General features: G+C 69.4%; 57 protein-coding genes (2 of these 57 cut by a window edge). 25 read left to right on the top strand and 32 right to left on the bottom strand.

What is annotated here, in order from left to right; translation table 11 throughout:
- The 3 genes from ACFPMG_RS18655 to ACFPMG_RS18645 form a co-directional block, all read right to left on the bottom strand.
- A protein-coding gene (locus ACFPMG_RS18655) for an ABC transporter permease (protein ID WP_376996578.1) crosses the window boundary here: on the bottom strand, window positions 1-835 show its 5' portion. It extends 98 nt beyond the left edge of the window; only the first 835 of its 933 coding nucleotides appear in the window; it begins with the start codon at window positions 833-835; its stop codon lies off the left edge, out of view.
- A complete protein-coding gene (locus ACFPMG_RS18650; protein ID WP_376996577.1) occupies window positions 832-1,923 on the bottom strand; it encodes an ABC transporter permease in 1,092 nt (363 codons plus the stop codon). The genes ACFPMG_RS18655 and ACFPMG_RS18650 overlap by 4 nt, the downstream gene beginning before the upstream one ends.
- A gap of 148 nt (window positions 1,924-2,071) precedes the next feature.
- Window positions 2,072-3,607 (bottom strand): ABC transporter ATP-binding protein, encoded by a 1,536-nt coding sequence (locus ACFPMG_RS18645; protein ID WP_145701949.1) that lies wholly within the window; start codon window positions 3,605-3,607, stop codon window positions 2,072-2,074.
- Window positions 3,608-3,925: 318 nt separating this feature from the next.
- Here ACFPMG_RS18645 and ACFPMG_RS18640 point away from each other — a divergent pair, with 318 nt between their 5' ends.
- The 3 genes from ACFPMG_RS18640 to ACFPMG_RS18630 all read left to right on the top strand — a co-directional run bounded on the left by ACFPMG_RS18640 (window position 3,926) and on the right by ACFPMG_RS18630 (window position 6,162).
- Entirely contained in the window at window positions 3,926-4,333 is a 408-nt protein-coding gene (locus ACFPMG_RS18640) for a GreA/GreB family elongation factor (RefSeq protein WP_038528471.1), read from the top strand.
- 169 nt (window positions 4,334-4,502) lie between these two features.
- Window positions 4,503-5,408, top strand: a complete 906-nt coding sequence (gene ygfZ / locus ACFPMG_RS18635; RefSeq protein WP_376996576.1) for a CAF17-like 4Fe-4S cluster assembly/insertion protein YgfZ — start codon at window positions 4,503-4,505, stop codon at window positions 5,406-5,408.
- 160 nt (window positions 5,409-5,568) lie between these two features.
- Window positions 5,569-6,162, top strand: a complete 594-nt coding sequence (locus ACFPMG_RS18630; RefSeq protein WP_376996575.1) for a PRC-barrel domain-containing protein — start codon at window positions 5,569-5,571, stop codon at window positions 6,160-6,162.
- A gap of 70 nt (window positions 6,163-6,232) precedes the next feature.
- Here the strand turns inward: ACFPMG_RS18630 and ACFPMG_RS18625 are convergent, their stop codons facing one another.
- The 4 genes from ACFPMG_RS18625 to ACFPMG_RS18610 all read right to left on the bottom strand — a co-directional run bounded on the left by ACFPMG_RS18625 (window position 6,233) and on the right by ACFPMG_RS18610 (window position 9,456).
- Window positions 6,233-6,646 (bottom strand): COG4315 family predicted lipoprotein, encoded by a 414-nt coding sequence (locus ACFPMG_RS18625; RefSeq protein WP_137102733.1) that lies wholly within the window; start codon window positions 6,644-6,646, stop codon window positions 6,233-6,235.
- 101 nt (window positions 6,647-6,747) lie between these two features.
- Entirely contained in the window at window positions 6,748-7,446 is a 699-nt protein-coding gene (locus ACFPMG_RS18620) for an ATP12 family chaperone protein (protein WP_376996574.1), read from the bottom strand.
- Between the two features lie 21 nt (window positions 7,447-7,467).
- Window positions 7,468-8,163 carry an HAD-IA family hydrolase gene (locus ACFPMG_RS18615; protein ID WP_376996573.1) on the bottom strand — a complete coding sequence of 232 codons (696 nt, stop codon included), beginning with the start codon at window positions 8,161-8,163 and terminating at the stop codon, window positions 7,468-7,470.
- 57 nt (window positions 8,164-8,220) lie between these two features.
- Window positions 8,221-9,456: a benzoate/H(+) symporter BenE family transporter gene (locus ACFPMG_RS18610; RefSeq protein ID WP_376996572.1), complete on the bottom strand. Its 1,236-nt coding sequence runs from the start codon at window positions 9,454-9,456 to the stop codon at window positions 8,221-8,223.
- Between the two features lie 83 nt (window positions 9,457-9,539).
- Here ACFPMG_RS18610 and ACFPMG_RS18605 point away from each other — a divergent pair, with 83 nt between their 5' ends.
- On the top strand, window positions 9,540-10,229 hold the full coding sequence (locus ACFPMG_RS18605; protein WP_376996571.1) for a GntR family transcriptional regulator: 690 nt from the start codon (window positions 9,540-9,542) through the stop codon (window positions 10,227-10,229).
- 10 nt (window positions 10,230-10,239) lie between these two features.
- Here the strand turns inward: ACFPMG_RS18605 and ACFPMG_RS18600 are convergent, their stop codons facing one another.
- The 3 genes from ACFPMG_RS18600 to ACFPMG_RS18590 all read right to left on the bottom strand — a co-directional run bounded on the left by ACFPMG_RS18600 (window position 10,240) and on the right by ACFPMG_RS18590 (window position 12,639).
- Window positions 10,240-11,259, bottom strand: coding sequence for an RluA family pseudouridine synthase (locus ACFPMG_RS18600; protein WP_376996570.1), 1,020 nt, complete (start codon window positions 11,257-11,259; stop codon window positions 10,240-10,242).
- Window positions 11,259-11,660, bottom strand: a complete 402-nt coding sequence (gene crcB / locus ACFPMG_RS18595; protein ID WP_137102728.1) for a fluoride efflux transporter CrcB — start codon at window positions 11,658-11,660, stop codon at window positions 11,259-11,261. The genes ACFPMG_RS18600 and crcB overlap by 1 nt, the downstream gene beginning before the upstream one ends.
- Window positions 11,661-11,727: 67 nt before the next feature.
- Window positions 11,728-12,639: a hypothetical protein gene (locus ACFPMG_RS18590; protein WP_376996569.1), complete on the bottom strand. Its 912-nt coding sequence runs from the start codon at window positions 12,637-12,639 to the stop codon at window positions 11,728-11,730.
- Between the two features lie 83 nt (window positions 12,640-12,722).
- On the opposite strand from ACFPMG_RS18590, the gene ACFPMG_RS18585 reads away from it, so the two are divergent.
- Window positions 12,723-13,199, top strand: coding sequence for a hypothetical protein (locus ACFPMG_RS18585; RefSeq protein ID WP_376996568.1), 477 nt, complete (start codon window positions 12,723-12,725; stop codon window positions 13,197-13,199).
- A gap of 6 nt (window positions 13,200-13,205) precedes the next feature.
- Here the strand turns inward: ACFPMG_RS18585 and ACFPMG_RS18580 are convergent, their stop codons facing one another.
- Window positions 13,206-14,543 carry a replication-associated recombination protein A gene (locus ACFPMG_RS18580; RefSeq protein ID WP_376996567.1) on the bottom strand — a complete coding sequence of 446 codons (1,338 nt, stop codon included), beginning with the start codon at window positions 14,541-14,543 and terminating at the stop codon, window positions 13,206-13,208.
- A gap of 28 nt (window positions 14,544-14,571) precedes the next feature.
- Window positions 14,572-14,976, bottom strand: a complete 405-nt coding sequence (locus tag ACFPMG_RS18575) for a hypothetical protein (RefSeq protein ID WP_376996566.1) — start codon at window positions 14,974-14,976, stop codon at window positions 14,572-14,574.
- A gap of 124 nt (window positions 14,977-15,100) precedes the next feature.
- On the opposite strand from ACFPMG_RS18575, the gene ACFPMG_RS18570 reads away from it, so the two are divergent.
- Window positions 15,101-15,364 carry a hypothetical protein gene (locus tag ACFPMG_RS18570; RefSeq protein ID WP_109071709.1) on the top strand — a complete coding sequence of 88 codons (264 nt, stop codon included), beginning with the start codon at window positions 15,101-15,103 and terminating at the stop codon, window positions 15,362-15,364.
- Window positions 15,365-15,427: 63 nt separating this feature from the next.
- Here ACFPMG_RS18570 and ACFPMG_RS18565 read toward each other — a convergent pair whose 3' ends face one another.
- The 5 genes from ACFPMG_RS18565 to rpsM form a co-directional block, all read right to left on the bottom strand.
- Window positions 15,428-16,006 carry a YqaA family protein gene (locus tag ACFPMG_RS18565; RefSeq protein ID WP_014240057.1) on the bottom strand — a complete coding sequence of 193 codons (579 nt, stop codon included), beginning with the start codon at window positions 16,004-16,006 and terminating at the stop codon, window positions 15,428-15,430.
- Window positions 16,007-16,167: 161 nt separating this feature from the next.
- Window positions 16,168-16,590, bottom strand: coding sequence for a 50S ribosomal protein L17 (gene rplQ / locus ACFPMG_RS18560; RefSeq protein ID WP_094304321.1), 423 nt, complete (start codon window positions 16,588-16,590; stop codon window positions 16,168-16,170).
- A gap of 174 nt (window positions 16,591-16,764) precedes the next feature.
- Complete coding sequence (locus ACFPMG_RS18555; RefSeq protein WP_014240055.1) at window positions 16,765-17,784, bottom strand: DNA-directed RNA polymerase subunit alpha; 1,020 nt, start codon at window positions 17,782-17,784, stop codon at window positions 16,765-16,767.
- A gap of 131 nt (window positions 17,785-17,915) precedes the next feature.
- Window positions 17,916-18,314, bottom strand: a complete 399-nt coding sequence (rpsK, locus tag ACFPMG_RS18550) for a 30S ribosomal protein S11 (protein WP_012974490.1) — start codon at window positions 18,312-18,314, stop codon at window positions 17,916-17,918.
- A 15-nt stretch (window positions 18,315-18,329) separates the two neighbouring features.
- Window positions 18,330-18,698 (bottom strand): 30S ribosomal protein S13, encoded by a 369-nt coding sequence (rpsM, locus tag ACFPMG_RS18545; protein WP_014240054.1) that lies wholly within the window; start codon window positions 18,696-18,698, stop codon window positions 18,330-18,332.
- A 335-nt stretch (window positions 18,699-19,033) separates the two neighbouring features.
- On the opposite strand from rpsM, the gene pyk reads away from it, so the two are divergent.
- A complete protein-coding gene (gene pyk / locus ACFPMG_RS18540; protein ID WP_145701968.1) occupies window positions 19,034-20,476 on the top strand; it encodes a pyruvate kinase in 1,443 nt (480 codons plus the stop codon).
- Between the two features lie 11 nt (window positions 20,477-20,487).
- Here the strand turns inward: pyk and ACFPMG_RS18535 are convergent, their stop codons facing one another.
- Complete coding sequence (locus ACFPMG_RS18535) at window positions 20,488-22,821, bottom strand: PAS domain S-box protein (protein ID WP_376996565.1); 2,334 nt, start codon at window positions 22,819-22,821, stop codon at window positions 20,488-20,490.
- A 201-nt stretch (window positions 22,822-23,022) separates the two neighbouring features.
- Between ACFPMG_RS18535 and ACFPMG_RS18530 the strand changes: the two genes are divergently transcribed.
- The 6 genes from ACFPMG_RS18530 (at window position 23,023) to ACFPMG_RS18505 (ending at window position 28,208) form a co-directional block, all read left to right on the top strand.
- Entirely contained in the window at window positions 23,023-23,448 is a 426-nt protein-coding gene (locus tag ACFPMG_RS18530) for a YqaA family protein (RefSeq protein WP_376996564.1), read from the top strand.
- An 18-nt stretch (window positions 23,449-23,466) separates the two neighbouring features.
- A complete protein-coding gene (locus ACFPMG_RS18525; protein ID WP_376996563.1) occupies window positions 23,467-23,955 on the top strand; it encodes a YbaN family protein in 489 nt (162 codons plus the stop codon).
- A 184-nt stretch (window positions 23,956-24,139) separates the two neighbouring features.
- Window positions 24,140-25,603 (top strand): cytochrome c oxidase accessory protein CcoG, encoded by a 1,464-nt coding sequence (ccoG, locus tag ACFPMG_RS18520; protein WP_376996562.1) that lies wholly within the window; start codon window positions 24,140-24,142, stop codon window positions 25,601-25,603.
- Window positions 25,604-25,635: 32 nt separating this feature from the next.
- A complete protein-coding gene (mog, locus tag ACFPMG_RS18515; protein WP_376996561.1) occupies window positions 25,636-26,175 on the top strand; it encodes a molybdopterin adenylyltransferase in 540 nt (179 codons plus the stop codon).
- 129 nt (window positions 26,176-26,304) lie between these two features.
- On the top strand, window positions 26,305-26,871 hold the full coding sequence (locus tag ACFPMG_RS18510) for a hypothetical protein (RefSeq protein ID WP_376996560.1): 567 nt from the start codon (window positions 26,305-26,307) through the stop codon (window positions 26,869-26,871).
- Window positions 26,872-26,999: 128 nt separating this feature from the next.
- Window positions 27,000-28,208, top strand: coding sequence for an NnrS family protein (locus ACFPMG_RS18505; RefSeq protein WP_376996559.1), 1,209 nt, complete (start codon window positions 27,000-27,002; stop codon window positions 28,206-28,208).
- On the opposite strand, the gene ACFPMG_RS18500 is transcribed toward ACFPMG_RS18505, so the two are convergent.
- Window positions 28,160-28,918 (bottom strand): HAD family hydrolase, encoded by a 759-nt coding sequence (locus ACFPMG_RS18500; protein WP_376996558.1) that lies wholly within the window; start codon window positions 28,916-28,918, stop codon window positions 28,160-28,162. The two genes, ACFPMG_RS18505 and ACFPMG_RS18500, sit on opposite strands and share 49 nt — an antisense overlap.
- 167 nt (window positions 28,919-29,085) lie before the next feature.
- On the opposite strand from ACFPMG_RS18500, the gene ACFPMG_RS18495 reads away from it, so the two are divergent.
- From ACFPMG_RS18495 to ACFPMG_RS18480, 4 genes are all read left to right on the top strand, one after another.
- Window positions 29,086-29,226, top strand: a complete 141-nt coding sequence (locus ACFPMG_RS18495; RefSeq protein WP_376996557.1) for a hypothetical protein — start codon at window positions 29,086-29,088, stop codon at window positions 29,224-29,226.
- A 104-nt stretch (window positions 29,227-29,330) separates the two neighbouring features.
- Window positions 29,331-29,600, top strand: a complete 270-nt coding sequence (locus ACFPMG_RS18490) for a type II toxin-antitoxin system VapB family antitoxin (RefSeq protein WP_376996556.1) — start codon at window positions 29,331-29,333, stop codon at window positions 29,598-29,600.
- Window positions 29,597-29,998 (top strand): type II toxin-antitoxin system VapC family toxin, encoded by a 402-nt coding sequence (locus ACFPMG_RS18485; protein ID WP_376996555.1) that lies wholly within the window; start codon window positions 29,597-29,599, stop codon window positions 29,996-29,998. Before ACFPMG_RS18490 ends, ACFPMG_RS18485 begins: the two co-directional genes overlap by 4 nt.
- 135 nt (window positions 29,999-30,133) lie before the next feature.
- Window positions 30,134-30,991 (top strand): class I SAM-dependent methyltransferase, encoded by an 858-nt coding sequence (locus ACFPMG_RS18480; protein WP_376996554.1) that lies wholly within the window; start codon window positions 30,134-30,136, stop codon window positions 30,989-30,991.
- Here ACFPMG_RS18480 and ACFPMG_RS18475 read toward each other — a convergent pair.
- The 6 genes from ACFPMG_RS18475 to ACFPMG_RS18450 form a co-directional block, all read right to left on the bottom strand.
- Complete coding sequence (locus tag ACFPMG_RS18475; protein ID WP_376996553.1) at window positions 30,966-31,958, bottom strand: threonine/serine dehydratase; 993 nt, start codon at window positions 31,956-31,958, stop codon at window positions 30,966-30,968. The two genes, ACFPMG_RS18480 and ACFPMG_RS18475, sit on opposite strands and share 26 nt — an antisense overlap.
- A 3-nt stretch (window positions 31,959-31,961) precedes the next feature.
- Window positions 31,962-32,717: an SDR family oxidoreductase gene (locus tag ACFPMG_RS18470; protein WP_376996552.1), complete on the bottom strand. Its 756-nt coding sequence runs from the start codon at window positions 32,715-32,717 to the stop codon at window positions 31,962-31,964.
- A 6-nt stretch (window positions 32,718-32,723) separates the two neighbouring features.
- Entirely contained in the window at window positions 32,724-33,590 is an 867-nt protein-coding gene (locus ACFPMG_RS18465; protein WP_376996551.1) for an NAD(P)-dependent oxidoreductase, read from the bottom strand.
- Between the two features lie 111 nt (window positions 33,591-33,701).
- Entirely contained in the window at window positions 33,702-34,622 is a 921-nt protein-coding gene (locus ACFPMG_RS18460; RefSeq protein WP_376996550.1) for a hypothetical protein, read from the bottom strand.
- A gap of 77 nt (window positions 34,623-34,699) precedes the next feature.
- Entirely contained in the window at window positions 34,700-35,818 is a 1,119-nt protein-coding gene (locus ACFPMG_RS18455; protein WP_376996549.1) for an NnrS family protein, read from the bottom strand.
- Entirely contained in the window at window positions 35,815-36,192 is a 378-nt protein-coding gene (locus ACFPMG_RS18450) for a winged helix-turn-helix transcriptional regulator (protein ID WP_174450593.1), read from the bottom strand. Before ACFPMG_RS18450 ends, ACFPMG_RS18455 begins: the two co-directional genes overlap by 4 nt.
- 132 nt (window positions 36,193-36,324) lie before the next feature.
- Here ACFPMG_RS18450 and ACFPMG_RS18445 point away from each other — a divergent pair, with 132 nt between their 5' ends.
- The 4 genes from ACFPMG_RS18445 (at window position 36,325) to ACFPMG_RS18430 (ending at window position 39,258) form a co-directional block, all read left to right on the top strand.
- Window positions 36,325-37,338: a zinc-binding alcohol dehydrogenase family protein gene (locus ACFPMG_RS18445; RefSeq protein ID WP_376996548.1), complete on the top strand. Its 1,014-nt coding sequence runs from the start codon at window positions 36,325-36,327 to the stop codon at window positions 37,336-37,338.
- Window positions 37,339-37,476: 138 nt separating this feature from the next.
- Window positions 37,477-37,896: a winged helix-turn-helix domain-containing protein gene (locus tag ACFPMG_RS18440; protein WP_376996547.1), complete on the top strand. Its 420-nt coding sequence runs from the start codon at window positions 37,477-37,479 to the stop codon at window positions 37,894-37,896.
- 303 nt (window positions 37,897-38,199) lie between these two features.
- A complete protein-coding gene (rpe, locus tag ACFPMG_RS18435; protein WP_035672805.1) occupies window positions 38,200-38,856 on the top strand; it encodes a ribulose-phosphate 3-epimerase in 657 nt (218 codons plus the stop codon).
- Window positions 38,857-39,000: 144 nt separating this feature from the next.
- Window positions 39,001-39,258 (top strand): GlsB/YeaQ/YmgE family stress response membrane protein, encoded by a 258-nt coding sequence (locus ACFPMG_RS18430; RefSeq protein WP_014240033.1) that lies wholly within the window; start codon window positions 39,001-39,003, stop codon window positions 39,256-39,258.
- 95 nt (window positions 39,259-39,353) lie between these two features.
- Here the strand turns inward: ACFPMG_RS18430 and ACFPMG_RS18425 are convergent, their stop codons facing one another.
- The 3 genes from ACFPMG_RS18425 to ACFPMG_RS18415 form a co-directional block, all read right to left on the bottom strand.
- Window positions 39,354-40,133 carry a PhyR family response regulator anti-anti-sigma factor gene (locus ACFPMG_RS18425; protein WP_038528528.1) on the bottom strand — a complete coding sequence of 260 codons (780 nt, stop codon included), beginning with the start codon at window positions 40,131-40,133 and terminating at the stop codon, window positions 39,354-39,356.
- Window positions 40,134-40,326: 193 nt separating this feature from the next.
- Complete coding sequence (locus ACFPMG_RS18420; protein ID WP_376996546.1) at window positions 40,327-40,728, bottom strand: thermonuclease family protein; 402 nt, start codon at window positions 40,726-40,728, stop codon at window positions 40,327-40,329.
- Window positions 40,729-40,855: 127 nt separating this feature from the next.
- Window positions 40,856-41,554, bottom strand: a complete 699-nt coding sequence (locus ACFPMG_RS18415) for an SOS response-associated peptidase (protein ID WP_376996545.1) — start codon at window positions 41,552-41,554, stop codon at window positions 40,856-40,858.
- Window positions 41,555-41,707: 153 nt separating this feature from the next.
- Here ACFPMG_RS18415 and ACFPMG_RS18410 point away from each other — a divergent pair, with 153 nt between their 5' ends.
- Both ACFPMG_RS18410 and ACFPMG_RS18405 read left to right on the top strand, forming a co-directional pair.
- On the top strand, window positions 41,708-44,026 hold the full coding sequence (locus ACFPMG_RS18410; RefSeq protein ID WP_376996544.1) for a xanthine dehydrogenase family protein molybdopterin-binding subunit: 2,319 nt from the start codon (window positions 41,708-41,710) through the stop codon (window positions 44,024-44,026).
- Window positions 44,027-44,155: 129 nt separating this feature from the next.
- Complete coding sequence (locus ACFPMG_RS18405; protein WP_137102713.1) at window positions 44,156-44,944, top strand: EAL domain-containing protein; 789 nt, start codon at window positions 44,156-44,158, stop codon at window positions 44,942-44,944.
- A 5-nt stretch (window positions 44,945-44,949) separates the two neighbouring features.
- Here the strand turns inward: ACFPMG_RS18405 and ACFPMG_RS18400 are convergent, their stop codons facing one another.
- Both ACFPMG_RS18400 and ACFPMG_RS18395 read right to left on the bottom strand, forming a co-directional pair.
- On the bottom strand, window positions 44,950-45,273 hold the full coding sequence (locus ACFPMG_RS18400) for a hypothetical protein (protein WP_376996543.1): 324 nt from the start codon (window positions 45,271-45,273) through the stop codon (window positions 44,950-44,952).
- 208 nt (window positions 45,274-45,481) lie between these two features.
- On the bottom strand, window positions 45,482-48,829 hold the full coding sequence (locus tag ACFPMG_RS18395) for a maltotransferase domain-containing protein (protein ID WP_376996542.1): 3,348 nt from the start codon (window positions 48,827-48,829) through the stop codon (window positions 45,482-45,484).
- Window positions 48,830-49,073: 244 nt separating this feature from the next.
- Between ACFPMG_RS18395 and ACFPMG_RS18390 the strand changes: the two genes are divergently transcribed.
- A complete protein-coding gene (locus ACFPMG_RS18390; protein WP_376996541.1) occupies window positions 49,074-49,901 on the top strand; it encodes a polyphosphate kinase 2 family protein in 828 nt (275 codons plus the stop codon).
- Between the two features lie 116 nt (window positions 49,902-50,017).
- Window positions 50,018-50,974, top strand: a complete 957-nt coding sequence (ppk2, locus tag ACFPMG_RS18385; RefSeq protein ID WP_376996540.1) for a polyphosphate kinase 2 — start codon at window positions 50,018-50,020, stop codon at window positions 50,972-50,974.
- 18 nt (window positions 50,975-50,992) lie between these two features.
- On the opposite strand, the gene ACFPMG_RS18380 is transcribed toward ppk2, so the two are convergent.
- Entirely contained in the window at window positions 50,993-52,741 is a 1,749-nt protein-coding gene (locus ACFPMG_RS18380) for a chloride channel protein (protein ID WP_376996539.1), read from the bottom strand.
- A 151-nt stretch (window positions 52,742-52,892) separates the two neighbouring features.
- On the bottom strand, window positions 52,893-53,106 hold the 3' portion of the coding sequence (locus ACFPMG_RS18375; protein ID WP_376996538.1) for a hypothetical protein. 974 nt of this gene lie beyond the right edge of the window; 214 of the gene's 1,188 nt are visible here — the last part of the coding sequence; the start codon falls outside the window, past its right edge — the gene reads right to left on this strand; the stop codon is at window positions 52,893-52,895.

The following is a 53,106-nucleotide window of genomic DNA, read 5'->3' as shown; positions in this document are numbered from 1 at the left end:
CCAGATAAGGCAGCATCGACAAGAGTTGTGACGGAATGTCGATTCCCAGCCCCTGGACGTGGAGCTGCGCAATGGTCACCCCGCCGAACAGCCAGGCGCCGAGCAGCACGCGGCCCGGCTTCCAGGTGGCGAAGACCACCAGCGCCAGCGCGATCCAGCCGCGCCCGGAGGAGATGCCCTCCGCCCACATCGGCGTGTAGTCGAGCGACAGAAAGGCCCCGCCCATGCCGCTCATCGCGCCGCCGAACAGCACGGCGAGGAAGCGGATGCGGATGACCTTGTAGCCGAGCGCGTGGGCCGCCGCGTGGTTCTCGCCCACCGCGCGCAGGATCAGCCCCTTGCGCGTCGCGTAGAGGAACCAGTGCACGGCCGGCACCGCCGCCAGCGCCAGATAGACCAGCGCGTCCTGCCCGAACAGGGCCTTGCCGATCACCGGCAGGTCGGTCAGGCCGGGGATGTAGAGTTCCGGCACGTCGGCGATGGGGATGCCGACGAACCCTTGCCCGATCAGCGCCGACAGGCCGACGCCGAACAGCGTCAGCGCGAGGCCGGTCGCCACCTGGTTGGCGAGCAGGAGCAGGGTCAGCACGCCGAACAGCGCCGCCATGCCCGCCCCCGCCGCCGCACCGGCGACGAAGCCCAGCGTGGAGCTGCCGGTCTGGACCGCCACGGCGAAGCCGCTGACGGCGCCCACCAGCATCATGCCCTCGACGCCGAGGTTCAGGACGCCGGACTTCTCCACCACCAGCTCGCCCAGCGCGGCGAACAGCAGCGGCGTGGCGGCGGCCAGCATGGCCGCCAGGATCGGGCCGATCAGGGCCAGTTCGGCGCTCATGCCGCGGCCCTCCCAACGACAGCCCGCTTCGCGCCGAAGCGCACGCGGTAGCGGATCAGCACGTCGGTCGCCAGCAGGAAGAACAGCAGCATGCCCTGGAACACGCCGGTGATGGCCTTGGGCAGGCCGAGCGCGATCTGCGCCGCCTCGCCGCCGATGAAGGACAGCGCCATCAGGAAGCCGGCCAGCAGGATGCCCACCGGGTGCAGCCGCCCCAGGAAGGCGACGATGATGGCGGTGTAGCCGTAGCCGGGGGAGATGGTCGGGTTCATCTGGCCGATCGGCCCGGCGACCTCGCCCAGCCCAGCCAAGCCTGCCAGCGCGCCGGACAGCAGCAGCGTCAGCCAGATGATCTTTTTCTGGTTGAAGCCGGCGTAACCCGCCGCCGTCGGGGTCAGGCCGATGACCTTGATCTGGAAGCCGATGAAGGTCCGCGCCATCAGGAACCAGCCCGCCGCCACCGCCAGCAGGGCGAACAGCGATCCGAGATGGACGCGCGTCCCGGCGACGAGCAGCGGCAGCACCGCGTCCGCCTCGAACAGGCGGGATTCCGGGAAGGCGAAGCCGTCCGGGTCGCGGTAGGGGCCATGCATCAGGTAGTTCAGCAGATGCAGCGCCACGTAGTTCAGCATCAGGCTGGTCAGGATCTCGCTGGCGTTGAAGCGCACCCGCAGGAAGGCGGGAACTGCCGCCCACAGGGCGCCGCCGGCCATGCCCGCGACGATCATCAGCGGCAGCAGCCACCAGCCGCCCTCGCCGTAGAAGGCCAGTGCCAAGCCGCCGCCGGTGATGGCGCCGAGCGTGAGCTGCCCCTCGGCCCCGATGTTCCAGACGTTGGCGCGGAAGCCGATGGCCAGCCCGATGGCGCAGAGCACCAGCGGAGTCGCCTTGACCGCCAGCTCACCGAGGCCGCGCAGCGACAGCAGCGGCGCGATGAAGAAGGCGTGCAGCGCCTTCACCGGGTCGAAGCCCATGGCCCAGAACAGCAGGAAGCCGCTGACGAGCGTGAGCGCGACCGCCAGCAGCGGCGTCGCGTAGACCATCGCGCGCGACGCCTCGCCGCGGGGTTCGAGACGGAGGAGGGTCATGCCCGCACCTTGCCGAGGATTGCCCCCTCTCCCCCCTGGGGAGAGGGTTGGGGTGAGGGGGTTGCGCAGGGCGCGGCGTTCGGCAGAAGGGCATCCCCCTCACCCTCCCCTCTCCCCGGGGGGGAGAGGGTATGAAGCGTCGGTCCCATCACTCCTCATCCTCGTCGGGCGGGTGGTTGAACAGGCCGCCCATCAGCAGGCCGATCTCCTCCACGCTGGTGTGGTGGGTGGGGCGGCTCTCCGAGAGATGGCCGTGGAACAGCACGGCGATGCGGTCGCTCAGCACGAACAGCTCGTCCAGGTCCTGGCTGATGACCAGGACGGCCGCACCCGCGCGCGCGAGGTCGATCAGCGCCCGGTGGATCGCCGCCGCCGCACCGGCGTCCACGCCCCAGGTCGGCTGGCCGACCACCAGCAGGCGCGGCTTCTGAAGAATCTCGCGGCCGATGATGAATTTCTGGAGGTTGCCGCCCGACAGCGACCGCGCCTCCGCCCGGTGACCGTGGGTGACCACGTTGAAGGCGCCGATGATCCGCTCGGCGTAGGAGCGCGCGCGCCCGAAATGCACCAGCCCGCTGCGCACCAGCGGCTCGCGGGCGTAGCCGGAGAGCAGCGCGTTCTCCGACAGGCTCAGCTCCGGCACGGCGCCGCGGCCCAGCCGCTCCTCCGGCACAAAGGCGAGGCCGAGCAGGCGCCGCTCGCGTGGGCCGAGATGGCCGGCCGGCCGCCCCTCGATGGCGACCGACGCCGGGTCCGGCACCAGAGCCTCGCCGCTCAGCGCGGCCATCAGCTCCGCCTGGCCGTTGCCGGCCACACCGGCGATGCCTAGGATCTCGCCGGCCCGCACCTCGAAGGACACGTCCTTCAGGTTGGTGGCGAAGGGGTTGTCGGAGGTGGTGGAGAGGTGGCGGACCTGCAGCTTCGCCGCCCCGGCCTCGCCCTGCGGCAGCCGCTCCGGGGTCGACAGCTCGGTGCCGATCATCATTTCGGCGAGGCTGCGTGCCGTCTCCCTGCGCGGATCGCAGCTCCCCACCACACGCCCGCCGCGCAGCACCGTGGCGGTGTCGCAGAGCGCGCGGATCTCCTCCAGCTTGTGGCTGATGTAGAGGATCGTGCAGCCCTCCGCCGCCAGCCGGCGCAGCGTCTCGAACAGGCGCGTCGCCTCCTGCGGCGTCAGGACCGAAGTCGGCTCGTCCATGATGAGCAGCTTGGGGTCCTGGAGCAGGCAGCGCACGATCTCCACCCGCTGCCGCTCGCCGACCGACAGGTTGTGGACGTGGCGGCGCGGGTCCAGCGACAGGCCGTAGCGTTCCGACACCTCGGCGATGCGCGCCGACAGCGCGTCCATCGGGCCGGGCTGATCGAGGCCGAGCGAGATGTTCTCGGCGACCGTCAGCGTGTCGAATAGGGAGAAATGCTGGAACACCATGCCGATGCCCAGCCGGCGGGCGCCCGCCGGGTCAGGGATGTGGGTGTCATGCCCGTTCCACTGAATCCGGCCGGCATCGGCGTGCAGCACACCGTAGATGATCTTCACCAGCGTCGACTTGCCGGCGCCGTTCTCGCCCAGCAGCGCGTGGATCTCCCCCGGCCGGAGGACGAGATCGACCTGATCGTTCGCCAGACAGCCCGGAAAGCGCTTGGTGATGCCGCGCAGTTCGAGCCGGTGCGGTGGGGATGACACGGATGGGGAATCCAAGGAGGCGGACCGGGTAGGGGTGAAGTCGGCAGGGCATTGCCAAAGCCATGCCACTTTCGGAGAGTCTTGCCCGTCAAGGCTGTTCGCCGTCAACAGGGGAAGCGATTGCCCAGCCTGCGGTCATTCGCCCCGTTTCGGGCGCCTGTCGCAGCCCAACAAAGCGGCAGATGACCCAACAAATCAGCAGTTGCTTCGCACACGGACAGATGCCATGCCGCCGCACGGTTGACAAGAGGGCGCCGGCGTCATCAGCTATGGGAAGGGCCGCCATTTCCGGCGGCCTTTCCTTATGGAGCTTTTGGAATGAACCGCAAGTCGATGCTCGGCGATCCGCCGCCGATCCGAATCACCCCCCATGACCTTGGGCGTCTCGACGTCCTTCTCGCCCATCTCAGCCAGCCCGCCGGCGTCATCGACTTCCTCCAGCGCGAGGTCGACCGCGCCGATGTCGCGGATTATTCCGACGACGGCGGAACGCCCTTCGTCCGGCTCGGCAGCCGGGTCACCTTCGCGGACGACCGGGGCACGCGGCATACCGCCACACTCATCACACCGGACGAAGCGGCCCGGCGCCAGGACGGCATCTCGATCCTGACACCGGTGGGCGCCGCCCTGCTCGGCCTGTCCGAGGGGCAATCCATCGCCTATGGCACGCTCGACGGCCGCACCAAGTCGGTGCAGGTCTTGCGGATCGAACCTCCGGCGGCCTGACGGCCCGCCTGAAGGACCGTCTGACGGTCCATCGACCACGGCTTGCACCGTGGCGCGTCCGCGGAAAAGGCGGACGCGCCATGCAAGGGCACAGACCTCGCCACCCTTGCCTCCCCTGCCCCCTTCGCCCAACTATCGGAGACTTGAACGGGACAATCGGAGCACGGGCATGACGGCGGAACAGGCGGGCTACGCGATCCTGGAGGATCGGGGCGTCATCGCGGTCGCGGGCGAGGACCGGGCGGCCTTCCTGCAAGGGCTGGTGTCCAACGACGTGCGCCGCGTCGCAGCGGACCGCGCCGTCTACGCCCTGTTCCTGACCCCGCAGGGCAAGTTCCTGCACGACTTCCGCATCGCCGAATCGGACGGCGCCCTTCTGCTCGACCCCGAGACGGAGCGGCGCGAGGAATTTCTGCGCCGCCTGAAGATGTACAAGCTGCGCTCCAAGATCACGCTGGAGGACCGCGCCAGCGCCATGCTGGCCGTCGTCCTGTTCGGCGGCGACGCGCTTGCCCGGCTGGGTTTGCCGGAGGAGGCCGGGGCCGCGATCCCCTTCGCGGGCGGCGTCGCCTTCACCGACCCGCGCCTGCCGGCGCTGGGTGCCCGCGCCTTCCTGCCGCGCGAGGGCGCCGCGGCGGCGCTGGAAGCGGCGGGCTTCGTTCCGCGCGGTGCGGAGGACTACGACCGGCTGCGCCTGTCGCTCGGCGTGCCGGAGGGCAGCCGCGACCTCACCCCCGACAAGGCCCTGCCGCTGGAGAATGATCTGGACGACCTCAACGCCATCTCCTGGGACAAGGGCTGCTACATGGGGCAGGAGCTGACCGCCCGCACCAAGTACCGCGCCCTGATCAAGAAGAAGCTGTTCCCGGTGACGCTGGACGGACCCCTGCCCGCCCCCGGCACGCCGGTGACGCTGGAGGGCAAGGAGGTCGGCGAGATCCGCAGCGGTCATGGCTCCTCCGCCCTGGCCCTGTTGCGATTGGAAGACCTCACCCGTGCGGGGCAAGACGGATTGGTCTTGACAGCCGGAGAGGCCACAGTCACGCCGGCAAAGCCAGTCTGGGCAAGCTTTTGAGTTCTTCGTCACTTTTATTCCCAAAACTTCCCCGGACTAGCCGAAAGATTTTTTCGATTTTCCGCGTGACCATTCCCGCCGAGGCGCTGTTGTCGAACTGCCTTACCGAGACAAACCAAGGCACTCAACCGACACGCCGAAACACGGAGAGGAGTGAGTTATGCGTAGGGAAATCATCGCGGCTGCGTCCGTCCTGGCGCTGATGACCGGCACGGCGATGGCGCAGACCACGTCGCCGACCACCGGCAGCCCCGCCACCGGCGCCCCGACCGCGACCGAGATGAACAAGAGCGGCAGCGCCACCACCGGCAGCGCCGCGGGCCTGACCGGCGGCACGCTCGCCAGCGCCGAGAACATGATGGGCAAGAACGTCTACGGCACCGACAACGAGAAGGTCGGCGAGGTCGAGGACATCATCCTCGACAGCAACGGCCAGGCCCGCCAGCTCGTGATCTCCTCGGGCGGCTTCCTCGGCATCGGCGAGAAGCAGATCGCCGTGGACATCGGCAACGCCACCTGGGACGCCCAGCAGGAGCGCGTCCAGCTCTCGGGCATGACCCGCGACCAAGTGAAGGAGATGCCGGAGTTCGAGTACTCCGACACCACCACCTCGCTGAACCGCAACAAGGACAAGGCCGGCGACACGGTGAACGGCGCGGCGAGCCGCTCCTCCACCGGCACCTCCGGCACCATGACCGCTCCGGGCGGTGCCACCGGCACTCCGCCGGCCGCTCCGTCGGGCACCGGCCAGTAATCGCCGATCCGCTCATGAAAAGCCCCCGCGGCCAAGCGCCGCGGGGGCTTTTCCCTGTTCGGAATCGTGCTTACGGACGCGCGACGTGCCAGACGTTGTTGACGCCGTCACCGGTCGTGTCGCCCGGCTTGCCGTCCTTCGCCCAGGCGTAGAGCGGCTTGCCCTTGTAGGCCCACTGCATGGTGCCGTCGTCGCGGGTGACGACCGAGTAATCACCCATCGCCTTGGCGCCCGCCGGGGCCATCAGGGGCGGCCAGTTGGTGGCGCACTGCCCGTTGCAGGCAGACTTGCCGCCCGAATCGCGGTCGAAGACATAGAGCGTCATGCCCTTGCTGTCGGTCAGCACGGGGCCGCCGGCCGACTGGCCGGTCTTGGCCGGCATGGCTCCCTGTGCGAAGGCGGACGGCGTGAAACCAGACGGCGCCACGAGGCCGAGCGCCAGCGCGATCGCCGCGGCGGCGGTGAAACGGGTGAAGCGGTGCATGGACGGAACCTCCCTGTCGTGACGGGGCGGGTGATTGGACCCGGCCCTCACTGACAGGACGCCCGCCGCGCCGCTTTATTCCGTCCCCACCCGAAGGATGATCAGGCCCGCAGCAAATCGACGAAACGGCGGCAGGCGGCGATGTCCACGCGCAGGGCGGCGCGGCGCTTGGTCGCCTCCGGGTCTTCGCCCCAGGCTTCAATCTGGAAGGTCTCGTCGAGCTGCGACACCTCGAACGCCTCCTGGGCGTCGATGCGCCCCTCGACCAGCGCCAGCGCGACGATCAGCGAGCCGCAGGAGCCGGTGGCGGTCTGGAGCGCCGACAGCGTCCAGTCGTCGTAAGCCTCCACCGCGTTGCGCAGCGCGCGCAGCGCCTCGGGCGGCTGCGGCTTGGGCATCAGCCCGGCGTTGACGTGCAGCGGCGCGTCGTAGCGCAACGTCGCCCAATCGAGCAGCGGCTGCCAGCGCTGCGCCTGCCGCTCCACCAGGTTCCGGGGATGCTCCGCGCGGTAGCAGAGCAGGTCCGTCTCCGCATAGGCGGCCACGCCGTCGACGATGGCGGCCCGGCCCTTGCCGATCAGGTCCACCGCCGTGCTGGCGAGCTGCATCAGCGGCATGCTGTCCGGGGCGATGTCCTCGGGCTGCGCGTCCCATTCGGCGGCGACGGCCTGGGCCAGCGGCCAGCTCGCGAAGACCAGCGGCGCCTTGGCCGGGCTGCGGATCGGGCGGTTGTCCAGGCGCACCTCGAAGCCGCCGCCGGCGGCCTCGTCGACGGAGGCGGTCTTGTAGAAGCGCTTCATCAGGGTCCTTCGAATGCTCTCTTAACGGTGCAACAGGTCCAGCACGGCGCCGGCCACCTCGCGCCCGCGGTGGACGATGCGGTCGGCCCCGGCGCCCTCCAGCTCGGCCACCGCGTGATAGCCCCAGGAAACGCCGACCGACGCGACCCGCGCGTTGCGGGCCATCTGAATGTCGTAGGTGGTGTCGCCGATCACAACCGTCCGCGCCGCCTCCACCCCGGTTTCGGCCAGGGCGCGGTAGACCATGTCGGGGTGCGGCTTGCCGGGGCCGATGTCGCTGGTCTGGAGCGTGACGAAGCGCTCGGTCAATCCGTGATGGGCCAGCACGGCGTCCAACCCGCGCCGCGACTTGCCGGTCGCCACGCCGAGCAGAACGCCTTCCGCCTCCAGCGCGTCCAACGTGTCGCGCAGGCCGGGGAACAGCGGCTCGTGCAGGTCGCCACGGTGGCGCAGCGCCGCGAAGGCGTCCTTGTAGCTTTCCGCGACGGCCACATGGCGGTCGGTGTCCAGGTCGGGCAGCAGTTGCGACACCGCCTGCACCAGCGGCAGCCCGACCATGCGGCGCACCTCCAGCGGGTCCGGCTCGCCCAGACCGTGGGCGGCCCAGGCGCTGGTCATGGCGTCGATGATGGCGAACTGGCTGTCCACCAGCGTGCCGTCGCAATCGAACAGGGCCAGCCGCAGCGGACGGGCATTCTCTGAGCTGCTCACGGGCATCGCCTCCGGGACGCGGGTCGTACCGGACTTATGCGGGCCGCGCTGCCAAAGCGCAACTCACTTTGCCGGCTGCGACACCGAGGGACGCCAATGGAGCAGATGGACCGCCCCACCCAGCAGCAGGCCCCAGAAGGCTGAGCCCACCCCGGCGAAGGACAGGCCGGAGGCGGTGACCAGCATGGTGACCAGCGCGGCGGTGCGGTTCGCCTCCACCTGCACGGCGCCCATCAGGGCGGAGCCGAAGGCGCCGACGAGCGCCAGCCCGGCCACCGCCTCGATCAGAATCGGCGGGGAGCGGGTGACCATCACCGCCGTCACCCCGGCCAGCCCGGCGAACAGGATGTAGCCGACACCGCCGACGAAGGCGGCCTGCCAGCGCCGCGCCGGGTTGGGGTCGGCGTCCGGGCTGGCGCAGAGCGCCGCGGTGATCGCCGCGAGGTTGATGGTGGGCGCACCGCCCAGCGCCGTCAGGGCGGAGGCCGCCCCCGTCGCCAGGAAGATCGGGCGGGTCGGCGGCGCGTAGTTGTAGGTCGCCAGCACGGCGAGGCCGGGAATGTTCTGCGACGCCATGGTGACGACGAACAGCGGCAGGGCGATGCCGACCATCGCCTCCCAGGTGAACACCGGCTGCACGAAGGTCACGCTTGGCCACAGCGCGCCGGACAGCGCCGCCCCGCCGGCCAAACCGCCGGCCAAACCACTGGAAGAGTCCAGCGCCATCGCCCCCAGCGCCACCGCCACCGCGGCGGGCACGGCGTAGAGTCTTGCCACCCGCCCCACCACCGCCCAGGTCGCCAGCACCAGCAGCGCCATTCCCGGCGCCTGCGACACCGCCAGGAAGGGGGCAAGGCAGAGCTTCAGCAGGATGCCCGCCAGCATGCCGTTGGCCAGCGGCTTGGGAATCGCCGCGATCCAGCGGCCCAGCGGCGACCACAGCCCGGCCAGGACGATCAGCACCCCGGTCACCACGAAGGCCCCCACCGCGGCGGCGAAGCCTCCCTCCACCGCGCCGGTGGCGGCGAGCAGCGCCATGCCCGGCGTCGTCCAGGCGATGCTGATCGGCTTGCGCCGGTGCAGGCTGAGCCCCATCGCCGTCAGTCCCATGGCGAAGCCCAGCAGGACGAGGCCCGACACCACCTGCTCCGTGCTGGCACCCACGGCGGTCAGCCCATGGATGACCACCGCCACCGAACTGGCGTAGCCGACCAGGGCCGCCAGCAGGCCAGCGCCGACCGCGCGCAGGGAAAGCCCGGTCGAAAGGCCCGTCGCCGGGACGGTGTCGGAAGAAGACATGGCTTGGGACCCTCCATCGGGGGTGCAGGACGATGGAGACGGTGATAGATTGGATCCAATATCCTGGCAAGGGGAGATCACGCATGGCGGTCAACGACGGGCTGTCGCGCCTTGTGGCGCGGGCGCAGCCGCGCCACCGCACCACCACGGAGTTCGTGGAGGCGACGCTGCGCGAGGCGATCCTCAGCGGGGTCATCGCGCCGGGCACGCCGCTGCGGCAGGAGGAACTGGCGGAGACCTTCGGGGTCAGCCGCATGCCGGTGCGCGAGGCGCTGCGCCAGCTGGAGGCGCGGGCGCTGGCCGAATTCCACCCGCACCGCGGGGCCGTCGTCGCGGAAATCTCGGCGGCGGACGGCGCCGACATCGGGGCGATCCGCATGGCGCTGGAACCGATAGCGCTGCGCCTGTCGCTGCCCGGCCTGACGGCCGCGGACCTCGACCAGGCGGAGGAACTGATCGCGGAGATGGATGGGGAGGCCGATCCCGGCCGCATGGGGGAGCTGAACCGGCGCTTCCACATGACGCTCTACGCGCGGGCCGGGAGGCCCCGTCTGCTGGCGCTGACGGAGCAGCACCTGCTGGCCGCCGACCGTTACCTGCGCTTCCAGTTCGCGGCGCTGGGCTACCGGCCGCGGTCGCAGGACGAGCATCGCGCGCTGCTGGCGGCCTGCCGGGCGGGGGACGCGGACACGGCCTGCCGGCTCGTCACCGACCATGTCGGGCAGGCGGCGGAGCAGCTCACGGCGTTTCTGGAGGGGCGCGAGGCGGGGTGAGGCCCCCGCCTTACTCGACCCCCTCGAACGGGTCGCCCTTCAGGCTGGCGCTGAAGCCCAGATATTTCCAGGTCGTCAGCATGTGGTCGGGCAGCGGCGCCGTCACGTCGATCATCCGGTTGCCGCCGCGCGGGTGCGGCAGGATCAGCCGGCGGGCGTGCAGGTGCAGCTTCTTCTGGACTTCGGCGCCCGGCAGATAGGCCCCCTGCCCGGCATACTTGCCGTCGCCCAGGATCGGCGTGCCGATGGCGTTCATGTGGACGCGGAGCTGGTGGGTGCGCCCCGTGCGCGGCCACATGGCGACGAAGGCCGCCTGCTTGCCGAGATTTTCCAGCACCGAGTAGTAGGTGACGGCGCGCTTGCCGTCGTCCTCGTCGCCGGCCACCCGCTCGCCCTGCGGCCCGCCTTCCTTGGCCAGCGCGAGGTCGATCTTGCCCTGGTAGGGCTTCGGAACGCCGACCGTGGCGGCCCAGTAGATCTTGCGCACGTCGCGGCCGCGGAACTGCTCCGTCAGCTTGGACGCGGCGAAGGTGTTGCGCGCCAGCAGCAGGACGCCCGAGGTGTCCTTGTCCAGCCGGTGCACCAGCTTGGGCCGCTCCTTCGCGTCGAAGCGCAGGGCGTCCAGCATGGCGTCGAGATGCTTGGTGGTGTTGGTGCCGCCCTGGACGGCGAGGCCCGCCGGCTTGTTCAGCGCGATGACGTCGCCGTCCTTGAAGAGAACCAGCGCCTGGAGCGCCGCGATGTCCTTGTCCGACATGGCCGGCTTCTTCGGCGCGGGGGCCGGGGCGGCGCCCTCCGGCTTGGCCCAGTCGGCCAGCGGCGGGATGCGGATGGACTGGCCGGCGGCGAGCCGGGTCGAGGTCTCCGCCCGCTTGCCGTCCACACGGATCTGGCCGGTGCGCAGCAGCTTCTGAAGATAGCCGTGCCCCACGTCGGGGAAATGGCGCTTGAACCAGCGGTCGAGGCGGACGTCGGCCTCGTCGGACGTCACGGTCCGGGTTTCCACGCTGGGGGACTTGTTCTCACTCATCAAACGGGCACCGAAACAAGAGAACGCACGACCGCGAGGCCGGCAAAGAAACCCGCGATGGTCAGCACCATCGAGGCCAGGATGTAACCCGCCGCCGCCGACAGGGCGTTCCGCTCCACCAGCAGCCCGACGTCGAGCGTGAAGGAGGAGAAGGTCGTGAATCCCCCCAGCACCCCGACCATCAGCAGCGCCCGCAGCTCCGGCGAGGGCGACCACACCAGCGCGGCCAGCTCCGCCAGCGCGCCCATGGTGAAGCAGCCCACGGCGTTCACGATCAGCGTCCCGTAGGGAAACTGCGTGCCCAGCCAATGGCCGACCGCCGTCATCAGAAGATAGCGCGCCATGGACCCGACGGCGCCACCGACGGCGACCGCGACGAGCGTGGACGGTGATGCGATCACGGAACCTCCGGAACGGATGGGACGACGGGCATCCCGCGCGGATTAGAGCCAGAATTGCGGCGGCTTGTCACGCGCCGGGCGCAGCATCCCCCGCATTCCGGTCGCCCACACCGAAGATCCAGCCCTCCTGCCGCCGCGCGCGCGCGTCCATGGCCGGCGGACGCCACACCGCCTGCCGTCCGGCCAGCCAGCGCAGCCCCGCCGCGGAGACCAGCGCGTCCGCGTCATGGTCGGTCACCGCCCCGGACAGGCCGGCGGGCGGCGCACCGAGGACAGCCAGAGCGGCGTCAACCGCCGCCCCGTCGCGGATCTTGCGCAGCCCGAAGCCGGCGCGGATGAGGAACAGGCGCGGGTAGATCTCGCAGAAGACGGTGCGGCCCGGCCCCGGCGGATCGAAGGGCCAGACCGCCACCCGGTCCGGGGCCGCCCGCTTCAGGGCGCGCAGCATGCGCATCCCGGCCAGCCCGCCCTTCCCCACCTGCTTGGCGCCGATCAGCTTGTAGGGGCTCTGCGGGCTGCCGTAGCCGTCGGAGCGGCACACCCGCTCGGTCAGGCGGTGCGGGTCGCGGTACCAGTCCGGCTGGGTGCCGACGCGCCAGAAATCGGCGCCGTAGTCCGGGTGGGCCGCGAAGCCGCCGCCGGCGAAGTCCGGCGCAGCCCCGGCCACCGCCTCCACCCGGTCCCACAGGTCGTAGGCCGTCGCCGCGCCGGGATCGGGGAAATAGCGCCCGGCCACGTCGAAGGGCAGCGAGAAGGCGCAGTCGATCCCGACCAGCGCCGGGCCCCGCTCCAGCCCGTCGAGCAGCCAGTCGAATACGGCGGTGCGCGACCATTGCCGCTCTGTGGGAGCGACGACCCGGGGCGGCCCCTCCGCGCCGCATTCGGCCACCGCGACGCCGGCGTAGCGTTTGCCAGCGGCGCCCGACCAGTCGATGGCGATGAAGCGTGAGAACGCCGGAACCGCGTCATCCGCCGTCATGCGCACGCCTCTCCTGTCATTTCACGAACCCTGATGCCGAGCGTCCGGATTTCAACACGCGGCAATTGCATATGGACCCTCCAATGACCATCCGCTCAATCTCAGGTCTTCTCACCGCCCTCCTCGCCTTCACCGCCGCGCCGGCCCGAAGCGGTCCGTGCCTGGACATCCCGAGTGTCCTGCGTTCTGCCGACCCCGCGCTCAACACGGCGCAGGGCGGGCGCCTCACCCGGCACATCTTCGGCGCGCCGCCGCCGCCGAACGCCGTGCAGGAGGTCGGCATGCCACTGTTCGCCGATCTCTGGGCGTGGCGGGCGGCGTGGAACGCGGTGACCGGCTATCCGGGCGAGTTCCTGTGTGGCGAGGAGCTTGGCGGCACCCAGTTCGGCAAGACGCTGAGCGTGCAGGTCCCCGCGCTGTGGTGCGGGGAAACGGATGACATTGGCCGCTGCACCGGCGCCACCCCCTTCACCAGCACCACCGTGACCTACGTCTTCGAACGCGCCGGCCCGCCGCACGCCCCGGTCTGGATCCTCGGGGTCGCTTACCCGAAGCCGTAATGCGCCCTACTCATCCCCCTCAGCGGCCTTGCGGTCGCGCAGGCGCGCCCAGTAGTCCTGCCGCTTTTTGATCTCGCGCTCGAAGCCGCGCTCCACCGGCTGGTAGAAGGCACGCCGCGCCATGCCCTCCGGGAAATAGTTCTGGCCGGAGAAGCCGTCCGCCGTATCGTGGTCGTACTCGTAACCCTTGCCGTAGCCGATCTGTTTCATCAGCTTCGTCGGAGCGTTCAGGATGTGCTTGGGCGGCATCAGGCTGCCGGTTTCCTTGGCGGCGCGCACCGCGCTCTTGTAGGCGGTGTAACCGGCGTTCGACTTCGGCGCCGTCCCCAGATAGATCACCAGTTGGGCGATGGCGAGTTCCCCCTCCGGGCTGCCCAGCCGCTCGTAGGCCTCCCAGGCGGCGGTGGCCTGAGCGAGCGCGTTGGGATCGGCCATGCCGATGTCCTCGACCGCGAAGCGCGTCAGCCGGCGGGCGATGTAGCGCGGGTCCTCGCCCCCCTCCAGCATGCGGGCGTACCAGTAGAGCGCCGCGTCGGTGTCCGACCCGCGCAGCGACTTGTGCAGCGCGCTGATGAGGTTGTAATGCCCCTCCTGCGCCTTGTCGTAGAGCGGGGCGCGGCGTTGGATGGCGGTGGCGAGCGCGTTGTTGTCGAGAAGCGCGCCGTCCTCCGGCACCGGCAGGGCGAACAGCTCCTCGCAGAGATTCAGGCAGAAGCGCCCGTCGCCGTCGGCCATCGCCTTGAGCGCGGACCGCGCGTCCGGCGTCAGCGGCAGCGGGCGGCCCATCTCCGCCTCCGCCCGCGACAGCAGCTTCTCCAGCGCCGCGTCGTCCAGCCGGTTCAGAACGAAGACCTGCGCGCGGGACAGAAGCGCCGCGTTCAGCTCGAAGGACGGATTCTCGGTGGTGGCGCCGACCAGCGTGACGGTGCCGTCCTCCACATAGGGCAGGAAGCCGTCCTGCTGGGAACGGTTGAAGCGGTGGATCTCGTCGATGAACAGCAGCGTGCCCTGCCCGGCGGCGCGGCGCGCCCGCGCGGCGTCGAAGACCTTGCGCAGGTCGGCCACGCCGGAGAAGACCGCCGACAGCGGTTCGAAATGCAGGTCGGTGGACAGGGCGAGCAGCCGCGCGATGGTCGTCTTGCCGCAGCCGGGCGGCCCCCACAGGATCATGGAGGCCAGCCGGCGCGCGGCGACCATGCGGCCCAGCGGCCCGTCGGGCTTCAGCAGATGCTCCTGCCCGACCACCTCGCCCAGGCTGCGAGGGCGCAGCCGGTCGGCCAACGGGCGGGGGGCGCCCGCCTCGAACAGGCCGCCGGTGGCTCCGGAATCGCCGCGCTTGCTCATCGGTAAGCCATGACCCTTGCGGACACGGTCACTGGTTGGTGGGCGCGCCGCAGCGCTGGTAGCACATGCGCAGCGAATGCTGGCAGTTGTCGGTCGGCGAGAAGATGCCGCCGCGGTCCGGACGGTCGAGCCCACTCTGCGTGCGCGCGGCCACCGAGTCCATACAGGAGTTGTTGCTGCGCTCGCACTGGGCGCGGCAGGAATCGTCGCTGCCGACACCGCCATCCAGGCGCAGCGACGGGTCTTCGACGCCGCGAGCCTGCCCCTGGGTCGGGCGCGACGTGGCCGGCGCCCCGGTGGAGGTCGTGGTGGAGGCCGCCGGAGCACCGCCCACGGCGGCGCCGGACGAACGCCCCGGCGCGTCCGCGCAGGCGGCGAGCGCAACCAGGGCGAGGGCCAGCACCGGCCCCAGAATGAGTTTTGGACGGAACATCTCGGCTTTGACTCCCATTGTTCTTGCGTGACCCCGGACGTTGGCGGATGGTCCCCCGCATGGACCATGCCGCGGGCTCGGCGCCCACTATGCCGGGAACGCAAGCGATAAGGGAATGCCTCAAATGAGTCCCAACAATCCCGGCCCGTCTCCTCGCCGCCGGACATCGACCACCATTTTCGTGGCGCTGCTGATCGGCGGCCTGCTGCTGCTCGTCGTGCGCATGCTCGCCATGCCCACCGTCAGCGCCGGCGAGGTCGTCCTGCCCCTGCTGGCCGGCATCGGCATGGCGCTGGCCATCGGCGTGATGGTCATGCGCGACCGCCGCGAGCGCAACGCCCTGCCCCCGTCGGAGCGCAACCGCCAGGACCGCGGGATGCCCGATTGATTTTGGCCGGATTGATGCTGGGCGGAGAATGAGGGTGATGCGCGGGGCCGAGCCCCGCGCCGCTCACACGAATTTGAAGCTGAGCAGTCCGCCGATGATGATGACCAGCAGGACAGTCGTCACCAGCATCAGCCGCTTCTCGATGATGTCGCGCACCTGCGGCCCGTAGAAATGCAGCAGGATCGCGATCATGTAGAATCGCGAGAATCGTGCGACGATCGAGCACAGGATGAACACCGTCAGGTCGAGGTGCGCGAATCCCGCGGTGATCGTCAGCAGTTTGTAGGGTATGGGAGTGATGCCCTTGAGGATCAGGAACCAGGGGCCGAATTCGGCGAACATGTCCTGGAAGCGCTGGAACGACTCTTGCGCGTTGTAGAGGTCGATGATCAGCCGTCCGATGCTCTCGAACAGATAGAACCCGACCGCGTAGCCGAACAACCCGCCGATCAGCGAGGCCAGTGCGCAGATGTTGGTGTAGCGCCAGAGCTTCTTGGGCTCCGCCAGACACATCGGCACCAGCATGACGTCGGGCGGCAGGGGGAAGAAGGAGCTTTCCGCGAAGGAGACGGCGGACATCCACCAGACGGCGTCCTTGCGGGCGGAGAGCTTGAGAATCCGGTTGTAGAGAGGTTTCAGCATACCGCGCGCGCGGCGCCCTCCCGAAGTGGCGGAACCCGAAAACCGGAAACCCTCCCTCCGGGGATGAACCCGAAGGGAGGGCCGGTCGGTCACCTATATCGTCGTCCGAAACCCGGCGGGCAACGGCGGCGACAAGATTTCACGAAAGCTCAACCGTGGGCTCAGCCCTCGGCCTCGACCTCGTCCTTGATCTCCACCGGGCCCGAATCCTGGCCCTTGGCGGCGACGTCGCGGTCGACCAGCTCGATCACGCCCATGGCGGCGGCGTCGCCGTAGCGGAAGCCGGCCTTCAGGACGCGGCTGTAGCCACCCTGGCGGTCCTTGTAGCGGTCGGCCAGAACGGTGAACAGCTTGGTCACCATCGCGTCGTCGCGCAGCTGCGCGAAGGCGAGACGGCGGTTGGCGAGGCCACCCTTCTTGCCGAGCGTGATCAGACGCTCGACGATCGGGCGCAGATCCTTGGCCTTCGGCAGGGTGGTCTTGATCTGCTCGTGCTTGATCAGCGCGTTCGCCATGTTCGAGAACATGGCCTTGCGGTGGCTGGTGGTCTTGCTGAACTTACGTCCGGAAACGCCGTGACGCATGACGGTCCTCCTTCATGGCGTGGCCCCCCTCGGGGAGCCGGTGGTGAACCCGACCGCCCAGTTTTCGGCTGGTACGGCACGGGGCGGGCCGGTTGGTGGCCCTGGGAACTCCCCCACCCTTGCCCTCCCCCGCTGGGCGGGGAAAGGTTGGGGTGGGGGTAAAACGTGCGAGACTTAGTACGGCTCTTCCAGACGCTTGGCCAGCTCTTCGATGTTCTCGGGCGGCCAGTTCGGGATTTCCATACCGAGGTGCAGACCCATCTGGGCCAGCACTTCCTTGATCTCGTTCAGCGACTTGCGGCCGAAGTTCGGCGTGCGGAGCATCTCCGCCTCCGTCTTCTGCACCAGATCGCCGATGTAGACGATGTTGTCGTTCTTGAGGCAGTTGGCCGAACGGACCGACAGTTCCAGCTCGTCCACCTTGCGGAGCAGGTTCTTGTTGAACGGAACCTCCTCGTGCTTCTCCTCGGCGACCGCGTGGGTCGGCTCCTCGAAGTTGATGAACAGCTGCAGCTGGTCCTGGAGGATGCGGGCGGCCAGAGCCACCGCGTCGTCCGGCTTCACGGCGCCGTTGGTCTCGACGACCATCGACAGGCGGTCATAGTCGGTGACCTGCCCGACGCGGGCGTTGTCGACCTTGTAGGAGATCTTGCGGACCGGCGAGAACAGCGCGTCGACCGGGATCAGGCCGATCGGGGCGTCCTCCGGACGGTTCTGGCTGGCCGGGACGTAGCCCTTGCCGGTCTCGACCGTCAGTTCCATGTTCAGGCGCGCGCCGTTGTCCAGCGTGCAGATCACGAGGTCCGGGTCCATCACCTGGATGTCCGCGCCGGTCTCGATCATGCCGGCCTTCACCTCGCCGGGGCCTTCGGCGCGCAGGCGCATGCGCTTCGGGCCGTCACCGCCCATGCGCAGACCCATCGACTTGATGTTGAGGACGATGTCGGTCACGTCCTCGCGCACGCCGGGGATCGAGGAGAACTCGTGCAGCACGCCGTCGATGTGGATCGCCGTCACGGCCGCACCCTGCAGCGAGGAGAGCAGCACGCGGCGCAGCGCGTTGCCGAGCGTCAGGCCGAAGCCACGCTCCAGCGGCTCGGCCACGACGGTCGCCGTGCGGTCGGCGTCGTCACCGGGCTGGATGTCCAGCTTGTTCGGCTTGATCAGTTCCTGCCAGTTCTTCTGAAGAGCCACGGTATTACCTCATGCCATCGGGGTGGACACACGTCCGCGGAGACCGGCCGTTCCCATCCGATGGCGCCGCGATGGCTGCGGCGCCTGTCCCGGAACGGCGGGTCCCCGCGGGTGCGGAGTAGCGATGCTTCTTAGACGCGACGCTTCTTCGGCGGACGGACGCCGTTGTGCGGAATCGGCGTGACGTCGCGGATCGAGGTGATCTGGAAGCCGATCGACTGCAGAGCGCGCAGCGCCGACTCACGCCCCGAACCCGGACCCTTCACCTCGACCTCGAGGGTCTTCATGCCGTGTTCCTGGGCCTTGCGGCCCGCGTCCTCGGCGGCGACCTGGGCGGCGTAGGGGGTCGACTTGCGCGAGCCCTTGAAGCCCATCGTGCCCGACGACGACCAGGCGATGGTGTTGCCCTGCGCGTCGGTGATGGTGATCATCGTGTTGTTGAAGGAGGCGTTCACATGAGCGACGCCGGCGGTGATGTTCTTGCGCTCGCGACGACGAAGACGCTGCGAAGCGGCTGAGGGCTTGGCCATGGTCCGTGCGTCCTCTTACTTCTTCTTGCCGGCGATCGGCTTGGCCGGACCCTTGCGGGTGCGGGCGTTCGTGTGGGTGCGCTGGCCGCGGACCGGCAGGCCCTTGCGGTGACGCAGGCCACGGTAGCAGGCCATGTCCATCAGACGCTTGATGTTCATGGCGACCGAACGGCGCAGGTCGCCCTCGACGCGGTAGTCGGCGTCGATGGTCTCGCGGATCTTGAGGATCTCGTCGTCCGTGAGCTGGTTCACACGGCGCTCCGCCGGGATCTCCAGCTTCGTGCAGATTTCCTTGGCCTTGAAGGGGCCGATGCCATGAATGTAGGTCAACGCAATCTCCACGCGCTTCTGCGCGGGGATGTTGACGCCAGCGATACGCGCCACGCCTGCTCTCCTCGATATCTCAACGGCAGCCCTCATGGGCCGCCTACACACCGATTGATCCCCGATCCGGACGCCGGGGCCCGAAGGCCCGGAGGCAAAACACGGATACGGGACGCACAATGTCTCCCGCCGGGCCGGTTGGGCCGCGGGAGGGTGCGACTATAGAAAAAGCCGGAAATCTGTCAAGGCCGTTCTGCGGCGTTACCGTGCTTTTCCCGGCGACTGACCATTGTGGGGAGGATGGCCGCGGTTGACAAGCCGAACGGCAGCTCTTGAGATGAGCGGGCCCGCCCCGAACGGAACAACCCGAACGGCACACCTCAGAAGGCAGTCCCATGACCCGCAAAGGCATCCCCTTCCGGCGCTTCCGCCTGACCAAGATCGTCGCCACGCTGGGGCCGGCCACCGCGACGCCGGAGATGATCCGCGCGCTGTTCGAGGCGGGCGTGGACGTCTTCCGCCTGAACTTCAGCCATGGCACGCACGAGGACCATGGCCAGCGCCTCGCCACGCTGCGCGCGCTGGAGGCGGAACTGGACCATCCCATCGCGGTGATGGCAGACCTCCAGGGACCAAAACTGCGGCTGGGCACCTTCGCCGATGGCCCGGTCACCGTCGAGCCGGGGCACCGCATCCGCCTCGACCTCTCCACCGAACCGGGCGACGCGACCCGCGTCGGCCTGCCCCACCCGGAAATCTTCGCAGCTCTGGAGCCGGAGGCGGAACTGCTGGTGGACGACGGCAAGGTCCGCCTGCGCGTCGTCGATTGCAGCCCCGACCACGCCGACTGCGTCGTGCTGTCCGGCAGCCGCCTGTCCGACCGCAAGGGCGTGAACGTTCCGGGCGTCGTCCTGCCGCTGACGCCACTCACCCCGAAGGATCACGAGGATCTGGCCTTCGCGCTCGATCAGGGGGTCGACTGGGTGGCGCTGTCCTTCGTGCAGCGGCCGGAGGACGTGGCCGAGGCGCGCAAGCTGGTCGCCGGGCGCGCCGCTCTGCTGTCTAAGATGGAGAAGCCGCAGGCCATCCAGCACCTGGAGCGCATCGTCGAACTGTCGGACGGCGTGATGGTCGCCCGTGGGGACCTCGGTGTCGAGATGCCGGCGGAGGACGTGCCGAGCATCCAGAAGCGCATCATCCGCGAGTCGCGCAAGGCCGGCAAGCCGGTGATCGTCGCCACCCAGATGCTCGAATCGATGATCGGCGCGCCCGCCCCCACCCGCGCCGAGGCGTCAGACGTGGCGACCGCGGTCTATGACGGGGCGGACGCGGTGATGCTGTCGGCGGAGACCGCGGCGGGCACCTACCCCATCGAGGCCGTGTCGATGATGGACCGCATCGCCCGCAGGGTCGAGCAGGACCCGCTCTACCGCACCATCACCGACGCCCAGCATCCCGACCCGCAGCAGACCTCCACCGACGCCGTCACCGCGGCGGCACGGCAGGTCGCCCACACCATCCAGGCCGCGGCCATCGTCACCTACACCACCAGCGGCTCCACCACGCTGCGCGCCGCCCGCGAACGGCCGGAGGTGCCGATCATGTGCCTGACCTCCAGCCTGGAGACGGCGCGGCGGCTCCAGCTCGCCTACGGGGTGCACAGCGTGCATTCCGCCGACGTGGCCGACTTCAACGAGATGGTCCAGAAGGCCGCACGCTGCGCCTACGAGGACGGGCTGGCGGTGGAAGGCCAGCGGCTGGTCATCACCGCCGGCGTGCCCTTCGGCACCCCCGGCAACACCAACATCCTGCGCATCGCCTGGGTGGATGCGCAGTAAGAGGCAAGCCCTCAGGCCGGGGCGCGCTCCACCGGCGCGACGCGGGGAAAGCGCAGGGTGAAGGCGGTGCCACGGCCCGGCGCGCTGTCGAGCGCGATGCGGCCCTTCAACTTGCGGGTGGCGATGTTGTAGACGATGTTCAGCCCCAGCCCGCTGCCCCCCGCGCCGCGGCTGGTGGTGAAGAAGGGCTCGAACACCTTGCCGTGCAGGTCTGGTGGGATGCCGCGCCCATCGTCGGCGTAGAACAGCTCGACCTCGTCGGCGCCCACCGCGCGCGCGGCGACGCGCAGCGTCCCGTGCTGCCCCGGTGCGTAGGCGTGGATGATCGAGTTCATGACGAGGTTGGTCAGCACCTGGCTGAGCGCGCCCGGATAGCCGTCGATCACCAGATCCGTCGGGCAATCCACCTCCACGCCGTGGGCGGCCCGCTTGATGCGGACACCCAGGCTGCGCAGAACCTCGTCGATGTAGTCGCGCAGGTCGAAGAGGCGGCGCTCCTCGCTGGCCTGATCGACGGCGATCTGCTTGAAGCTCTGGATGAGCTGGGCGGCGCGGTCGATGTTCAGCAGCATCAGGTGCGCCGCCTCCCCCGCCATGTCGAGGAAGTCGGCGAAGTCGGGCCGGCGCAGCGTTCCCGCCTCGAAATCGCGCCGGATGAGGCGGGTGCGCTCCGCCATCAGCGAAGCGCCGGTCAGGGCGATGCCGATGGGGGTGTTGATTTCATGAGCCACCCCCGCCACCAGGGAGCCGAGCGCGGCCATCTTCTCGGACTGGATCAAATGGGCTTGCGCCTCCTTCAGGTCGCGCAGGGCGCGTTCGGCCTCCTCCCGTGCCGCGTGGGCGCGCTCCTCCGCATTGACCCGTTCCGACACGTCGGTGTGCGAACCGACGAGACGGAACAGCTCACCGTCCGGACCCAGCACGCGAATGGCGCGGGTCAGCATATGGACCACGGCTCCGTGCTTGTGGCGGAAGCGCTGGATGAACTGGCACTCGTTCATCGCGCCGTCGATCAGATCGCGGGCCATCCGCATCGACAGCTCACGATCCTCGGGCAGAATCAGCTCGGTCCAGCGGGCGGCGGTGTTGACCATCTCGTCCTCGCCGTAGCCAAGCATTCCCCACCAGTAGGGCGACAGCCACAGCTGCCCCGTGCGCAGATCCCATTGCGAGATGCCCTCGCGCGCCGCCCGGATGGCCAGTTCGAACAGTTCGCGGCTGGCGAAGATCTCCCGCTCGGCGTTCCGCCGCTCGGTCACGTCGGTGTAGGTGACGACGAATCCGCCGTCGGGCAGGGGCCGGATCAGGCACTCCAACACCTGCCCGTCGGAGCGGATGCATTCCCACGACCGTTCGTCCGGAGCGGGCCGGGTCGGAAGCGGCGTTCCGAGGGCCGCTGACGTGGCGACATCGGACACAGCGTCGGCGGGGCACACACTCCCCGGCCCGAAGGCCAGCCCGTCGCCGACCCGCCGGGCGATGGCGGCGTAAGGTGTGTGATAGGTGAGGGCTTCCGGTTCCAGCCCCAGCAGTTCCGTGACGCGCCCGTTCCAGGCGACCAAGCGGAGCCCCCGGTCGAACGCCATCACCCCCTGGCCCAGCCCGTTGAGAACCGCCCGGGTCTGGTCCCACTGGGCTTCGAGGGCCTGTTCGGTGCGCTTGCGGGCGGAGATGTCGCTGACGCAGGCGAGCATGGCGTCCTCACCCCGGAAGCGGAACCGCCGGGCGGAAATCATCGCCCAGAGGTCGCTGCCATCGGGCCGGCACAGCCGGGTCTCGAAGCCGTCCACCCCGCCGGCTCCGTCGGACAGGGCGGCGAGCAGCCGCTCCCGCTCCGCCGGATCGGTGTAGTAGGCCTTGGCGAAGCTGCGCCCGACCACATCGTCGAGCGGCACCCCGAACAGCAGCCCGGCGGGCTGGTTGACCGCCATCACCAGACCATCGGACAGCCGCGTCACCACCAAGGGAACGGCGATGGCCTGCATGATCGCCCGCTCCGCCTCGCCGGCCCGGTCGCCCAACAGGTCCTCGAAGCCGATGAACCCGGTCTCGTCCGGCGCGACCGCCAGGGCGCCGTCTTCGGTGAGGGTCAGCACCAACTCGCCACCCTCGCCCTCGGCCGGAATCAACAGCCCGCGTCGCTGACCCGGCAGGGCCGCAATCGCCACCGGCCGACCGGCGCGCAGCCGCTCCGCAGCCACGGCCGCGTCCTCACGCAGCGGAACCGCCGCCAGAAGGGCATCGAGACGGTCACCCGGACAACCGCCCAGCGACGCCCGGAACACGGCGTTGGCCCAGATCAGGCGCCCGTCGGCATCGAAGCGGGCAAGGCCGGCAGCGGCCATCCGCGAACACTCCCCTTCATTCCCTAAGACGGCGCCCACCGCGCGAGACGGGTCGAGCACTCCGCGTCGATCCGCTGCGAATTCATACAAAATGAATCTACACCAGTTTATCGCGGCTGCACCATGGCGCCTCCCGCATTCCTGTATGCGCACCCATGTTCTAGCCTCCGCCACCCCCGGCCCGGAAGGACCGACCGCCGCATGTCCGAGTTTGCCGCCTACGGCGGGCTGTTCCTGACCGCATTCCTGGCCGCGACCATCTTTCCGGCCCAATCGGAAATCCTGCTGGTCGGCATGCACGCCACCGGCAACTACGACCATCTGGCGCTTTTGCTGTTCGCCACGGCGGGCAACGTGCTGGGGTCGGTGGTCAATTGGGCGCTCGGGCGCCACCTGATGCATTTCCAGGACCGCCGCTGGTTCCCGGTTCCCGCCGCCATGGTGGCGCGGGCCACCCGCTGGTACCAGCGCTTCGGGGTGTGGTCGCTGCTGCTGGCCTGGATGCCCTTCATCGGCGATCCGCTGACGCTTGTGGCCGGCATCCTGCGGGTGGACATCCGGCTGTTCCTGCTGCTGGTCACGGCGGGCAAGGCCGCCCGCTACGCGGTGCTGGTCCTGGCCGTGTGAGCGTCCTATCTTCACCTCATGGATGACCAGACCGCCCTTCCGGAGGACGCCTCCGTCTGCGCCTCTCCCTTGCGGCGCCGGCTGTGGCTGGCGCTGGGCTACGCCGCGGTCGGGCTGGGCATCGCGGGCACCGTGCTGCCGCTCCTGCCGACCACGCCGTTCCTGCTTCTGGCCGCCGGGGCCTTCGCCAAGAGCAGCCCGGCCCTGCGCGACCGGTTGTACCGCGACCCGCGCTTCGGCCCGCTGCTGCGCGACTGGCAGGCCGAAGGGGCCATCCCCCGCAAGGCAAAAGTGGCGGCACTGGTCGGCATGGGCGTGAGTTGGGCGATCGTGGTGCTCACCACCAGCCGTCCGCTGGTTCCCGTCCTGGCCGGCACCTGCATGGCGGCGGTGGCCGTCTACATCGTCACCCGCCCCTCCCCCTCCCGGCCCGCACCGCGGGACGCGGCGTCCGAAGGCACGGCGGCGGAGGACGGAAACGTTTCCGCATTGCGAAACGAAGCTTGAGCCAATCGGCCGATGGACGTATTACAGCCGGTAATCCCGGCCGGTCACCAGCGCCGCTGAAAAATCCTTATAATCCATAGGGATTTTTCAAATCCGTTCTCGTCTTGATCCCGATCAAGAAGCGCTCGGGTCCTGTCCGCTATTGTCCGGTCTTGCGTCCCTATCCGGAGCCAAGGCAGACGATATGCCAGACGGAAGCGCTGTCACGCCGGCGAAAATCCAGTTTTTCGAGAGCCAGAAGAAGATCCACCCGAAGGCCGTCTCCGGACGCTACCGGCGCTGGAAGACCATCCTGACCTGGGTGCTTCTGGCGGTCTTCTTCATCGCCCCCTGGATTCGCTGGGAACGCGGCCCCGACGCGCCGGCCCAGGCGGTGCTGTTCGACCTGACGACGCCGCGCTTCTTCATCTTCTGGATCGAAATCTGGCCGCAGGAAATCTACTACCTGACCGGCGTGCTGATCGTGGCGGCGCTGGGGCTGTTCCTGGCGACCGCGCTGGCCGGGCGCGTGTGGTGCGGCTTCACCTGCCCGCAGACGGTGTGGACCGACCTGTTCGTCTGGATCGAGCGCGCCTTCGAAGGCGACCGGGCGGAGCGCATCCGCCTGGACAAGGCTCCCTGGACGGCCAAGAAGGTCCTGCGCAAGACCGGGAAGCATGCCGGCTGGCTGGCGCTGTCCGTCATCACCGGCTTCGGCTTCGTCGCCTTCTTCACCGATGCGCCGCGGCTGGCCGTCGATCTTCTGACCTTCGACGCGACTTACGAGGCGGCGGGCTTCTTCGCGCTGTTCGCGGGCATGACCTACGTCATGGCCGGCTGGACGCGCGAGCAGATGTGCTACTACATGTGCCCGTGGCCGCGCATCCAGACCGCGATGCTGGACGAGCACAGCCTCGTCGTCACCTACGACACGCTGCGCGGCGACACCCGCGGCCCGAAGCGCAAGTCGCAGAGCTGGGACGAGCGCCGGACCAAGGGCTTCGGCGACTGCATCGACTGCGGCCAGTGCGTGCAGGTCTGCCCGGTCGGCGTCGACATCCGCACCGGCGAGCAGGCGGACTGCATCAATTGCGGCCTGTGCGCCGACGCCTGCGACAACATCATGGTGTCGCAGGAGCTGCCGAAGGGCCTGATCCGTTTCGACAGCCTGGCCGCCCAGGACACCCGCGCCCAGGGCAAGACCTACCAGTGGCGGCTGATCCGCCCGCGCACCATCGTCTACGGGCTGCTGATGCTGGTGATCACCGGCGCCATGGCCTGGAGCTACGCGCTGCGCCCCCGGCTGGACATCGCCGTGCAACGCGACCGCGCGCCTCTGTTCGTCACGCTGCAGGACGGCACCATCCGCAACGCCTATACCTTCAAGGTCTCCAACAAGACCCGCCAGGACCGCTCCTACACGCTGGCCGCCGGCGGCATTGCGGGTGCCGAGGTGAAGGTCGTCGGCGAGAGCGACGCAGACAGCGGCAGCGCGGTCAGCCACATCTCCGCCTCCCCGGACAGCGTGGCGACCTACCGCGTCTACGTCACGGCACCGCGGGAGTCCGTGCCGGACGCATCAACCCCGGTCACCTTCCAGCTGACCGACACCAACAACGGCGACCGGGACAGCTACAAGAGCGTCTTCCTGGCGCCGGGCAGCAAGTAAGCCCGCCGGACACTCCATAAGGACCGCCGCCCATGACCTCCGCAAAGCCCGCCCGCATCGGCATCGTCACCGTGTCCGACCGGGCCAGCCAGGGCATCTACGAGGACAAGGGCGGCCCGGCCATCCGGGAGGAGCTGGAGCGCATCGTCGCCTCCCCCTGGGAGCCGGTGGCCCGCCTCATCCCCGACGACCGCGAGGGCATTGCCGCCACCCTGATCGAGCTGGCCGACCGGGAGCGTTGCGACCTGATCGTCACCACCGGCGGCACCGGTCCCGCCCCGCGCGACGTGACTCCGGAGGCGACGGAGCAGGTCTGCGAAAAGATGATGCCCGGCTTCGGCGAGTTGATGCGCTCGGTCAGCCTGACCGTGGTGCCGACCGCCATCCTGTCGCGCCAGACCGCGGGAATCCGTGGCAGCAGCCTGATCGTGAACCTTCCGGGCAAGCCTTCCGCCATTCACGATTGCCTGATGGCGGTCTTCCCGGCAATTCCGTATTGCCTCGATCTGATCGGCGCGGCGCGCATCGACACTGACCCATTGGTCTGCAAGGCATTCCGCCCGAAGTCCTGAGCTTTTGCCTATACCCTTTTTGCGCGTGCGGAGAGGAATACCATACGCATGGCCATGTTGCCTTGCGGGAACCCATGCTCACCTTTTTCGTTCGAGGGGAGCGGGGTCCCCGACCAAGGTGAGCCAGCCATGCTGTTCGATTTCGAGCCTTCGGGCATCAACGACACCTATCTGCGCCTGACCCGGCGCGGTGTTTCCTGCATCGTCGCTCCGGCCGGGGCGTGGAACGGGTTGCTTCGGGTCAACTACATCGTCGCCGGGTCGCCCGGCGGCGCCGATCCGCACATGATCTACCGCTGCCTGGACATCGGGTGGGACGACGGGCGCTTCTGCTGGAAGGGCCGCGCCGCCCCGGTGATGACCACCTCCGCCATGGTGGACATCCTGCAGGAACGCGGGCTCGTCACCAGCGGCGAGGCCGAGCGGCTGCTGTTCGGCATCAACAGCCCGGCGTCGGGCGGGTCGTCGGACGAGGCGCTGATCGCCCGCGCCATGCTTCTGGGCTGCACCTTCTCGCCGATCTACGAGGACGCGCCGCTGAGCAGCGGCCCGCCGCGCGTGGGCGGTTTCGCCCTGCGCACCCTGGCCGATCCCGGCGCTTTCGTCCTGACCGCGCGCGACGGCCTGCCCGTGCTGGACGCGCCCGCCCGCGACGCTCTGAAACGCCTGATGACCGAGAACGGCATCACGCTCTGAGGGCGGCTTTTCTCCAACGTCCCAGATTCTTGTTTGGAGGGTTTCTATTTGACGGCGGTCAAAGAAGGGTGACCGCCCCCGGCGCAGTGTGACGGCATGACCGATGCCTCCAACGCGCGGGGAACGCCATGACCAGTTCCGTTGCCGACCAGCCGGACCGCCCGCCGGTCCCTCTGATTTTCGCTTATGGGTTCCGGCCCTTCTTCCTGCTCTCCGGCCTTGCCGCGCCCGTCCTGCTGGCCGCCTGGATCGCCGTGCTGGCGACCGGGTCCTGGCCGGACGGCGCCGTCCCGGCGGCCTCCTGGCACGCGCACGAGATGCTGTTCGCCTTCGTGGTCGCCGCGGTGGCCGGTTTCCTGCTGACCGCGGTGCCGAGTTGGACAGGAACCAAGGCGCTGTCCGGCTCGCCGCTCGCCGGCCTGACGGCGCTGTGGCTGGCCGGGCGGGTGGCGCTGCTGCCCGTCCTCGGCGTGCCGCTGCCGGTTGCCACCATCCTCGACCTCGCCTTCCTGCCGGCGCTCGGCATCGCGCTGGCCGGGCCGCTGGTGGCGGCGGGCAAGATCCGCAACACCGCCTTCCTCGCCCTGCTGGGCCTGCTGACCGCCGCCAACCTGCTGTTCCATCTGGACTGGCTGGGCGTGCTGCCGGGCGGCACCGCGCTGGGCGAGACGCTGGCCATCGGCGTCGTGCTGATGATGGTCGCGGTGATCGGCGGGCGCATCGTCCCGGCCTTCACCCGCAACGCCCTGCGGCTGCGCGGGCTGGACGGCACCGTCGTCTCCCGCCCCTGGGTGGAGAAGGTGACGCTCGTCTCGACCCTGCTGATGATCCCCGCCGACCTCGCCCTGCCGGGCACCGCCATCGCCGGCCTGCTGGCGCTCGTCGCGGCGCTCGCCCACGCCCTGCGGCTGGCCGGTTGGCAGCCGGCCAAGACGCTCGACCAGCCGATTCTGTGGGTGCTTCATCTCGGCTACGCCTGGGTGCCGGCGGCGCTGGCGCTGAAGGCCGCGCATCTGCTGGGGGCCGGCGTGGATGGCTCCGCCTGGGTCCATGCCCTGACCGCGGGGGCCTTCGCCACGATGATCGTGGCGGTGATGACGCGGGCCTCGCTCGGCCACACCGGGCGGATGCTGGTGGTGACTCGCCCGACCGTGGCCGGCTACATCCTGCTGACCGCGGCCGCCCTGCTGCGGGTCCTTGCCCCCGCGCTGCCGGGCGGCCTCTACTGGATCGCCCTTGAGGGGGCCGGCGCTGCCTGGATCGCGGCCTTCGCCTGCTACCTGTACGTCTACGCGCCCATCCTGCTCGCCCCGCGGGCCGACGGGCGCCCCGGCTGAGGTCCACCGGGCTGAAGAAGGCCCATCGCGCGTGGGCTGCGTTTCCCGATGAGGCTGGTGGCGAAGCGGCGCTGGAGGTCTTCCGGATCACGGAAGATCTCCGCGCAGCCGGCCTTGCGCAGATCCTGCTCCGCAAAGCCGCCGCACAGCACCCCCACCACGGTCAGGCCCGCCCGCCCTGCCGCCTTGGCGTCCCAGGGGCTGTCGCCGACCACCACCGCCTCCTCCGCCGGCAGGCCGAGCTTCTCCAACGCCGCCTCGAAGATGTCCGGATGCGGCTTCGACCGCTCCGCGTCATCGGACGAGGTCTCCACGTCCACCAAGTCCGCAATCTCCGCCGCGCGCTTGTAATGCTCCAGCTCGTCCCCCTTGGCGGAGGAGGCGAGCGCGATGCGCAAGCCTTCCGCGTGGAGATGCTGGAACAGGCCGCGCACCCGTCGGAAGCCGCGGACCTTCGGCATGTATTTGCGGGCGAACAGCTCGTGCCGGAAGTGGTCCAGCTCGTCCTTGATGCGGTCCAGATCCTTCTCCGGCACGAAGACCGGCATCAGCTGGTCGCCGCCCTTGCCGATCTGGGAGCGCACCGCGTCGAACTCCGCGTGGTAGCCGAAATGCCGGATCGCCTCCACCCAGGCGTGGGCGTGCAGGTCCACCGAGTCGACCAGGGTGCCGTCCACGTCGAAAATGACGGCCTTCAGAACGCCGCTCATCGCCGCCTCCTCACCATGCTTCGCGCGAGTTTTTCGGGGTATTCCTTCTCGAACAGGTGGCGCCGCCCGGCGTTCCTCGGGCCGGTGTGCAGTGCGATAGAATTTGTCACATGGACCCGTCATAGCTGTGATCCGTTCACCCCCTACACAGATTGGGAAGAACGGACATGCCCAAGACGTTGAAGAGCTACGCCGCCCTCTTCGGTCGCGCCCGCCACGCCGTAAAACGTTTCAGCCGCCGCCGCGCCCGTCGCGTCCCGATGGAACACCTCGACCTCGGCCTGTTCCAGAGCGACATCCGGCTCTAACGCCCCATTGGCACAGGCAAAATTCCGACGCCGCTGCCTGCGTTGAGCCGTCGGGCGCCCGATGGTAGAAATGCGGTCAACCGGTGCCTGGAAGGGACTCGCCCATGGGACTGACGATCAAGGATGAGGAAGCGCAACGGCTGGCGGAACAACTCGCCGCTCTGACCGGTGAGAGCATGTCCACCGTCGTCACCCAGGCGCTCCGCGAGCGTCTGGATCGGCTGCGCAGCGAGCAAAGAAGCCGCGAACCGAGAACCGGTCTGGCCGATCGCCTTCTGGACATCGGACGAGAATGTGCCCCCCATCTCAAGGAACCCTATCGTTCCGCTGATCACGGTGATCTGCTGTATGACGACAAAGGGCTCCCACGATGATCGTGGACACCTCGGCCCTGGTTGCCATCCTGCGCAGCGAACCGGATGCCCTGGATTATGCGGTGGCCATCGAGAAGGCCCCGGTGCGCCGCATCTCCGCGGCCAATTTCCTGGAAGCCGCCATCGTCATCGACAGCAGCCGTGACGAGACCGCCAGCCGCAGTTTCGACACGCTGATCGACGCCGCCGGATTGATTATCGAGCCGGTGACCGAGGAGCAGGCGCGAACCGCGCGCGATGCCTACCGCCGTTTCGGGCGCGGCAGCGGACACCCGGCCAAGCTGAATTACGGCGATTGCTTCGCCTACGCTCTGTCAAAAGCGACCAACGAGCCGTTGCTGTTCAAAGGACAGGACTTTCCGCACACCGACATCCTGTCGGCCCTGCCCTCCCCTTAAGGGGCGCTCCCTTCGCGCCCCGCGGTCCCGCTCCGCCATAGAACTGCTCCTCCGTCCTAGGCGGGCAAGCTGAATGTTCCCGCCGGAACCGGCGCGCTATCGTCGCGCCGTCCATCCAGCGGAGCCTCAGCCCCCATGACCGCAAGTTTCGAGTCCGCCAGTTTCGAGGAGCAGTATTTCTCCGGCGCCGCCCTCTACGGCGACGACTTCGACGCGGCCCGGATCGCCGGCTGGTACGGTGTCGAGGCGCGGGACCCGGCGGAGGACTTCGCGCGCACGGCGCCCGAGCGGCCCGGCTACCGCTACGAATACCACGCGCTGAACCACCGCCACGCCTTCCGCTTCCTGGCCGGGCGGCGCTTCCGGCAGGCGCTCGCCTTCGGCTGCGCCGCGGGGGACGACGTGGCGCCGATCGCCGGGCAGGTGGACCGCTTCCTCGCCGTGGAGCCCATCGAGCGCTTCTGGAAATCCGACATCGCCGGCACCCCCGCCGAGTACCGCCGGCCCACGCTGGGCGGGCGCATCGACTGCGCGGACGGGGCGAACGACCTGACCGTCTGCCTGCACACGCTGCATCACATCCCGAACGCCGGCGCCCTGCTCGCCGAGTTCGCCCGCGTCACCGCCCCCGGCGGGCTGTTCATCCTGCGCGAGCCGATCAGCACCATGGGCGACTGGCGCCGCCCCCGCCGCGGCCTGACCGCCAACGAGCGCGGCTTCCCCGTTGAGTGGCTGGAGGAGCGTTTCGCCCGGCTGGGCTTCACGGTGATGCAACGCCGCTTCTGCTCCTTCCCGCTGACCGAGCGGCTGGGGCCGCTGATGGGCGTCTCCCTGCCCTATGGCAACCCGCTGCTGGTGCGGCTGGACGAGGCGGCCTGCGCGCTGACGCGGTGGAACATCGCCTACCACCGCGACTCGCTCCGCAAGAAATTCGCCCCCGGCGCCGTCTATTACGTGCTGGAGCGCGCTACGACGCCGCCAGCGCGTCGGTGAAGGTCGCCGCGTCGACGTTGCCGCCGCTCAGCACCACGGCGACGGTGCGGCCCGCCGCCGGCAGCTTGCCCGTCAGCACGGCGGCCAGCCCGACCGCTCCGCCCGGCTCGACCACCAGCTTCAGCACGGTGAAGGCGTAAGCCATGGCGGCCTTCACCTCGGCGTCGGTGACGGCGAGGCTGCCGGACAGCAGCGTCTTCATCACCGGGAAGGTCAGGGCGCCCGGCGTCGGGGTCAGCAGCGCGTCGCAGATGGAGCGTTGCCCGGCGGCGTTCTCCACCCGCTCCCCGGCGGCCAGCGAGCGCGCCACGTCGTCGAAGCCCGCCGGCTCCGCCGCCCACAGGCGGGCGTCGGGGAAAGTATGGCGGACCGCCGTGGCGACCCCGGACATCAGCCCTCCGCCGCTGCACGGCGCGATCACGTCGTCGGGAGCCGCGCCGATGGCCTGCGCCTGGGCGGCGATCTCCAGCCCGACCGTGCCCTGCCCGGCCATGATCTGCGGGTGGTCGTAGGGCGGCACGGTGGCCGCACCCCGCTCCTCCGCGATGGCCGTGGCAATGCCTTCGCGGCTTTCGGTCCAGCGGTCGTAGAGCACCACCTCGGCGCCGTAGCCGCGGGTGTTGGCGATCTTCAATGCCGGCGCGTCGCTGGGCATGACGATGACCGCCGGCATGCCGAGCAGCGCCGCCGCCGCCGCGACACCCTGGGCGTGGTTGCCCGACGACCAGGCGACCACCCCGCCCCGGCGCTCCTCCGGCGTCAGTTGGGAGAGCCTGTTGAAGGCGCCGCGGAACTTGAAGGAGCCGCTGCGCTGCAGGACTTCCGGCTTCAGCAGGACGCGCCCGCCAACCCGTTCGTTCAGCAAGGCGTTCTCCAGCAGCGGCGTGCGCACGGCGAAGCCGTCCAACCGCGCCGCGGCCTCCACGATGTCCTGGTGGCCGATGGCAAAGGAATTCGACGCGGGCATGGCTCAGCGGCCTCCGGAGACGTTGAGAAGGGCGCCGGTCACGTAGGACGCGGCGTCGGACAGCAGCCACAGCACGGTCTCGGCGACCTCGTCCGCCGTCCCGGCGCGCCCGGCGGGCGGGATCAAAGCGGGGTTGTCGAGCCGGCTGCCGATGCCGGGAATGATCTGGATGTCGGTGTCAATCAAGCCCGGCCGCACGCAGTTCACGCGGATGCCCTCCTTCGCCACCTCGCGGGCGAGGCCGACGGTCAGGCTGTCCACAGCACCCTTGCTGGCCGCGTAGCCCACATACTCGTTGGGCGAGCCCAGCACGGCGGCGATGGAGCCGATGTTGACGATGCTTCCCCCCTTCCCGCCATGGCGGCTGGACATGCGGCGCACCGCCTCCCGCGCGCAGAGGACCGCGCCGGTCACGTTGATGTCCAGCATGCGGCGCAGCTCGTCCGGGGCGGCCTCGTCGAGCCGTCCGTAGGGGCCGATGATCCCCGCGTTGTTGACCAGTCCGGCGGTTGGGCCGAAGCGGTCCTCCGCCGCGTCGAACAGGGCTCGGATGTCCTCCTCCCGCGCCGCGTCGCCCTTCACCGCCTGGGCCTGCCCCCCGGCGTCGCGGATCGCCGCCAGCGTGGCCTCCGCTGCCGTTTCATTGCCGATGTAGGAGAAGGTGACGGCGTGGCCGCGCTGCGCGGCCATGCGGGCGACCGCCGCCCCGATGCCGCGGCTGCCGCCGGTGACGACCAGTGATTTGAGCGCACTCGACATGATGCTTCAGCCCTCCTGCGGATTGCCGGCCAGCCGGTCGAAAATCCGGGCGAGCGCGCCGTCGCCCTCGCGCCCCAGCCCGACCGCGGCGGCCATGGTGAAGAGTTGCAGGGCGGAGGCGGCCAGCGGGGTCGGGACGGTCAGCCGCCGCGCGGCGTCCATCACGTTGCCCAGGTCCGCCCCGACGATGCCCAGCGGCCGCTGAGACGGAATATGGAAGGGACCGGCGGCGAGGATCTCGGCCAGCCGCTGCGGATCGACTCCGGCGCGGACGCCGAAGGCCGTGGCTTCCGCCACCGCGGCGGCGTGGATTCCGGTCAGCATCTGCTCGACGGCCTTCACGGCGGAGCCCTGCCCGTGCTCGGTGCCGACGCGGTGCAGCGTGCCCGACGCGGCGGCGATCAGGTCTTCGGCCCGCGCGAAGGCGTCCTCGGGGCCGGAGGCCATCACCACCATGCGGCCCTCCGCCGCCCGCACCGGGCCGCCGCCGACCGGCGCGTCGAGCATCAGCAGGTCACGCTCGGCGAGACGGCGCCCGATGGCGGCGGCCATGTCCGGCGGGACGCTGGTGGACAGGACGACCACGCCGCCCTTCGCCAGGGTGCCGGCCACGCCCTCGACGCCGAACAGCACCTCCTCCGCCTGCTCCGCCGTGGCGACCAGGACGAAGACGCGGTCCACCCGACGCCCGACGTCGGCGGGCGAGCCCGCGGCCTCCCCGCCATGGGTGACGAGACTCATGCATTTGGCGGCGTCGAGGTCGCAGCCGACGACCCGGAAGCCGGCGCGGAGCAGCGACAGCGCCACCCCCATGCCCATGGAGCCGAGCCCGACGACGCCCGCGCAGCGGACCGGTTCCAACGCGTCGCTCATGATCCCCCCTTGCGGGTTTGCCCGCCTCTCATGGCCCTCGGTGGAGGCCGTTGCCTAGGAGTGTCGGGGGTTGGGACGGGAACCGTCAAGCCGTTGCGCAAGGTCCGGCGGTCAGCCGACCTGGGCATGCGGAGCTGCCAGGTGCGCGATGCCCTCCAGATAGCGCCCCCCGTCGTAGAGCAGCCCCAGCGGCTGGTAGCGCTCCAGCTTGTCCGTGCCGGTCAGGTGCAGCAGATCGATCGGCGTGTGTGGGTAGACGGGCGAGCGCCACAGCCCATCCGTTCCGCGCACGGGCACGGCCATGCTGCACATCCAGTTGGCCGTCGCCGGCAGCAGCAGCGTGTTCCTCACTTGGAACATCACGATGTTCAGGACGATCTGCTCGCACAGGAAGTGGAAGGTGGTCCGCGTCGCGTCGCGCAGGCTGTCACGGAACAGGTCCCAATGGGGCGCATCGTGGCGAAGCCCGTAGAAGCCCAGATTGTAATAGGGCAGCGCACCGGCCAGCGTGGCGACCTCCTCTCCGAAGAAGCGCGTGATCAGCTTGGCGCGCTCCGCCACCGAATGGGCGTTGGCGGTGTGCGATGTCAGGAAGGGATAGGCCGCGTCCGCCTCGGGGACGATCACGGCGTGCCCGCCGCGCACCCCCTCGACGGCGGCGTCCAACACAGCGGTGCTCTGAACCCAGACATCGGCGTCCAAGTGCAGATAGCACTGGAAACCGGGGAAATAGTCGCGCAGGAACGGGCGGCAGAGCATTGCCTTCCAGAAGGGGATCTGCCGGTCCAACTGCGCCACCAGCTGCGGGTGCGGCCAGACCACCAGATCGTCCCGCACCGGCGCGATGCGGTCGCAGAGCGGTGCCACATGCTCGCGCTGCGCCGCGGTCAGCCCGACATCGATCAGGCAGACCCGGTAGCGCCGGCGGTCCAGCGGGCGCAGCGACAGCAGAAGCCCGACCAGAAGCTCGAACACGCCACGGTCGGCGCAGATCACGACGGCGTTCTCGGCCTCGAACGGCAAGGTATCCATGGAAGGCGCCGACGTCAGTTGCACTAGGCGCACCATAGCGATGGCGGTGCGGGAAGACCAGGATCAGAGCGCCGAGTTCACGCCCGGATCCGCTTCGGCACGCGCAGCAGCACCCACAGCACCAGCAGATGCGCGCCCGACCAAGCCAACGCCGCCGCGGGCATCAGCAGGTCCGGCGCGGTGCTGGCAGCGGCGACGCGCAGCGCGGCGGACAGGCCGACCAGAGCGATGGCGGCGGTGGCGGGCCGGGAGAAGTCCGGCGGCAGCGCCTCCCGCTGCAGGGTCGCGCGCACCATCATGGAGGCGGCCAGCGTGCCCAGCGCGCCCGCCCCGATCACATGCCAGCCCGCCCCGCCGGTCAGCGGGGCCAGCCGCTCCACCCCCAGGAACAGCCAGCCGAGCCCGAGCCAGCCGTAACCCAGATGCAGGCTCCACAGGTCCGGACGCTTCAGGACGGCGCCCGTCCGCCAGCGCGCCAGACGCGCCCAGGCGGTCACTCCGGCCAAAGCGGCGCCCGCCGCCCCGATCCAGGCCAGCGGGCCGGTCGTCATCCCGGCGGCCACGGTCAGGGCGGCCAGCACCGCCCCGGCGACGCCCGCCCATTCCAGGCGCGGCTGCACCCGCTCGACCAGCGTCCCGCCCTGCTTGCGGACTTCCCCCGCCGTGGCGGAAGGGATGATGCGCCCGCCCATCACCAGCATCAGAACGCCGACGAGATGCAGCGCGAACAAAGCGCCTGTCCGTCCGCCGTCGCCACCCCACCAGACCTGCGCCTCGGCCAGCGCGAAGGCGCCGATCACCGGTCCGAACAGCATGTTGTGGCCGCTCTTGGCAACGCGCAGGAAGGGCACGCCGGCCATCACGAACAGCGCCACCGGGTAGGCCAGCGCCAGCGGTGCGGCGAATTCCGGGGGAAGGCCGGCCAGAACCGCCAGCCGCCCGGCCAGCCATGCGGCGAAGGCGACGGTCAACGCCAACCCGGACGGCCGCGTCAGCAGGAAGCCGCCGACCACCGCCAGCGCGTAGCCCATCAGCATCTCGTGCGCGTGCAGCGCCGGGGTCCAGCCGATGCCGAGCCAGCCGAAATAGCCGGCCACCCACAGCGGCACGCTGAGCGCCCCATAAAGAGCGGCGGCGGGGAAGAACAGGCGGTGCCCCCACGGACGCTGCGGGGGCGGCGGGACGAAGGCGCTCATGCGGCGGCGACAGCGGAAGCGGTGTCAGAAACCGCCGCGGCGGGGCGCAGATGCTCCTCACCCCAGGCCTTCAGCGCCAGGATGATCGGCTCCAGGCTCCGCCCGCGCGGCGACAGGCTGTATTCGACGCGCGGCGGCACCTCCGCATAGACGGTGCGGACCAGCAGCCCGTCCGCCTCCAGCTCGCGGAGCTGGGTGGTCAGCATGCGCTGGGTGACGTTCGGCACGCGCCGGCGGATTTCGTTGAAGCGCAGCGTGCCGTCCAGCAGATGGTAGAGGATCAGCCCCTTCCACTTCCCGCCGATGAGGGCGAGAACGCCCTCCACCGGGCAGCCCGGCGAGCAGTCCAGGTTGGCGTGCGGAACGCGGGCCATGACGGTATCCTTTTCGACACTATGTGCGTTTCATGTGCATTCTTGCGCCCCGGTGCTGCAAGGCGCAAGTCTGTCGGCAGAGCACAACACGCCGCAACAAGCACGCCACAACAAGCACAAGGACTTGAGGCCATGCGCGCCGTCGCCTTCACCCAATCCCTGCCCATCGACGCCCCCGACGCCCTGATCGACGTCGAGCGCCCCCGCCCCGAGCCCCAGGGCCGCGACCTGCTGGTCGAGATCAAGGCCGTCTCGGTCAACCCCGTTGACACCAAGGTCCGCCGCAACATGCCCCCCGCGCCGGGCGCCATGAAGGTGCTGGGCTGGGACGCCGCCGGCACCGTGGTCGCCGCCGGGCCGCAGGCCACGCTGTTCAAGCCGGGCGACGCCGTCTTCTACGCCGGGGCCATCGACCGCGACGGCACCAACGCCGAATTCCATCTGGTGGACGAGCGCATCGTCGGACCGAAGCCGGCCAGCCTCGACTTCGCCCAGGCCGCCGCCCTGCCGCTGACCAGCATCACCGCATGGGAAGCCATGTTCGACCGTCTGGACGTGCGGCGCCCGGTGCCGGGGGCGGCCAACGCCATCCTGATCGTCGGCGGGGCCGGCGGCGTCGGCTCCATCGCCATCCAGCTCGCCCGGCAGTTGACCGACCTGACGGTCATCGCCACCGCATCCCGCGAGGAGACGCAGGCCTGGTGCCGGGACCTGGGCGCCCATCACGTCATCGACCACCGCAAGCCGCTGGCCGGGCAGGTGGAGGCTCTGGGCATCGGCGCCCCGGCCTTCGTCTTCTCGACCAACGACACCGGCGCCCACCTGCCGGAGATCGCCGCCCTGATCGCCCCGCAGGGCCGCGTCGCGCTGATTGACGATCCGGCGGGGCTGGACGTCATGGTGCTGAAGCGCAAGAGCGTGTCGCTGCACTGGGAGTTCATGTTCACCCGGCCCGTGTTCGGCACCGCCGACATCGACGCCCAGCACGCGCTGCTCAGCGAGCTGTCGCGCCTCGTCGACGCCGGCACGGTCCGCACGACGCTGGCCGAGACGTTCGGCACGATCAACGCCGCCAACCTGACGCGCGCCCACGCCCTGCTCGAAAGCGGGCGAGCCAAGGGCAAGATCGTGCTGGCCGGCTTCTGATCCGCGCCTTGTCTTTTCCGTGGGGGACGGTCAGTCTCCCGCCGAAAAAGCGCGGAACGGAGGAACGGGGATGGCCGGGGTGAAGTGGGGCGGATGCAGAACGCAGTCCGGCATGGTCAATGCGCCTTGGGCGGCGCCATGACCCGCCTGCGCATCCGCATCGACTTCGACACCGGCGGCTCGGTCGGCCCGGGCAAGATCATGCTGCTGGAGCGGATCCGGGAAACCGGCTCCATCTCCGCGGCGGCGCGGACGCTGGACATGTCCTACCGCCGCGCTTGGCTGCTGGTCGACGACCTGAACCGCATCTTCGCCGAACCGGTCGTCTCCGCCGCGGTGGGCGGCAAGCATGGCGGCGGGACTGCGCTGACCGCCTTCGGCGAACGGGTGGTCGAGCATTACCGCGCGGTCGAGCGCGATGCCTTCGCCGCCGCCACCCCCCGGCTGGAGGCGCTGGAAGGGATACTCAACGCCGGGTACGGCGCAGGAAGCGACCCGGCGGACGACGGGAACTTCTCCGGCGACCCCGGGCTGAAACCCGGCTGCAAGCCGGCCTGACGGTTCTTCCGGAACGACGGAGCGATCGCCGTTGATACCCCCTCTCCCGCCCCGGGAGAGGGTGGCGCTGAAAGCGCCGGGTGAGGGTCGCACAAGGATCAAAGCACCGACTCTCAGCGGCACCCTCACCCTTCCCACGCTTCGCGTGGGTCCCTTCCCTCTCTCGGGGCGGGAGAGGGACGATCAAGCGGCTTGGCCCTGAACGGAACGGCGAGAGGGGTTGGGGCGGCGGGGGAGGCGTGGTATGGGAAGGCGGATTTTCCACCGCCCTTTCCCGCACCGTTCACGCCAAGGATTTCCGCCATGCGCCCGGTCAAGATCGCCCCGTCCATCCTCTCCGCCGATTTCGCCCGGCTGGGCGAGGAAGTGCGCGCCATCGATGCGGCGGGCGCCGACTACATCCACATCGACGTGATGGACGGCCATTTCGTCCCCAACATCACCATCGGCCCGGCGGTGGTGAAGGCGCTGCGCCCGCACACGGCGAAGCCCTTCGACGTGCATCTGATGATCTCCCCGGTGGACCCCTACATCGCCGCCTTCGCGGACGCCGGCGCCGACATCATCACCGTTCATCCGGAGGCCGGCGCGCACGTCCACCGCACCATCCAGCTCATCAAGTCCCTGGGCAAGAAGGCCGGCCTGTCGCTGAACCCGGCCACCCCGCTGGAGGCCGTCGACTATCTGCTGGAAGACCTCGATCTCGTCCTGGTCATGACGGTCAACCCCGGCTTCGGCGGGCAGAGCTTCATCGCCAACCAGCTTCCCAAGATCCATGAGCTGCGCCGCCGCATCGACGCGCTGGGCAAGCCCATCGACCTCCAGGTGGACGGCGGCATCAACGGCGAAACCGCCCGCATCGCCATCGAGGCGGGCGCCGACGTTCTGGTCGCCGGAACCGCCACCTTCACCGGCGGGCCGGACCGCTACGCCGCCAACATCCGCGCCCTGCGGAGCTGATCTCTGGGCCCACCCCTCTCCCTCCCGGCCATGCTCCAGGTGGGTTTATCCGCAAGAGGGTCCTCCTTCGGGCAGAACCAAACGCCGTTCTGGGCGTTATGGCTGCGTGGGATCGAGGACATCGATACTGGAGGGAGAGAGGTTATGGGTATTCTGTGGACGATCATCATCGGCTTCCTGGCCGGCATCGTCGCCAAGTTCCTGATGCCGGGCCGTGATCCGGGCGGCTTCATCATCACCACGCTGCTCGGCATCGCGGGTGCCTTCGTCGCCACCTATCTGGGCGAGGCTGTCGGCTGGTACCGCGCGGGTGAAGGGGCCGGCTTCATCGGCGCCATCGTCGGCGCCATCATCATCCTGGCCATCTACCGCATGATCGCCGGGCGCCGCACCACCGTCTGAGGCAGCGGCACACCGCACCGCACACGCAAAGGGCGGCCCGACGGGGCCGCCCTTTCGCTTTTCCATCCGGACCGCGGATCACCGGACCGCAGTTGTTAGGCCAGGGCCACCGGGCTCGGCATGAAGACCGCGCGGGAGATCGCCGCCTGGATCGCCTCGTTGGTGAAGGGCTTGCGGACGATCTGGCCGAGATGGCGGGCGTCCGCCTCCTCCAGGTCGCCGTCAAAGGCCGTGACAAAAATGGTCCGCATGGCCCGCTTCTGGCGCAGCCGGCGGGCGACCTCGACCCCGCTGCCGCCATCGGCTAGCCGGACGTCGAGCAGGGCCAGCGTCGGCTTCTCGGCCTCCAGCAGTTCCAGGGCCTCCTGCTCGTTGTTGGCGGTGCCGCAGACGACATGCCCCATGTCGGTGACCAGCGAACCGATCTCCATCGCCAGGATCGGATTGTCCTCGACCACCAGGACCCGCTGGGTCAGGGCGTTGCGCACCTTGTCGCGGGCGACGGTCAGCCGGTCGTGGCCCTCCGGTGCGGGAATCTGAAGCACCTGGGCGGCTTCGGGAACCGTCAGCCCCTCCAGCGTGATCAGCAGATACATGCGCCGCTCGCCTTCCGGCAGGGACGCCAGCGCCCGTTCGATGGGGTGCGGCGACGGGGTCGGCAGCCCGTCCCCGTCCTCGTCGAACAGCAGATTCAGCAGGGCGTAGAGCGGCACCCGCGCCCCGGCTTCCAGCCCGAAGCGGGACGGGGCCATCACGGCGACCTCGACGCAGCGCGTCACGAGATCGTCACCGCGTTCGGTCGCTCCGGTCAGCGCGCGCGCGTAGCGGCGCAGGTAGGGGAGATGATCGTAAAGCTGGCGTGCGTAGACTCGCATGACCCGTTCTTCCGCGCCGGTGGATGGGTCCGTCCGGCCTTCGGCACCGAGGGCGCTGGCCGGTCGGCTTGATTCATAACTTGTTAACACTCTGAAACACTATCACGCCCCCCAAGGAGGGCGAACCAAAAAAAAGGCCGAGTCCCCCTTCCCCCGTTGGCAGAGGCCACATGGCCGAAGCGGACCGCAGGACCTACCGCGCCTGCTCCCGCTGCTGGCGCGACCGCCACTGCCAGGGCTTCTCCACCTGACCCGCCCACAGGCCCAGCCGGCGGCTCTGCGCGAAGGCCTCGCTGGAGGCGTAGGCCGGCGACAGGCTGCGGTAAGCGAAGGCCCAGCCGCGCGCCACCATGGCCGCCCCCAGATCGACACCAAGCACCCGGCATTCCCCCAATTGCTGGCCGTTGCGGTCGCGTTCGGCGATGGTGCAGGTCACCTCCCGGTCCTTGATCAGGCTGGCCAGCACCGCGGTGGCGATGCGGAAGCAGTCCAACCCATGCCCGTAACGGTTCCGGCATTTCTGCCCGACGTCGGGGGCGTCGATCCCCATCAGGCGAACCGGCGCGCCCTTGATGGACAGGGTGTCGCCCTCCATGGCGACGCCCTGTCCTTTTAACGTTTCATTGGGGGTGTTGGCGACCTTGCCTTTGGTCGTCCCTCCCTGGGCATACGCCGTTCCGGTTGAGCACAGGACGAGAAGCGCCACCAAAGGAGCGAGCCACTCAGAACAAGGTCGGCGCGTCATCGGGCGGTGCATCGTCCAAGGGAGCCGCGCACGCCTCGTCGTCGTTGCGCACGTTGTTGACGCGCGGTCCCACCGGGTGGGCCTCCAGCAGCGCGTCGGGCGCCGGCTTCAGAAGCCCCTCCAGCACCGGCAGCGGGGCGGCGGGGTCCAGCCACAGGTCCCAGTCCGGCTCGTCAAGGATCACCGGCATGCGATCGTGCAGCGGCTTCAGCACCGCGTTGGCCGTGGTGGTGACAATGGTCAGCGTCTCCAGGGGTTCCGCGGGGGCCGGGCCGCCCTTCGGGCCGTTCCAGCGCTCCCACAGGCCGGCGAAGGCGAAGGGCGCGCGGTCGCGGCGGCGGATGGCGTAGCCCTGCTTGCGCTTGCCCTCGACCTTCCACTCATAGAATCCGTCCACGGGGACGAGGCAACGCCGCTTGCGGAACGCCTCCCGGAAGGACGGCTTCTCGGCCAGCGTCTCCCCGCGCGCGTTGATCAGCCGCGCCCCGATGGACGGGTCGTCCGCCCAGAAGGGCACAAGGCCCCAACGCAGGGTCACCAGATGACGCCCATCCTCCTCCCGCCGCACGGCGGGCACCGGCTGGGTGGGAGCCACGTTCCAGCGGGGCTGGAGGTTCGTCCGTTCGGGGAAGCCGAACAGCCGCTGAACCTCCGCGGCCGGCGTGGCGAGTATCATGCGTCCGCACATGGCCTAAGAATAGGTGGCCCGGCGCCCCCACGCCACCGCCGGCTTATGCCCAACCGAGGGTTTTCGCCGGCCAAGGCTCCGCCTATCTTCTCCGGGTGTCTCTCCACGCCACAGGCCCACGCCATAGGAAAGTCCCGCCCCATGATGAAGTTCGGCATCGGCCAGCCGGTCCCCCGCACCGAAGACGCGCGCCTGCTGACCGGCGGCGGGCGCTACACCGACGACGTGTCGCTTCCCGGCCAGACCTACGCGGTCTTCGTGCGCTCCCCCCACGCCCACGCCGACATCCGCGGGATCGACGCGGCGGATGCGGCGGCGCAACCGGGGGTGCTCGGCGTCTTTACCGTCGCCGACCTGGAGGCGGACGGCGTCCAGCCGATCCCCTGCGCCGCGGCGCTGACCCAGCGCGACGGCTCCCCCTACGTCGCCCCGCCCCGCCCGGCGCTGGCCAAGGGACGGGTGCGCCACGTCGGCGATCCGGTCGCCGTGGTGGTGGCCGAAACGCTGGACGCCGCCCGCGACGCGGCGGAGCTGGTGATGGTCGATTACGACGACCGGCCCGCCATCGCCGGCACGGCGGAGGCGCTGGAGGCGGGCCGCCCGCAGGTGTGGGACGAGGCGCCGGGCAACCTCTGCTTCGACTGGGAACAGGGCGAGGAAGCGGCGGTGGAGTCGGCGATTGCCAAGGCCGCCCGCGTGGTGGAGCTGGAGATCATCAACAACCGCGTCGTCGCCAACCCGATGGAGGGCCGCGCCTGCCTCGCCGCGGTGGAGGCGGAGACCGGGCGGCTGGTCATTTACGTCACCAGCCAGGGCGTGCACGGGCTGCGCAAGCAGTTCGCCCAGCTGTTCGGCCTGCCGGAATCGAAATTCCGCGTCGTCACCACCGACGTCGGCGGCGGCTTCGGCATGAAGCTGTTCAACTACCCGGAATACATGGTCTGCCTGTTCGCCGCGCGCCGCCTGAACCGACCGGTGAAATGGGCGGCGGAGCGGACCGAGGGCTTCCTCAGCGACGACCACGGGCGCGACCATGTCAGCCGCGCCCGGCTGGCGCTGGACGGCGACGGGCGCTTCCTCGGGCTGCGGGTGGACACGATCGCCAATCTCGGGGCCTACCTGTCGAACTACGGCCCCTTCATCCCGACCGACGCCGGGTCGGCGATGCTCGTCGGCTCCTACACGACGCCGGCGGTCTATGTGCGGGTGAAGGGCGTCTTCACCAACACCCAGCCGGTGGACGCCTACCGCGGCGCCGGACGGCCGGAGGCGGCCTATCTGCTGGAGCGGCTGATCGACCACGCCGGGCGCGTCACCGGCCTCGGCCCGGCGGAGATCCGGCGGCGCAACTTCATCCCGCCCACCGCCATGCCCTACGCCACGCCGATGGGCCAGACCTACGACACCGGCGAATTCGAGCAGAATCTGCGCGACGGGCTGGAGCTGTCCGACCACGCCGGCCTGCCCGCCCGCAAGGTGGCGGCCAAGGCCCGCGGGAAGCTGCGCGGGGCCGGGATCGCCACCTACATCGAGGCCTGCGCGGGCGGCGGCGCGGAGCAGGCCACGGTGCAGGTCAACGGCGACGGGCGCATCGTCCTGATGATCGGCACCCAGACCAACGGCCAAGGCCACGAGACCGCCTACAAGCAGATCATCGCCGACCGGCTGGGCGTCCCGCCGGAGGATGTCGAGGTGATCCAGGGCGACACCGACCGCGTGTCCTGGGGGGCCGGCACCGGCGGCTCCCGCTCCGTCCCGGTGGGCGGGGCGGCGCTGGCCGAGGGTGCGGCGCGCGTGGTGACCAAGGCGACCGAGGTGGCCGCCGACCTGCTGGAGACCGCCGCGGTGGACGTGGAGTTCGTCGAGGGCCGCTTCAGCGTCGTCGGCACCGACCGCAGCGTCTCCTTCAAGGAGGTGGCCGCCAAAGCGGCGGCGCAAGGCCCCGTCGCCTTCACCGAGGTCGCCCGCTGGACCCCACCCGCCAACACCTTCCCCAACGGTTGCCATGTGGCGGAGGTCGAGGTCGATCCCGACACCGGCGTGGTCGAGGTCGTCGGCTACACCGTCGTCGACGATTTCGGCACGGTGGTGAACCCGCTGCTGGTCATGGGACAGGTCCATGGCGGCGTCGCCCAGGGCATCGGGCAGGCGCTTCAGGAACGGGTTGTCTTCGACCCGGACAGCGGCCAGCTGCTCAGCGGCTCCTTCATGGACTACCAGATGCCGCGCGCCGTGGATGTGCCGGACATCCGCATCAAGCTGAACTGCGTGCCCAGCACCACCAACGCGCTGGGCATGAAGGGCGCCGGCGAGGCCGGAGCCATCGGCGCGCCGCCCGCGGTCATCAACGCCCTGGTGGACGCGCTGTCGGAGTATGGAATCGAGCACATCGACATGCCGGCGACCCCGCTGTCCGTATGGACCGCGATCCAAACGCATAGTAAAGCCGCCGCCGAATAACGAAGAACGGAGTAACGACGTCATAGGCCCTATTTCCAGACCCGATGTCACACCTTGCGTTGAATAAATTTGAGACAATATACGTACTATAATGAATTAACATAGAATCACCCCAAGAGAGAAACGGGCATGACGGCGGAACGGATCAGGGGCGGCGGGTGCGGCGGGCAGTGCACCGAGGGTTTGGGGTTCGATTTCACCATGGCCTTCCAGCCGATCGTCGATGTCGGCGGCGGCGGACGGCCGTGGGCGCACGAGGCGCTGGTGCGCGGCCTCGACGGCCAGGGGGCCGGCTGGGTGCTGGGCCAGGTGACCGAGGCCAACCGCTACGCCTTCGACCAGGCCTGTCGGGTCAAGGCCATCGAGCTGGCCGCCAGCCTCGGCATGGGCCAGCAGCCCGACACCCGGCTGTCGATCAACTTCCTGCCCAACGCCGTCTACCAGCCCGAAGCCTGCATCCGCGCCACGCTCGCCGCCGCCAAGCGCACCGGCTTCCCGCCGGAGCGCATCATCTTCGAGGTGACGGAGAACGAGCGGGTCGTCGACGGCGCCCATCTGAAGTCGATCTTCACCGAATACAAGCGCCAGGGCTTCCACACCGCCATCGACGATTTCGGCTCGGGCTACTCCGGGCTGAACCTGCTCGCCGAATTCCAGCCGGACATCATCAAGCTGGACATGGAGCTGACCCGCTCCATCGACACCGACCGCGCCCGCCGCAGCATCGTCAGCGCCATCCTCACCGTGTGCCGCGATCTCGGCATTACCCCGGTGGCCGAGGGCATCGAAACGCCCGGCGAGGCGAAGGCGCTGCGCGATCTGGGGATCACGCTGATGCAGGGCTATCTGTTCGCCCGCCCGGCGGTGGAGACGCTGGTGGCGACGCCCGCCATGGACTTCGAATTGGCGGTGGCCTGAGCGGGTTACAGCATCCGCGGGCGGCGCACCGTCCGCGGCCGGGGGGCGGCGTAACGCCCCCTTTGCTCGGTCGCGAGGGTCAGCGCCTCGTGCGCGATCAGGCGGCGGTAGTCACCGTCGACCCGCGAGAACATGGCGAAGGCGAACCTGACCGCGTCGGGGGTGGGGCTGGTGGCGGCCTCGCGGAGGGCGTTGCGCAGCATGCGCAGTTCCAGCACGCCTTTGACGCAGATGCGCTCGACCGCCTGAGCCAGGATGTCGATCGAACACAGGGACGCCTCGTCATCGAGTCGGTACTGCACCCGTCCCCCGCCAGGAAGAACCGTCACGGACCGGCGCGGTTCTAGCTTGGGCTGGGCGGGAATGCCAGCGTTTCAATGAGGCGGTGGTATGGGGAGTGGTTGCGGCGAGCCCCCACCCAACCCTCCCCCGCTTCGCAGGGGAGGGCTTAACTCCTCCCCCTGCGTCAGCGGGGGGAGGTTGGGAGGGGGGCTCTACGGGGGAGGGTTGGGTGGGGGCCCTACGCGCCCCCGTCCCTCACCGCCCCGGCGGACGTATGCGCCAGATCGCCGCCGGGTTCTGTTGCGGGTCCAGCCAGACATGCTGGAATTTGCCGATCCAGGTGAAGCGCTGGCCGGTGAACAGATCCTCCACCTGGACATGCGCGCCGTCGTCCAGCCCCAGCTCCCACAACGGAACCTCGATGGTGCCGCCATGGCCGTTGTGCGGGTCGAGGTTCACCGCGATCAGGATCACGTTGTCCTTGCTCTCGGTCATCTTGCCATAGAGCAGGATGTTGTCGTCGTAGGCGTTGTAGAACTTCAGGTTCGTGAATTTGTGGAGCGCCGGGTTCTCCGCGCGGATCTTGTTCAGCCGCGTCACGTAGTCGACGATGTTGCCGGGCTTGTTCCAATCCCAGTGCCGGATCTCGTATTTTTCGGAGTGGTTGTACTCCTCCTTGCCCGGATAGGGGTCGGCCTCGCAAACGAAGTACGGGGTGTAGAGGCCGTAGACGCCCGACAAGGTCCCGGCCAGCACGGCGCGCATCATGTGGGCCGCCCGCCCGCCATGGACCAGGATCGGCGGCAGGATGTCCGGCGTGTTGGCGAAGAAGTTGGGCTGCATGTAGTCCTTGGACTCGCCCTGGGTCAGCTCCGTCAAATACTCGGTCAGCTCCGCCTTGGTGTTGCGCCAGGTGAAGTAGCTGTAGGACTGGGTGAAGCCGATCTTCGCCAGCCGGCGCATCAGCTTGGGACGGGTGAAGGCCTCGGCCAGGAAGATCGCGTCGGGGAAGCGGTCCTGCACCTCGCGGATCATCCATTCCCAGAAGGGGAAGGGCTTGGTGTGCGGGTTGTCGACGCGGAAGATGCGCACCCCCTCGTCGCACCAGAACAGCACCACGTCGCGCAGCGCGTACCACAGGTCCGGATAGGCCTCGCGGTAGAAGCTGACGTTGACGATGTCCTGGTACTTCTTCGGCGGGTTCTCGGCGTAGCGGATCGTGCCGTCGGGGCGCCAGTAGAACCACTGCGGGTGCGACTTGATCCAGGGATGGTCGGGGGAGCACTGGACGGCGAAGTCCAGCGCGATCTCGATCCCGTGCCGGCGCGCCTCCTTGACCAGCCGGCGGAAGCCCTCGAAGTCGCCGATCATCGGGTCGATGTCGGCGTGCCCGCCCTCCGAGGCGCCGATGGCGTAGGGCACGCCGGGATCGTTCGGGCCGGGGTTCAGCGTGTTGTTGCGCCCCTTGCGGAAGCTGCGCCCGATCGGGTGGATCGGCGGGAAGTACAGCACGTCGAAGCCCATGCCCCGGATGAAGGGCAGCATGGTCGACACGTCGTCGAAGGTGCCGGGACGCGACGGGTCCGGCGAGGCCGAGCGCGGGAAGATCTCGAACCACGCCGAGTAGCGGGCCGCGGTGCGGTCCACATAGACCTCCAGGTCGCAGCCGTAGCGGGACAGATACTGCCGCTCCCCGTATTTCGCCATGGCTTGGCGCGGTTCGTCCGACAGGGCGTAGGCGATCAGTTCCGGCCCATGGAGGCTGGTCATCCGCTCCACCACCCGCTCCAGCGCGGCGCGGCCCTCGCCCTCGTTCAATCCCACGGCATGCTCGACGAAGCGGCGGCCCTCGATCAGTTCCAGGCTCACATCCATCCCGACATCGTGCTTCTTCTTGAAGTCGGCGCGCCAGCTCTCCCACACGTCGCGCCACGCCAGGATGCTGTATTGGTAGCGCGTGTTGCGGGTCAGCGGCAGCTTGCCCACCCAGCGGTCGTTGTCGAAGAAGGTCATGGGCACCTCGCGCCAGTCCTCCTCGTCGACCGGGCGGTAGGTGACGGCGGCGCCGAGGACGAAGGTGCCGTCGGTGTAGATGTCCGCCCACACCTCCATCACGTCGCCGACCACCCGCTTGACCGGGAAGCGGCCGCCGTCCAGTTCCGGATAGACGTTCTCGATGGTGACTCGCCGCGCCGCCAGCTCGTCCATCCAGGCGCGGGTGCCGGCGTCGTGCTCCGCCCCGCGCTCGCCCAGATGATTCAGCTCGATGGGGCGGCTCTGCGCCGGGCGGGCGCGGAAGACGCGCATCTCCAGCGGCCGCAGGCGCAGGTCGTGGCCCGGCTCGAAGGGCAGCGGCTCGGCCTCCGGGGTCACGTCCTCGAAATCGGCGAAGCCGCCGCCGGTGCTGGCCAGCAGCGGGCCGGGATCGATGGCGTGGGGCTGGTTCTCGTCGGGGTTGATGAGCAGGACGGAACAGCCCTCCCCGCTCCCGTTGGCCCAGCCGCCGGTGTCGCGGATCAGCCCGATCACCGGATTGTGGGGAGAGGTGACGCGCCGCTGCGGCCCTTCGACGTTCAGCGCCGGGCTGTCCGCCTTCATGGCGTTGACCGCCCCGATGAAGCCGGTCAGGTCGAGCTTCGGGTCCTCCCAATCGTCCGGCGTGGTGTTCACCACGTCCAGCTTGCGGGTGAAGCCGTATTCGTACCCCACCGGCATCATCACGCCGGTCGAGAAGGAGGCGGCGAACAGGTAATGCATCTTCAGCTGGGCGGCCAGCCGCTCGGTGTCCTGGCTGCCGACCTCGGCCGCCAGACGGTCGGTGTCGTGGCTCTCCGGGAAGGCAATGGAGGGGGCGATCCAGCGGAACTCGTCATACTGGTCGAGCAGCCAGTCGGACTTGAAGTCCCACCATTTGGCGCTGTTGAACAGGAAGTCGAAGCCCGCCCCGCAGAGGTCGCGCACCTGCTCCACCGTGCAACCCAGCGTCTCGGCGAAGAACTTCACCTCCGGATCGGCCTCGCGGGAGCGGTCGATCAGCGTCTTCCACACCTCCGCCGGGATCTGGTAGGCGGCGTCGCAGCGAAAGCCCTTCACCCCCAGCCCGATGTAATGGCGCAGGTAGCGCGTCCAGTAGTCGGTCAGCCCGGCCCGGACATCCGCCCGCTCATAGTCGAGCATGGCGAGGTCGCCCCAGATGGTCACCCGCGACGGGTCCACCGGGTCGACGGCCCGCGGGCTGTAGAGGTCGCCGTTGGCGTCGCGCCGGTACCAGTCGGGATGCTCGCCGACCAGGATCGCGTCCTTGGCGGTGTGGTTGATGACGAGGTCGAGCATGACCGACTGGCCGTGCCGCCCCGCCTCGGCGATGAAGCCGCGCAGCAGTTCGTCCGGATGCTCCGGCGCGCCGCCCTGGATGCGGTCGTGCAGCCGGTAATAGTCCTTCACGGCGTAGAGGCTGCCGGAGAAGCCCGGGTAATGGATCGGGTTCAGGAACAGCCAGTCGAAGCCCATGCCCTGGATGCGGGGCAGATGCCCGGCCCAGTCGCGCATCGGGCCGACGAGCGTGGGAAACAGGTTGTAGATGCGCGGTCCGGCGGTGGCCATCGGGGAATTCCTCCTGGTCGGCAGCGGCACGCCAGCCGGTCGCCGCTGGTTGACAAGCGTGGCGCCTCCCGTGGATCGTCCAGAAGACCGTCACCGGCCGAAGGACCATCACCGGGAGGATCATCGCGAGGTTGCAACGCGCGCCCTGCGGGGCGCACGCGCTCAACCCCAGCGAAGCGCGAAGGTTCCGAAACCTGACACTTGGGCCAGAACACTTGGGCCAGACATTTCGAAAGGTGCGTGCATGGGCAACGGAAACGGCAAGATCCGTCTCGACAAGCTCGATATGACGGCGGAAGGCATCGGCAGCAAGGACGACTACGAACGCCGCCTCGCCAAACTCCAGAAGGACCTGCTGCACATCCAGCAGACCTATTGGCACGAGAAGCGCCGCGCCATCCTGGTGTTCGAGGGCTGGGACGCCGCCGGCAAGGGCGGCTGCATCCGCCGCCTGACCGAACCGCTCGACCCCCGCGGCTTCCACGTCTGGCCGATCGGCGCCCCGGCGGCGGACGAGCAGGGCAAGCACTACCTCTACCGCTTCTGGACCAAGCTGCCCGCCCCCGGCACCTTCGCCATCTTCGACCGCTCCTGGTATGGCCGCGTGCTGGTGGAGCGGGTGGAGGGCTTCGCTGAGAAGGATCAGTGGAAGCGCGCCTACGACGAGATCAACCAGTTCGAAAAGATGCTGACCGACGACGGGGTCCGCATCATCAAGATCTTCATGCACATCACGCCGGACGAGCAGCTCAACCGCTTCCGCGAGCGGCTGAGCAACCCCTACAAGCGCTGGAAGCTGACCGAGGAGGATCTGCGCAACCGCGCCCGCTGGGACGACTACAGCAAGGCCATCGAGGCGATGTTCGACAAGACCTCGACCGAGACGGCGCCCTGGCAGGCGGTTCCCGCCAACTCCAAATGGCACGCCCGCCTGAAGGTGATGGAAATCGTGACCGAGGCGCTGAGCCGCGGCGTCAACGTCGCGCCGCCACCCATCGACCTGACCGTCGCCCGGATCGCCGCGGAAGTTCTGGGCGTGCACCTGACCTTCGACACGAAGGCGAAGGACTGAACGCAGCCCCCCTCGCCCCCGGTCACTTCGTCGCGGTGGGCGCGCGGACGGTTGCCTGACGCGCCGGCATCTCCTAGCGTTGGTTGGCGGGGACAACAATAAGCAGGGTGCGTTCGATGGACGAGGTCAAGACGGGGACCGGGGCGGAGGAGAAGCCGCGGAAGAAGCGCAAGGCGCTGAAGCTGAAGGACCTCGGGCTCGGTGTGCCGGCCACCGGCGGCGAGGTGCTGCGCGACGCCAAGGAGGTCGCGGCCATCGAATCCCACTGGCGCGGCCTGGGCGGCGGCAAGGCGGCGAAGGGCGGCAAGAAGCTCAAATACATCGACGAGCTGGCCCGGCTGCAGTTCGAACTGATCAAGCTGCAGGAATGGGTGCGGGTCAACGGCCTGAAGGTCTGCGTGCTGTTCGAGGGGCGCGACGCCGCCGGCAAGGGCGGCGTCATCAAGCGCATCACCGAAAGCCTCAACCCCCGCGTCTGCCGGATCGTGGCGCTCGGCACGCCGACCGAGAAGGAGCGCGGGCAATGGTACTTCCAGCGCTACGTGGCGCAGCTTCCCGCCAAGGGTGAGATCGTCCTGTTCGACCGCAGCTGGTACAACCGCGCCGGCGTCGAGCATGTCATGGGCTTCTGCACCGATGCGGAGTACCAGGAGTTCCTGCGCGCCTGCCCGCTGTTCGAGGAGATGCTGGTCCAGTCCGGCATCATCCTGATCAAATACTGGTTCTCGGTCAGCGACGAGGAGCAGGAGAAGCGCTTCACCGAGCGGATGCGCAACCCGATCAAGCGCTGGAAGCTCAGCCCGATGGACCTCGAATCGCGCAAGCATTGGGTCGAGTACTCCAAGGCCAAGGACGCCATGCTGGAGCACACCGACAAGAAGCTGACGCCCTGGTACATCGTCGACGCCGACGACAAGAAGAAGGCGCGGCTGAACTGCATCCACCACCTGCTGCAGCAGATCCCCTACCAGGACATCGCCCCGGTCGAGCTGGACCTGCCGCCGCGGCAGAGCGACGACGGCTACAAGCGGCCGAAGAAGTCGAAGCAGAACTGGGTCCCGGAGGTCTACTGACCGACGCCGGACGGGCGGTCAGTCCCGTCCGTAGAGGCTGCGTTCCCCCAACTCCTCGCCACGCTGCCGCTCCAGCTCCTGGCTGTAGCGGCGCAGGGCATAGGCCTCGGTGACGTAGCCGACGATCCGCCGGTCGGTGGGCGACGTCACGACCGGCAAGGCCTCCACCTCGGCGCTGCAGAAGCGCTGGAGCACGCTGCGCACGTCGTCGCCAGGCCGTAGGAAGTCGTCAGCGTGCTTGGCCAGTTCGCCGACCGGCGTCTTCGCGTCCTCGTCGCCGAGCGACGGGTCGTGCACGGCGCCCATGTCGATGATGCCGGCGTAGGACCCGTCCGGTTCCACCGCGAAGACAGTTTTGGCGGCGCCCAGCGGGTGCAGGCGGCGCAGCGTGTCCAGGGTCTGGGTGGTCAGGATCGTCTTCACGTCGCCACGCATCAGCCGCATCGCCGTCAGCTCCGACACCCAGCCGACGTCGTAGGCGCCGCGGATCGGCACGCCGCGCAGGTGGAAGCGCCACGTCGCGAAGGAATAGCCGAAGGCCTGCCGGACCACGGTGGTCGACACCACCACGCCGATCAGCACGCCGGACGCCGCCCAGAAGTCCTGCGTCGCCTCCAGCACCAGAAGCACCATGGTGACCGGCGCGCCGATGATGCCGGCGGCCACCGCCCCCATGCCGGCCAGCACCAACAGCATCCGGTCGAGCCCGAGCCCCGGCACCAGCAGCTCGACCACCCCATAGGCCAGCCCGCCGAACAGCCCGCCGAGAAGCAGCGAGGCGCTGAACAGCCCGCCGCGGAAGCCCGAACCGAGCGACAGGGCCGACGCGACGATCTTGGCGACCAGCAGGACCGCCATGGCCTCCAGCCCGCGGGCCAGTTGCGACGGGTCAGCGCCGGGTCCGGCCCCCAGCACCTGCGGCACCGCCAGGGCCAGCGCGCCCAGAGCGAGCCCGCCCAGCGCAGGGCGCGCCCAGACGGGGATGGGAAGCGCGCGGAAGCCGCGCTCGGCCACCGTCACCGCCTGCATGGCGAGGATGCTGAGCCAGCCCGCCAGGAAGCCGAGAACCCCGCAGGCCACATAGTCCCAGCCCTCCACCGCCACCGGGCGGCCGAAGAACAGGGCCGGCGACGGATCGGTCAGCCAGTGGGCCACCGCCACCGCGGCGACCGACGCCGCCCCGATCGGGGCCAGCGTGGCGATGGTGTAGCCGCCCATGACCAGTTCGAAGGCGTAGAAGGCGCCGGCCAGCGGCGCGCCGTAGGCGGCGGAAATGGCCGCCGCGGCCCCGCAGCCGACCAGCGTGCGCAAATCCGCCCGCCGCAGATGGAGCTTCTGGCCGAGCGTCGAGGCGATGCCCGCCCCCGCCTGGGTGTAGGCCGCCTCCATCCCCACCGATGCGCCGGAGCCGTTGGACAGCAGGGTCGCCAGGGTCAGACGCAGGCTGTCGATCAGGGACATCTTGCCGCCGTAGAGCGCGTTCGCCTCGACCGGGTCCACGATGTCGTTGGAGCGCCAGCGCCGCACCAGCTTCACCATCACGCCGAGCAGCAGGCCGCCGACGGCGGGAACCAGCAGGGTCCGCCAGGGGTCGGACAGCGCGGCCTCGCCCAGATCCTGCCCGTGGGCGACCGAAAAGACGAAGGACTGCGTCCAGACCACGGTCTCGTGCAGCATGGCGACGGCAAGCCCGACTCCGGCGCCGATGGCCCCGGCGAGCATCAGCACGCCCAGCACGCTGTCGCGCAGGCTCCGCCGTGTCAGCACCCTGAGGAACCGCCGGCCGGGGTTTCGTGCTCTGGTCAGGGCGCCGGCCGCATCCCCCGCGGCGCCCCGGATTCCCGTCATGTCGTCCGGCATGCCGGTCAATGTGTGCCCTGCCTCCGCGCCGTCAACCGCGCGGCGCGGACCTACCCCCTTAGGGCTTGCCCGTCTGGGCCTGCGCCGGGGAGGCGATGGACGGCTGAGGAGAAGGCGGGTTGACGGCGAGGCGCCGCAGCACCTCCGCCAGATTGTCGCGGACCTTGTCGGCCAGCCCGATGTCGGCCTCCTGCGCCTCGTGGAACAGGATCGTGAACAGGCGGCCCGGCGACAGGAAGAAGGTCAGCGAGACGTGCATCTTGCCCTCCTTC

The organism is Azospirillum himalayense (genome assembly GCF_042657465.1).
Classification (GTDB): domain Bacteria; phylum Pseudomonadota; class Alphaproteobacteria; order Azospirillales; family Azospirillaceae; genus Azospirillum; species Azospirillum himalayense.
This window is presented reverse-complemented; position numbering and strand designations above follow the sequence as displayed.

Excerpts from the sequence above, each read along its gene's own strand:
- ACFPMG_RS18650 (WP_376996577.1), bottom strand. The coding sequence starts at position 1,923 with ATGACCCTCCTCCGTCTCGAACCCCGCGGCGAGGCGTCGCGCGCGATG.
- ACFPMG_RS18640 (WP_038528471.1), top strand. The coding sequence starts at position 3,926 with ATGAACCGCAAGTCGATGCTCGGCGATCCGCCGCCGATCCGAATCACC.
- ygfZ (WP_376996576.1), top strand. The coding sequence starts at position 4,503 with ATGACGGCGGAACAGGCGGGCTACGCGATCCTGGAGGATCGGGGCGTC.
- ACFPMG_RS18630 (WP_376996575.1), top strand. The coding sequence starts at position 5,569 with ATGCGTAGGGAAATCATCGCGGCTGCGTCCGTCCTGGCGCTGATGACC.
- ACFPMG_RS18625 (WP_137102733.1), bottom strand. The coding sequence starts at position 6,646 with ATGCACCGCTTCACCCGTTTCACCGCCGCCGCGGCGATCGCGCTGGCG.
- ACFPMG_RS18620 (WP_376996574.1), bottom strand. The coding sequence starts at position 7,446 with ATGAAGCGCTTCTACAAGACCGCCTCCGTCGACGAGGCCGCCGGCGGC.
- ACFPMG_RS18615 (WP_376996573.1), bottom strand. The coding sequence starts at position 8,163 with ATGCCCGTGAGCAGCTCAGAGAATGCCCGTCCGCTGCGGCTGGCCCTG.
- ACFPMG_RS18610 (WP_376996572.1), bottom strand. The coding sequence starts at position 9,456 with ATGTCTTCTTCCGACACCGTCCCGGCGACGGGCCTTTCGACCGGGCTT.
- ACFPMG_RS18605 (WP_376996571.1), top strand. The coding sequence starts at position 9,540 with ATGGCGGTCAACGACGGGCTGTCGCGCCTTGTGGCGCGGGCGCAGCCG.
- ACFPMG_RS18600 (WP_376996570.1), bottom strand. The coding sequence starts at position 11,259 with ATGAGTGAGAACAAGTCCCCCAGCGTGGAAACCCGGACCGTGACGTCC.
- ACFPMG_RS18590 (WP_376996569.1), bottom strand. The coding sequence starts at position 12,639 with ATGACGGCGGATGACGCGGTTCCGGCGTTCTCACGCTTCATCGCCATC.
- ACFPMG_RS18585 (WP_376996568.1), top strand. The coding sequence starts at position 12,723 with ATGACCATCCGCTCAATCTCAGGTCTTCTCACCGCCCTCCTCGCCTTC.
- ACFPMG_RS18580 (WP_376996567.1), bottom strand. The coding sequence starts at position 14,543 with ATGAGCAAGCGCGGCGATTCCGGAGCCACCGGCGGCCTGTTCGAGGCG.
- ACFPMG_RS18575 (WP_376996566.1), bottom strand. The coding sequence starts at position 14,976 with ATGTTCCGTCCAAAACTCATTCTGGGGCCGGTGCTGGCCCTCGCCCTG.
- ACFPMG_RS18570 (WP_109071709.1), top strand. The coding sequence starts at position 15,101 with ATGAGTCCCAACAATCCCGGCCCGTCTCCTCGCCGCCGGACATCGACC.
- ACFPMG_RS18565 (WP_014240057.1), bottom strand. The coding sequence starts at position 16,006 with ATGCTGAAACCTCTCTACAACCGGATTCTCAAGCTCTCCGCCCGCAAG.
- rplQ (WP_094304321.1), bottom strand. The coding sequence starts at position 16,590 with ATGCGTCACGGCGTTTCCGGACGTAAGTTCAGCAAGACCACCAGCCAC.
- rpsK (WP_012974490.1), bottom strand. The coding sequence starts at position 18,314 with ATGGCCAAGCCCTCAGCCGCTTCGCAGCGTCTTCGTCGTCGCGAGCGC.
- pyk (WP_145701968.1), top strand. The coding sequence starts at position 19,034 with ATGACCCGCAAAGGCATCCCCTTCCGGCGCTTCCGCCTGACCAAGATC.
- ACFPMG_RS18535 (WP_376996565.1), bottom strand. The coding sequence starts at position 22,821 with ATGGCCGCTGCCGGCCTTGCCCGCTTCGATGCCGACGGGCGCCTGATC.
- ACFPMG_RS18530 (WP_376996564.1), top strand. The coding sequence starts at position 23,023 with ATGTCCGAGTTTGCCGCCTACGGCGGGCTGTTCCTGACCGCATTCCTG.
- ACFPMG_RS18525 (WP_376996563.1), top strand. The coding sequence starts at position 23,467 with ATGGATGACCAGACCGCCCTTCCGGAGGACGCCTCCGTCTGCGCCTCT.
- ccoG (WP_376996562.1), top strand. The coding sequence starts at position 24,140 with ATGCCAGACGGAAGCGCTGTCACGCCGGCGAAAATCCAGTTTTTCGAG.
- mog (WP_376996561.1), top strand. The coding sequence starts at position 25,636 with ATGACCTCCGCAAAGCCCGCCCGCATCGGCATCGTCACCGTGTCCGAC.
- ACFPMG_RS18510 (WP_376996560.1), top strand. The coding sequence starts at position 26,305 with ATGCTGTTCGATTTCGAGCCTTCGGGCATCAACGACACCTATCTGCGC.
- ACFPMG_RS18505 (WP_376996559.1), top strand. The coding sequence starts at position 27,000 with ATGACCAGTTCCGTTGCCGACCAGCCGGACCGCCCGCCGGTCCCTCTG.
- ACFPMG_RS18500 (WP_376996558.1), bottom strand. The coding sequence starts at position 28,918 with ATGAGCGGCGTTCTGAAGGCCGTCATTTTCGACGTGGACGGCACCCTG.
- ACFPMG_RS18495 (WP_376996557.1), top strand. The coding sequence starts at position 29,086 with ATGCCCAAGACGTTGAAGAGCTACGCCGCCCTCTTCGGTCGCGCCCGC.
- ACFPMG_RS18490 (WP_376996556.1), top strand. The coding sequence starts at position 29,331 with ATGGGACTGACGATCAAGGATGAGGAAGCGCAACGGCTGGCGGAACAA.
- ACFPMG_RS18485 (WP_376996555.1), top strand. The coding sequence starts at position 29,597 with ATGATCGTGGACACCTCGGCCCTGGTTGCCATCCTGCGCAGCGAACCG.
- ACFPMG_RS18480 (WP_376996554.1), top strand. The coding sequence starts at position 30,134 with ATGACCGCAAGTTTCGAGTCCGCCAGTTTCGAGGAGCAGTATTTCTCC.
- ACFPMG_RS18475 (WP_376996553.1), bottom strand. The coding sequence starts at position 31,958 with ATGCCCGCGTCGAATTCCTTTGCCATCGGCCACCAGGACATCGTGGAG.
- ACFPMG_RS18470 (WP_376996552.1), bottom strand. The coding sequence starts at position 32,717 with ATGTCGAGTGCGCTCAAATCACTGGTCGTCACCGGCGGCAGCCGCGGC.
- ACFPMG_RS18465 (WP_376996551.1), bottom strand. The coding sequence starts at position 33,590 with ATGAGCGACGCGTTGGAACCGGTCCGCTGCGCGGGCGTCGTCGGGCTC.
- ACFPMG_RS18460 (WP_376996550.1), bottom strand. The coding sequence starts at position 34,622 with ATGGATACCTTGCCGTTCGAGGCCGAGAACGCCGTCGTGATCTGCGCC.
- ACFPMG_RS18455 (WP_376996549.1), bottom strand. The coding sequence starts at position 35,818 with ATGAGCGCCTTCGTCCCGCCGCCCCCGCAGCGTCCGTGGGGGCACCGC.
- ACFPMG_RS18450 (WP_174450593.1), bottom strand. The coding sequence starts at position 36,192 with ATGGCCCGCGTTCCGCACGCCAACCTGGACTGCTCGCCGGGCTGCCCG.
- ACFPMG_RS18445 (WP_376996548.1), top strand. The coding sequence starts at position 36,325 with ATGCGCGCCGTCGCCTTCACCCAATCCCTGCCCATCGACGCCCCCGAC.
- ACFPMG_RS18440 (WP_376996547.1), top strand. The coding sequence starts at position 37,477 with ATGACCCGCCTGCGCATCCGCATCGACTTCGACACCGGCGGCTCGGTC.
- rpe (WP_035672805.1), top strand. The coding sequence starts at position 38,200 with ATGCGCCCGGTCAAGATCGCCCCGTCCATCCTCTCCGCCGATTTCGCC.
- ACFPMG_RS18430 (WP_014240033.1), top strand. The coding sequence starts at position 39,001 with ATGGGTATTCTGTGGACGATCATCATCGGCTTCCTGGCCGGCATCGTC.
- ACFPMG_RS18425 (WP_038528528.1), bottom strand. The coding sequence starts at position 40,133 with ATGCGAGTCTACGCACGCCAGCTTTACGATCATCTCCCCTACCTGCGC.
- ACFPMG_RS18420 (WP_376996546.1), bottom strand. The coding sequence starts at position 40,728 with ATGGAGGGCGACACCCTGTCCATCAAGGGCGCGCCGGTTCGCCTGATG.
- ACFPMG_RS18415 (WP_376996545.1), bottom strand. The coding sequence starts at position 41,554 with ATGATACTCGCCACGCCGGCCGCGGAGGTTCAGCGGCTGTTCGGCTTC.
- ACFPMG_RS18410 (WP_376996544.1), top strand. The coding sequence starts at position 41,708 with ATGATGAAGTTCGGCATCGGCCAGCCGGTCCCCCGCACCGAAGACGCG.
- ACFPMG_RS18405 (WP_137102713.1), top strand. The coding sequence starts at position 44,156 with ATGACGGCGGAACGGATCAGGGGCGGCGGGTGCGGCGGGCAGTGCACC.
- ACFPMG_RS18395 (WP_376996542.1), bottom strand. The coding sequence starts at position 48,829 with ATGGCCACCGCCGGACCGCGCATCTACAACCTGTTTCCCACGCTCGTC.
- ACFPMG_RS18390 (WP_376996541.1), top strand. The coding sequence starts at position 49,074 with ATGGGCAACGGAAACGGCAAGATCCGTCTCGACAAGCTCGATATGACG.
- ppk2 (WP_376996540.1), top strand. The coding sequence starts at position 50,018 with ATGGACGAGGTCAAGACGGGGACCGGGGCGGAGGAGAAGCCGCGGAAG.